This is a genomic window from Pseudomonas sp. P65(2024) (assembly GCF_057480955.1).
Window position 1 is genome coordinate 55,482 of record NZ_JBLIYX010000019.1, and the last position, 57,671, is coordinate 113,152.

The following is a 57,671-nucleotide window of genomic DNA, read 5'->3' on the forward strand; positions in this document are numbered from 1 at the left end:
AAGAAAAAGCCCGCCGAAGCGGGCTTTGTCTGCGTCAGATCAAGCGGACAGCTCGACCAGCAGCTTGTTGAGGCGACGCACATAGGCCGCCGGGTCCTTCAGGCTGTCGCCGGCCGCCAGGGCCGCCTGGTCGAACAGGATGTGCGAAAGCTCGGCAAAGCGGTCTTCGCTCTGCTCGCCATCGAGCTTCTCGATCAGCGGGTGGGTCGGGTTGAACTCGAAGATCGGCTTGGACTCGGGCACCTTCTGCCCGCTGGCTTCGAGGATCTGGCGCATTTGCAGGCCCAGGTCCTGCTCACCGATGGCCAGGATCGCCGGCGAATCGGTCAGGCGGTGCGAGACACGCACTTCGGCCACGCTGTCACCCAGCGCGCCCTTGAGGCGCTCGACCAGGCCTTCCTTGTCCTTGGCGACTTCTTCCTGGGCCTTCTTGTCCTCTTCGGAATCCAGCTTGCCCAGGTCCAGGTCGCCACGGGCGACGTCGACGAAGGCCTTGCCATCGAACTCGCTGAGGTAGCTCATCAGCCACTCGTCGATGCGGTCGGTCAGCAGCAGCACTTCGATGCCTTTCTTGCGGAAGACCTCCAGGTGCGGGCTGTTCTTGACCTGGGCGTAGGATTCACCGGTCAGGAAGTAGATCTTGTCCTGGCCTTCCTTGGCGCGGGCCAGGTAGTCGGCCAGGGCAACGCTCTGCTCGCCGCTGTCGTCGTGGGTGGAGGCGAAGCGCAGCAGGCCTGCGATCTTCTCCTTGTTGGCGAAGTCCTCGGCCGGGCCTTCCTTCAGCACCTGGCCGAAGTTCTTCCAGAAGCCCTTGTACTGCTCCGGCTCGTTCTTCGCCAGCTTCTCCAGCATGTCCAGCACGCGCTTGGTCAGCGCGGTCTTCATCGAATCGATGATCGGATCCTTCTGCAGGATCTCGCGGGAAACGTTCAGCGACAGGTCGTTGGAGTCGACCACACCCTTGATGAAGCGCAGGTACAGCGGCAGGAACGACTCGGCCTGGTCCATGATGAACACGCGCTGCACGTACAGCTTCAGACCGCGTGGCGCTTCGCGCTGGTACAGGTCGAACGGTGCGCGGGCCGGCACGTACAGCAGCGAGTTGTACTCGAGCTTGCCTTCGACCTTGTTGTGGCTCCAGGCCAGCGGGTTCTCGAAGTCATGGCCGATGTGCTTGTAGAACTCCTGGTACTCCTCGTCCTTGACCTCGGTGCGCGAACGGGTCCACAGGGCGCTGGCGCGGTTGACGGTTTCCCACTCCTGGGCCGGCTGCTCTTCGCCTTCGGCAGCCGCTGGTTGCTCCTTCGGCAGCTCGATCGGCAGGGCGATGTGATCGGAGTACTTCTTGACGATGTTGCGCAGGCGCCAGCCATCGGCGAACTCATCCTCGCCCTTCTTCAGGTGCAGGACGATACGGGTGCCGCGCTGCGGCTTGTCGACGGTGGCGACCTCGAACTCACCCTCGCCCCTGGACGACCAGTGCACGCCTTCGGCGGCCGGCAGACCGGCGCGGCGGCTGAACACGTCGACCTTGTCGGCGACGATGAACGCGGAATAGAAGCCCACGCCGAACTGACCGATCAGGTGCGAGTCCTTCTTCTGGTCACCGGTGAGGTTCTTCATGAAGTCGGCGGTGCCGGACTTGGCGATGGTGCCCAGGTGGGCGATGACGTCTTCGCGGCTCATGCCGATGCCGTTGTCCTCGAGGGTCACGGTATTGGCGTCTTTGTCGAAGCTCAGGCGGATTTTCAGCTCGGCATCGCCTTCGAGCAGCTCAGGCTTGGCCAGGGCCTCGAAACGCAGCTTGTCGGCGGCGTCGGAAGCGTTGGAGATCAGCTCGCGCAGGAAGATCTCCTTGTTCGAATACAGGGAATGGATCATGAGGTGCAGCAGCTGCTTTACCTCGGTCTGGAAGCCCAGGGTTTCTTTTTGAGTCTCCACACTCATGGTCTTCAAACTCCAATCTGTTGGTTGTTGACGCCTGGCGGCCGTCGGGCCTGCTTTTGATGGCGGATGTCCAGCAGATGGGGGCACCCCTGACTATTTCAAGGGCTTTTCCGGTTCGATCTTGAAATGCGCGCGCGCCGTGGCGATCGGCGTGTCGCGATCGCCCTGCCAGGCGGTGATGGCGACGTTGGTCACCCGCCGCCCCTGGCGCCATAGCTGGCACTGGGCGTAGGTGTCGCGAAAATGCCCGGCGCGCAGGTAATCGATGGAGAAATCGATGATCTTCGGGATGCTCGCGCTCTCGCTGAAGATCAACAGGTAGAGTGCCGCGGACAGCTCCATGAAGCCGGCAATCACGCCACCATGGATCGCCGGTAACAACGGGTTGCCGATGTTGTCAGGATTGGCCGGCAGGCGGAACAGCAGGTCGTCGCCGTGGCGCTCGCATTCGATGCCGATCAACCCGGCATACGGGATCAATGCCAGCAATGGCTGGTAATCGCCGCGAGCATGGGCCCGGTTCAACTGTTGACGGATATCGGCGGGGATCACGCGCGGCCCTCCTTGAGGCTGTTGCCGAAGCGAATGCCGCCCTTGACGTCCTGCCCCAGGCGCATGAAGGTGCCGACCACCTGGCAGATCGGCTGCGCGGGGTCGTCCTGGTAGGCAGTGCCGCGGGTGAAAATGACATCGCGGGTCACCCGGTAGCACTGGGCATGGCCGAAGATGTCCTTGCCGGCCTCGGCCGGGTGCATGTAGTCGATGCGCAGGTCCAGGGTCGGGCACACCTCGAAACGCGGCAACGCGCAGAGCGTGGCCATGCCGCAGGTGGTGTCCATCAGCGTGGTCAGCACCCCGCCGTGCACCGCGCCGTTCTGCGGGTTGCCGACAATGGCCGGTGACCAGGGCAGCACCAGCGTCATGCCGTCGGCGTCGGCGTGGTGCACGCGCATCTGCAATACCTGGCAATGTTTCAACGCCGAGAGAAAACGCTCGGCCATCGCCATCAATGGCATCTCGTTCATTGTCCCTCGCTTCATAAAATAGATAAAAAGTCCATATAGGTCGGGCAGTTATATATCTGTAACCTTTGTGGAACTTCTTCGCAGACGATGAACTCGAAGGTACACGTAAAGTTATTCCACCCAGGAGAAACACCCCATGCGTAAACCTTTTGCTTTTGCTCTGATGCTGGCCGCTGCCATGGGCCTGGCTGCTTGCGATAAAGCGAGCGAAGACAAAGCCCAGGACGCACAGCAACACGCCGAGCAAGCCCAGGAAAAGATGGGCGAAGCTCAGGATAAGATGAACGAAGCCGCCAAGGAAAACGCCGAAGCCGCCAAAGATCAGGCCGAAGCGCAGCAGAAGGCCGCCGAGGAGGCCGCGCCCTCCACCCCAGCGCCGACCACTGCGCCTGCCGAGCCTGCCAAGCAGTAATCGCGCCATACAAAAAAACCCGACAATGTCGGGTTTTTTTGTATCTACCGCTTACGCTAAAAGGTTTCAGCCAGCAATACCGGAAGCGTCCTTGCCCGGCTCTACGGACACACTTTCCGTCGGTGTGAACACCATCACTTCCAGTACATGGGAATGGAACTCGCGGCGATACAGGATGAATACAACGCCGACACTCATGACCATGAACAACCAAGGGCTGATGAACCAACTCAGCATGGCCATGCCGAAGTAGTACGAACGCAATCCCAGGTTGAACTGGTTGGCGGCCAACGACAGTACGCGTGCGGCCCGAGAGGCGAAGGCCTTGCGCTCGAGTTCGTTGACCAGGCGCTCGCCGATCATCGGCGCCGAACCCACCAACACAGCGGCGAAGTTGTATTGGCGCATGCACCAGCTGAAGGTGAAGAAGGCGTAGACGAACACCATCGCCAGGCACAGCAACTTGATTTCCGACATCCCTTGCGAGGCCTGCTGCACCAATGGCAGGTCGGCCAGCAGCGACAGCGCGCGATCCGACGCTCCGAGCACGGTGAGGATACCGGCGAGGATGATCAAGGTACTGGAGGCGAAGAACGACGCGTTGCGCTCCAGGTTGCCGATCACGCTGGCATCGGCGATTCGGTTGTCGCGCAGCAGCATGCGGCGCATCCAGTCTTCGCGGTACAGGTGCAGCACGCTGGCCAGGCACGCCGTGTCGCGGCCTTTCCAGATGGCGTAGCGGGTGTAGCCGCCCCAGCAGATGGCGAACCAGCAGGCGGCAAGGAGGTTGCCCAGGTTGTTTTGGATGAAGCTCATGCAGCAGTCCCGTCAAAGAGAAACAGACCGGTTTTCGACGCCCGGATTCGGCAAAAGACACGCCCTCGCCACGATAGCGTCGGTACAGCCGACAAAAAACCCCGCGCCTTTCGGCAGCGGGGTTTCGATATCCACCATCGGCAAGCGCCCTTCAGCTTGTGGCCAGCGCCCTGCCCTTGAGGTTTCAATCCATCAGGCCAGCGCCTCGCGCGGCTTGCCCAGCATGCGATCGCAGACCACGGCGGCGGCCAGGGTGACCACCGAAGGCACCAGCCAGGCCATGCCTTCGTTGCTGAACGGCAGGTGAGCCAGGGCGTCAGGCAGTACGTGGGCAAAGCTGCTGCCCTTGATCGCGTCGACAACGCCGAACACCAGCGACACCAGCATGACCGGGGCCAGGATACGGGTCGGCGAATTCCACAGGTCTTTCACAAAGCTCAGGCCCACGACCACGATGCACGGCGGGTAGATCGCCGTCAGCACGGGAATCGAGAACATGATCAGCTTGGTCAGACCCAGGTTGGAGATCAGCAGCGAGAAGCCGGCCAGGATTACCACAAGGGCACGGTACGACAGCGGCAGGATCTGGCTGAAGTACTCGGCGCAGGCGCAGGTCAGGCCAACGGCGGTCACCAGACAGGCCAGTGCGATCAACACGGCGAGGAAGCCGCTGCCCAACGAACCAAAGGTGTGCTGCACGTAGGCATGCAGGACCATCGCGCCGTTGGTGGCGTCGGCGGCGATGTCATGGCTGCCCGCGCCAAGGCGGAACAGGCTGACGTACACCAGCACCAGGCCGACACCGGCAATCAGGCCGGCGATGATGGCATAACGGGTGATCAGCTTCGGCGACTCGACGCCACGCGAGCGGATGGCGTTGACGATGACGATACCGAAAACCAGGGCGCCCAGGGTGTCCATGGTCAGGTAGCCATCGGAGAACCCTTTGGAGAACGCGGCGGCGGCATAGGCAGGCTGGGCCTCGCCAATGGTGCCGGCCGGCAGGGCGAAGGCCGCGATGCCCAGCACTGCCAGGGCGATGATCTTCAATGGCGCGAGGAAACGGCCCACGGTGTCGAGCAGCTTGCCCGGATACATGGACACGGCCAGTACCACGGCGAAGTACACGATGCTGTAGATAAGCAGCGCCGTCGGGCTCTCGCCGGTCAACGGCGCAACGCCCACTTCGAACGACACGGTCGCGGTACGCGGGGTGGCGAACAGCGGACCGACCGAGAGGTAGCACACGGCCGCCAGCAGGCCGCCGAAGAACTTGCCGATCGGGCTGCTCAGGGCATCCATGCCGCCACCGACCTTGGCCAGCGCGACCACGGTGATGACCGGCAGGCCCACGGCGGTGACCAGGAAGCCGAGTGCGGCCATCCACACGTTCGGACCGGACTGCAGGCCGACGATGGGCGGGAAGATGATGTTGCCGGCGCCGACGAACAGCGCGAACGTCATAAAGCCAAGCGCCAGGATATCCTGGCCTTTTAACACTTTCATTTAAGGAAATACCACACTGCTGAAATCGGGAGTCGGAGGGGATTTCCCACAGGATGAAGGGAAATGCTGCCCGGCTTGGTGAGCCAGACCCGTTTAGCGTGTCGTTCCCTTTTGGGGTACGGGCACAGAGTGAACGCGTAGCCTACCTGTTTTGCCTGACAAACGCACTGGCACAGTGCTGCTTGTCCGATGTGCGTATGTGTTTGTCGTCTGGTTGAACGTGTTCGGCGACAATTTATTGCGGATTTGAGTGGATGTCTGGTTGAAAATCCTGATTGAGGTGATCGAGTTTTCCTAGCCTTTACTGAGCACGTGCGGGAGCGGCCTTGCCGACCGGTCCGACGCCTCGGCAAGGCCGCTCCCACAAAAACGCGATCGCGGATGACTCGAATAAAAACGACAAAGGCCACCCGAAGGTGGCCTTTGTGCGCGTGGGGGGTACTGCGTGTTACTTACTTCTTGACTTCCCAGCCAGTCAGCTCGGCCAGGGCCTTGCCGATGTCAGCCAGGGAACGCACGGTTTTCACACCGGCGTCCTGCAGGGCGGCGAACTTCTCGTCCGCAGTGCCCTTGCCACCGGAGATGATGGCGCCAGCGTGGCCCATGCGCTTGCCCGCAGGTGCGGTAACACCGGCGATGTAAGAGACAACAGGCTTGGTCACGTTGGCCTTGATGTAGGCCGCGGCTTCTTCTTCAGCGGAACCGCCGATCTCACCGATCATGACGATCGCTTCGGTCTTCGGGTCTTCCTGGAACAGCTTCAGGATGTCGATGAAGTTGGAGCCCGGGATCGGGTCACCGCCGATGCCGACGCAGGTCGACTGGCCGAAGCCGGCGTCGGTGGTCTGCTTCACAGCTTCGTAGGTCAGGGTACCGGAACGCGAAACGATACCGACCTTGCCTGGCAAGTGGATGTGGCCTGGCATGATGCCGATCTTGCACTCGCCCGGGGTGATGACACCTGGGCAGTTAGGGCCGATCAGGGTCACGCCCAGCTCGTCGCACTTGACCTTGGCGTCCAGCATGTCGAGGGTAGGAATACCCTCGGTGATGCAGACGATCAGCTTGATGCCACCGAAGGCGGCTTCCAGGATCGAGTCCTTGCAGAAAGGAGCCGGTACGTAGATGACCGACGCGTCAGCGCCGGTGGCTTCCACGGCTTCTTTCACGGTGTTGAACACCGGCAGGCCCAGGTGGGTGGTGCCACCCTTGCCCGGAGTGACGCCGCCGACCATCTTGGTGCCGTAGGCGATGGCTTGTTCGGAGTGGAAAGTACCCTGCGAGCCGGTGAAGCCCTGGCAGATGACTTTGGTGTCTTTATTGATCAGGACGCTCATTACTTGCCCTCCGCAGCTTTGACAACTTGTTGAGCAGCGTCGGTCAGGCTGGTTGCCGCAATGATGTTCAAACCGCTTTCTGCCAGTACTTTAGCGCCCAGTTCGGCGTTGTTGCCTTCGAGGCGAACGACAACCGGAACCTTGACGCCGACTTCTTTCACAGCGCCGATGATGCCTTCGGCAATCATGTCGCAGCGAACGATGCCGCCGAAGATGTTGACCAGAACGGCCGCGACATTGCTGTCGGACAGAATGATCTTGAACGCTTCGGTAACGCGCTCCTTGGTAGCGCCGCCGCCCACGTCGAGGAAGTTGGCTGGCTTGCCACCGTGCAGGTTGACGATGTCCATGGTACCCATGGCCAGGCCGGCACCGTTGACCATGCAGCCGATGTTGCCTTCGAGGGCAACGTAGTTCAGTTCGAACTTGGCGGCGTGGGCTTCACGGGCGTCGTCCTGCGACGGGTCGTGGAAGGTCTTCAGCTTCGGCTGACGGTACATGGCGTTGGCGTCGATGTTGATCTTGGCATCGAGGCAGTGCAGGTCGCCGTCGGCCTTGATCACCAGCGGGTTCACTTCCAGCAGGGCCAGATCGTGATCCTTGAACAGCTTGGCCAGGCCTACGAAGATCTTGGCGAACTGTTGGACTTGCTTGCCTTCCAGACCCAGCTGGAACGCCAGTTCACGACCCTGGAACGGCTGAGCGCCGACCAGCGGATCGATGGTGGCCTTGAGGATCTTCTCAGGAGTCTCGTGAGCGACTTTCTCGATGTCCACGCCACCTTCGGTGGAGGCCATGAACACGATGCGACGGCTCGAACGATCGACTACAGCGCCCAGGTACAGCTCTTTGGCGATGTCAGTGCAGGATTCGACCAGGATCTTGGAAACTGGCTGACCGTTGGCGTCGGTCTGGTAGGTGACCAGGTTCTTGCCCAGCCACTGAGCAGCGAAGGCCTTAGCGTCTTCCTTGCTGCGAACCAGCTTGACGCCGCCCGCCTTGCCGCGACCACCGGCGTGGACCTGGGCTTTGACGACCCACTCGTTCCCGCCGATCTTGTCGCAGGCTTCTGCAGCTTGCTCAGGGGTATCGACAGCGAAACCCTTGGAAACTGGCAGGCCGTACTCAGCGAACAGCTGCTTACCCTGATACTCGTGAAGATTCATGCTTTTTACCGTCTTCGTTAGGTACTGCGCTTCGGCGCTGCGCCATTAATGGCGCCGCACCACCTGTGACCGTTGACCCCGGGTTTTCCCGTGTGATCCGGTCCGGCGGACGTTCCGCGGTGAGTCTTGCACGCAAGACCCACGACGGGCAGCCCGCCGTGGTTTCTTATAATTAACGCTTCTTACGGTTGGCGACGTGAATGGCACCGCCATTCACCGCCAGCGCTGCTTCATGCAACGCTTCGGACAGGGTCGGATGGCTGAAGACCATCATGCCCAGGTCCTCGGCACTGGTGCCGAATTCCATTGCGATCGCGCCTTGCTGAACCAGCTCGGCAGCCGAAGGGCCGATCACGTGAACGCCCAGTACGCGGTCGGTCTTGGCATCGGCGATGACCTTGACGAAACCACCGGTGTCGTTGGCCGCCATCGCACGGCCGCTGGCCGCGAACGGGAAGGTGCCCACGTTAACCTCAACGCCTTCGGCTTTCAACGCCTGTTCGGTCTTGCCGACCCATGCGATTTCCGGGTGGGTGTAGATGACCGATGGGATCAGGTCGTAGTTCATCTGGGCTTTGTGGCCCTTGATGCGCTCAACGACCATGATGCCCTCTTCCGAGGCCTTGTGCGCCAGCATCATGCCGCGTACCACGTCACCGATGGCATAGACGCCCGGAACGCTGGTGGCGCAGTGATCGTCGACGAAGATGTAGCCACGCTCGTCGATGGTCACGCCGCTGTCGGCGGCCAGCAGGTCGGTGGTCACCGGACGACGGCCGACGGCGACGATCAGCTTGTCGAAGGTGATCTTCTGCTCGCCTTCGGCGTTGGTGTAGGTGACTTCGACTTCGTTGCCGTTGACTTTCGAGCCGGTGACGCGAGCGCCCAGCTTGATGTCCAGGCCTTGCTTGGTCAGGGTCTTCTGGGCTTCTTTCGACACGGCGGTGTCGGCAGCCATCAGGAAGGTGTCCAGGGCTTCCAGGACGGTGACTTCGGCACCCAGGCGAGCCCATACCGAGCCCAGTTCCAGGCCGATGACGCCGGCACCGATGACGCCCAGGCGCTTCGGTACGCTCTGGAATTCCAGGGCGCCGGTGGAATCGACGATGACGTTCTGGTCGACCGGAGCCGGCGGAATGTCGATCGGACGCGAACCGGAGGCCAGGATCACGTTCTCGGCCTCGATGACTTCGGTGGTGCCGTCAGCCTTGGTGACTTCGACTTTCTTGCCGGCCAGCAGCTTGCCGTGGCCCTGGATCGAAGTGACGCCATTGGCCTTGAACAGGGTGGCGACGCCACCGGTCAGGTTCTTGACGATGCCGGCCTTGCGGCCAACCATCGCGGCAACGTCCATCTTCACTTCGCCAGTGGAGATACCGTGCACGTTGAAGCTCTCTTTGGCTTCCTTGTACTTCCAGGAGCTGTCCAGCAGCGCCTTGGACGGAATGCAACCCACGTTCAGGCAGGTGCCGCCCAGGGCCAGCTTGCCCTCGGCGTCGGTGTATTTCTCGATACAGGCAGTCTTCAGACCGAGTTGGGCAGCCTTGATGGCGGCAACATAGCCGCCAGGACCTGCACCAATCACCACTACGTCGAATTTCTGGGTCATAAAAGATTCCTTTTTAGCTTCAAGCGGCAAGCTGCAAGCTGCAAGACCCGCGCGCTTCGACTTGAAGCTTGCGGCTTGCGGCTTGCAGCTGCGCGATTAGATGTCCAGCAGCAGGCGAGACGGATCTTCCAGCAGGTTCTTGATGGTCACCAGGAAGGTTACCGCTTCCTTGCCGTCGATCAGGCGGTGGTCGTAGGACAGCGCCAGGTACATCATCGGGCGGATCACCACCTGGCCGTTGATGGCCATCGGGCGCTGGATGATGTTGTGCATGCCCAGGATCGCGGCCTGCGGCGGGTTGACGATCGGGGTCGACATCATCGAGCCGAAGGTACCACCGTTGGTGATGGTGAAGGTACCGCCGGTCATCTCTTCGATCGACAGTTTGCCGTCACGGGCTTTCTTGCCAAAGGTGGCGATGCCGTTCTCGATTTCAGCCAGGCTCATCGATTCGGCGTTGCGCAGTACCGGTACCACCAGGCCACGGTCGCTGGAAACAGCGACGCCGACGTCGGCATAACCGTGGTAGACGATGTCGTTGCCGTCGATCGAGGCGTTGACTGCCGGGAAGCGCTTCAGCGCCTCGGTGGCGGCCTTGACGAAGAACGACATGAAGCCCAGGCGCACGCCGTTGTGGGTCTTCTCGAACAGGTCCTTGTACTTCGAACGCAAGGCCATGACTTCGGTCATGTCGACTTCGTTGAAGGTGGTCAGCATGGCCATGCTCGACTGGGCTTCGACCAGACGCTCGGCAATCTTGGCGCGCAGACGGGTCATCGGCACACGCTTCTCGGTGCGGTCGCCAGCGGCGGCGACGACCGGGGCAGCGGCAGCAGCGGCCGGCTTGGCAGCCGGTGCGGCGGCAGGGGCCGACTTCTTGTTGGCGACGGCGGCGACGACGTCTTCCTTGGTGATGCGACCGCCCTTGCCGGTGCCGGCAACGGTAGCCAGGTCGATGCCGTTCTCTTCAGCCAGCTTGCGCGCGGCTGGCGCGGCGACCGGGTCGTCTTCGCCAGCGTCGGCGGCAGCGGCGGCCGGTGCGGCGGCAGGGGCAGCAGCAGCGGCCGGAGCAGCGGCGCCAGCGCCACCTTCAACGATCGAGCCCAGCACTTCGTCGGACAGGACGGTGTCGCCCTCGCCCTTGACGATGGCGCCCAGCACGCCGTCGGCGGTGGCCAGGACTTCCAGGACGACCTTGTCGGTCTCGATGTCGACGATCAGCTCGTCACGCTTGACGGCGTCGCCCGGCTGCTTGTGCCAGGTGGCAACGGTGCCATCGGCAACCGATTCCGGGAAGGTTGGGGCTTTGATCTCGATAGCCATTATCTGTGTTTCCTTAAATTCGGTTTCAGGTGCGCGAAGGCGTTAGACAGTGAAGGCGTCTTGCAGCAGTTTTTCCTGCTGTTCGGCGTGCTTCGATGCGTAACCACAGGCTGGCGCGGCGGAAGCGTCGCGACCGGCGTATTCCAGGACCAGCGCCTTGTTGTGGCGGCCCAGGATACGGCGCATGTGGTGCTGGCTGCTGTACCAGGCGCCCTGGTTCATCGGCTCTTCCTGACACCACACTGCATGCTTGAGGTTGGTGTAAGGCGCGAGAATTTCGACCAGGTCGTCCTCAGGGAACGGATACAGCTGCTCGATACGCACGATGGCAATATCTTCGCGGCCTTCGGCACGGCGTTTTTCCAGCAGGTCGTAGTAGACCTTGCCACCGCACAGGACCAGGCGCTCGACCTTGGCAGGATCCAGGGTGTCGATTTCCGGGATCACGGTCTGGAACGAGCCATCGGCCAGGTCTTCCAGGGTCGAGATGGCCAGCTTGTGGCGCAGCAGCGACTTGGGCGTCAGCACGATCAGCGGCTTGCGCAGCGGACGGATGACCTGGCGACGCAGCAGGTGGTAGATCTGTGCCGGGGTGGTCGGTACGCAGACCTGGATGTTGTGCTCGGCGCACAGCTGCAGGTAACGCTCCAGGCGCGCGGAGGAGTGCTCCGGACCCTGGCCTTCATAGCCGTGCGGCAGCAGCATGGTCAGACCGCACAGGCGGCCCCACTTGTGCTCGCCGCTGGTGATGAACTGGTCGATCACCACTTGCGCACCGTTGGCGAAGTCGCCGAACTGGGCTTCCCAGATCACCAGCGCGTTCGGCGTGGTGGTCGAGTAGCCGTATTCGAAGGCCAGCACGGCTTCTTCCGAGAGGAAGGAGTCGTACAGCTCGAAGCGCGGCTGGCCCGGGAACAGGTTCTTCAGCGGCACGTAGGTGCTGGCGTCCTTCTGGTTGTGCAGCACCGCGTGACGGTGCGAGAAGGTGCCACGGCCGATGTCCTGGCCGGTCATGCGGATCGGGTGACCTTCGAACTGCAGGGTGGCGTAGGCCATGGTCTCTGCATAACCCCAGTTGATCGGCAAGCCACCGGCCTGCATCTTCTGGCGATCTTCGTAGATCTTCGCGACCTGGCGCTGAACGACGAAACCTTCAGGCAGCTCGAGCAGCTTGGCCGACAGCTCCTGCAGGGTCTTGAGGTCGAAGCGGGTGTCGTGACGCGCGGTCCAGGCATGACCCAGGTACGGACGCCAGTCGACGAACAGCTCGCGGTTCGGCTCCTTGACCAGGCTCTTGACCACGTGCAGGCCGTTGTCCAGGGCGTTGCGGTACTCGTCGATCTTTGCCTGGGCGCGTTCGGCATCGATGCGACCGGCGCTGATCAGTTGCTCGGCGTACAGCTCACGGGTGGTGCGCTGTTTGCTGATCTGCTGGTACATCAAAGGCTGGGTGCCGTTCGGCTCGTCGGCCTCGTTGTGGCCGCGACGACGGTAGCAGACCAGGTCGATGACCACGTCACGCTTGAACTGCATGCGGTAGTCGATGGCCAGCTGGGTGACGAACATCACCGCTTCCGGATCGTCGCCGTTCACGTGCAGGATCGGCGCCTGGATCATCTTGGCAACGTCGGTGGCGTACTCGGTGGAGCGCGCGTCCAGCGGGTTGCTGATGGTGAAACCGACCTGGTTGTTGATCACGATGTGCACGGTGCCGCCGGTCTTGAAACCGCGGGTCTGCGACATCTGGAAGGTTTCCATGACCACACCCTGGCCGGCGAACGCTGCGTCACCGTGGATGGAGATCGGCAGAACCTTGTCGCCAACGGTGTCGTTGCGGCGATCCTGGCGGGCGCGAACCGAACCTTCCACCACTGGCGAGACGATTTCCAGGTGGGAGGGGTTGAACGCCATGGCCAGGTGGACTTCGCCACCGGGGGTCATCACGTTGGAGGAGAAGCCCTGGTGATACTTCACGTCACCGGAGCCCAGCTCGTTCATCTTCTTGCCTTCGAACTCGTCGAACAGCTCGCGCGGGTTCTTGCCGAAGGTGTTGACGAGCACGTTCAGACGGCCACGGTGGGCCATGCCGATCACGACTTCCTTGGTGCCGTAGGAACCGGAGCGCTGGATCATTTCGTCCAGCATCGGGATCAGGCTTTCGCCACCTTCGAGGCCGAAGCGCTTGGTGCCCGGGTACTTGGTGCCCAGGTACTTCTCCAGGCCCTCACCGGCCGTGACGCGCTCGAGCAGGTGAGCCTGCACGTCGGCGGAGAATTCCGGACGGCCACGCACGCTTTCCAGGCGCTGCTGGAACCAGCTGCGCTGCTCGGAATCGACGATGTGGGTGAACTCGGCGCCAATGGTGCGACAATATGTCTTCTGCAGCGCTTCGAAAATTTCGCGTAGGCTCGCTTCCTCTTTGCCGATGAACAGGTCGCCGGCACGGAAGGTCGTATCAAGATCGGCATTGGTCAAGCCGTAGTGATTGATCGACAGGTCTACGGGCGCAGGACGCTGCCACAACCCCAACGGGTCGAGCTTGGCAGCCTGATGGCCGCGCATACGATAGGCCTGGATCAGTCGCAGCACTTCAACCTGCTTCTTCTCGTGTTCACTGCTCACGCTCCCGGCGGATACCGGTTGGGCGCGGCGCTGGTTCTTTGCCAGCAGTACGAAATGGTCGCGGATCGTCGAGTGCGATACATCGGTAGCGGTGCTGCCGTCGGCGGGCAACTTCTGGAAGTAAGTGCGCCACTCTTCTGGCACAGCGTTAGGGTCGTGCAGGTAGAGCTCATAAAGCTCTTCCACATATGCAGCGTTACCACCTGAAAGGTGGGCGCTATCCCACATGCGCTGCATCACGCTTTCTTGCATGCTTGGTCACCCTCGGTTAGGGGACTGATCGGCGAGAGCCACAGCAAACCTGGAAAAGTCCGAACACAGCGACTGAACCACGCCACCTGGATCCTGCTGATTTTCCGGGTACCAGCCCGGAAGCCCCTGCTGGTCTCATATCTTCATAGGTAATGAGCGCGGGCTTTGTGGGCCCTTGCTCGGGTTTTACCTCGGTGCGGGCTCACCACCCGCACCTCGGCTTACTGCAGGTACAACGCTTTGAATCAGGTACCGCTTTGCAGCAGCATGTTACGTACGTGACCAATTGCCTTGGTCGGGTTCAGACCTTTCGGGCAAACGTTCACGCAGTTCATGATCCCGCGGCAGCGGAACACGCTGAACGGGTCATCCAGGGACGCCAGGCGTTCCTGAGTCTTGGTGTCGCGGCTGTCGGCCAGGAAACGGTAGGCCTGCAGCAGTGCGGCGGGGCCCAGGAACTTGTCCGGGTTCCACCAGAACGACGGGCAGGAAGTCGAGCAGCAGGCGCACAGGATGCACTCGTACAGACCGTCCAGCTTGTCGCGATCTTCCGGCGACTGCAGGCGCTCGATGGCCGGGGCCGGGGTGTCGTTCTGCAGGAACGGCTTCACCTTCTCGTACTGCTTGTAGAAGATGCTCATATCGACGACCAGGTCACGGATAACCGGCAGGCCTGGCAGCGGACGCAGGACCAACTTGTTACCTTTAACGACAGCAGACAGCGGCGTGATGCACGCCAGGCCGTTCTTGCCGTTGATGTTCATGCCGTCGGAACCGCACACGCCTTCACGGCAGGAGCGACGGTACGAGAAGCCCTCGTCCTGCTCCTTGATCAGCGCCAGCACGTCCAGGACCATCAGATCCTTGCCACCGGTGTCGACCTGGAAGGTCTGCATCTTCGGCGCCGAATCGGTGTCCGGGTTGTAACGATAAACTTCGACTTGCAACATAGCGGCCACCCTTAGTAAGTCCGGACTTTCGGTTCGAAGGCAGGAACTGTCTTCGGCGCAAAGTTGACGCCACGCTTGGCGACGCGCTTCTCACCCGGGTAGTACAGGGTGTGGCACAGCCAGTTCTCGTCGTCACGGTCTTCGAAGTCTTCACGGGCGTGCGCGCCGCGGGACTCTTTACGGGCTTCAGCGGCAATGGCGGTCGCTTCGGCGACTTCCAGCAGGTTCTGCAGCTCCAGCGCTTCGATACGCGCGGTGTTGAAGGCCTGGGACTTGTCGTTGATCTTGACGTTGGCGATGCGGTCACGCAGGCCAGCCAGCTGCTCGATACCCTTCTGCATGTACTCGCCGGTACGGAACACACCGAAGTAGTTCTGCATGCAGCTTTGCAGCTCGCGCTTGAGGCTGGCGACGTCTTCGCCGGTGGTGCGCTCGTTGAGCTTGCTCAGGCGGTTCAGGGCAACGTCGATGTCGGTGTCGCTGGCATCGCGGTACTCGACGCCGTCGCTGAGCGCCTTTTCCAGGTGCAGGCCGGCGGCGCGACCGAAGACCACCAGGTCGAGCAGCGAGTTGCCGCCCAGGCGGTTGGCGCCGTGGACCGATACGCACGCCACTTCACCTACGGCGAACAGGCCCGGAATGATGTGGTCGTTGCCTTCGGCGTCCATGGTGATGGCCTGGCCATGAATGTTGGTGGCAACGCCGCCCATCATGTAGTGGCAGGTCGGGATGACCGGCACCGGCGCGACCACCGGGTCGACGTGGGCGAAGGTCTTGGACAGTTCGCAGATGCCTGGCAGGCGGCTGTGCAGCACTTCCTCGCCCAGGTGGTCCAGCTTCAGCAGTACGTGGTCCTTGTTCGGGCCCACGCCGTTGCCGGCGATGATCTCTTTGACCATGGAACGGGCGACCACGTCGCGGCCAGCCAGGTCCTTCGCGTTCGGCGCGTAACGCTCCATGAAGCGCTCGCCGTGGGCGTTGATCAGGTAGCCACCCTCACCGCGGCAACCTTCAGTGACCAGTACACCGGCGCCGGCGATGCCGGTCGGGTGGAACTGCCACATCTCGATGTCCTGCACCGGCACGCCGGCACGCAGGGCCATGCCGACACCGTCACCGGTGTTGATCAGGGCGTTGGTGGTGGAGGCGTAGATACGACCTGCACCGCCAGTGGCCAATACGGTGGCCTTGGACTTGATGTACATGGTTTCGCCGGTTTCGATGCAGATCGCGATCACACCGACGAAAGCGCCGTCCTGGTTCTTCACCAGGTCGACGGCGTAGTACTCGTTGAGGAAGGTGGTGCCTGCTTTCAGGTTGCCCTGGTACAGGGTGTGCAGCAGCGCGTGACCGGTACGGTCGGAAGCGGCGCAGGTACGGGCGGCCTGGCCACCTTTACCGAAGTCCTTGGACTGGCCACCGAACGGACGCTGGTAGATGCGGCCGGTCTCGGTACGCGAGAACGGCAGGCCCATGTGGTCCAGCTCGAAGACCGCGGCCGGGCCTTCCTGACACATGTATTCGATCGCGTCCTGGTCACCGATGTAGTCGGAGCCCTTGACGGTGTCGTACATGTGCCAACGCCAGTCGTCGTTCGGATCGGCCGAAGCGATGGCGCAGGTGATGCCGCCCTGGGCGGAAACGGTGTGCGAACGGGTCGGGAACACCTTGGTGACTACGGCAGTCTTGTGGCCGCCTTGAGCCAGCTGCAGCGCTGCGCGCATGCCAGCGCCGCCGCCACCAATGATGATGGCGTCGAAGGAAATCGTAGGAATGTTAGCCATGAATCAGATACCCCAGAGAATCTGCACACCCCAGACGAAGTAAGCGAACATCGCTACGCCGCATACCGCCTGGAACAGGAAACGAATCGCAGTCGCCGACTTGCCGAAGGACATCGGCGTCAGGTAGTCGGTGGCAATGGTCCACATGCCGACCCAGGCGTGAGCGCCCAGGGCAACGAGGGCCAGCAGACTGAAGATGCGCATCGCGTTGTTGGAGAACAGAGCGTGCCACTGGGCGTAGTCGATGCCCGGGTGGGCAGCGAGGTAGCCGATCAGGAAGATGAAGTAAGCCGCGAGAACGACCGCCGAGACGCGCTGCGCCATCCAGTCGTAGAGGCCCGAACGCGACAGGTTCGTGACGTTAGTTACCATACCCAAACTCCTGCCAGAACGATCAGCACCACGGAGATGACGATCACGATTTTCGAGCCCAGCTTGCCGCCTTCCAGCGTCTCGCCGATGCCCATGTCCATGATCAGGTGGCGCACACCTGCCACGAGGTGATACAGCAGGCCGGACAGCAGGCCCCAGGTCACCAGTTTGGCCAGCGGACTGGTCAGACACGCCTTCACCTCGGCAAAGCCTTCCTCGCCACCCAGCGACTTGCTCAATGCGTACAGCATGATGGCAAGGCCGAGGAACAGGATGACGCCGGAGATACGGTGAAGAATGGACGTGTACGCGGTGATCGGGAGTTTGATGGTCCTTAGGTCTAGGTTTACAGGTCGTTGGCTTTTCACGGCTTTTTTCACACTGAAGAGCCCCTAGCTAACAGGGCAAAGTTGTTGGTAAGTGTACTGGTCAGGTACCCACCACCCAGGAGAGCGACGACACCCAGCAGGGCGGGCTTGAAAGCCCCTGGGAGTCGGCTGCCGAGTATAGACAGTTAGGCTGCTTATGACAACGTGAGGGGCTCGCCCAAATAGCGCATTGCCTTTAGTGAACAAAAGGCGTAAACGGGCGAGAATTTCGTGAAAAACCAGGCCTCAGAGGGCGTTTCAACCAGCCTTTAGGCAAATTGACATTCGAATTTATCCCTCTATAGTGGTGCGGGCCCTGCGTGGGGGGTCTGTCTGATGATTTCAAGCATTAATAGGAGGCCACATGGCTGACAAAAAAGCGCAGTTGATCATCGAGGGCGCTGCCCCCGTCGAGCTGCCCATTTTAACCGGCACCGTTGGTCCCGATGTTATCGACGTCCGCGGGTTGGGGGCATCCGGCCACTTCACCTTCGACCCCGGCTTCATGGCGACCGCCTCGTGCGAGTCGAAGATCACCTATATCGACGGCGACAAGGGTGTCCTGCTGCACCGCGGCTACCCGATCGAACAGCTCGCCGAACAATCGGACTACCTCGAGACCTGCTACCTGCTGCTCAACGGCGAACTGCCGAATGCCGAGCAGAAGGCCCAGTTCGTCAGCACCGTGAAGAACCACACCATGGTTCACGAGCAACTGAAGTCGTTCTTCAACGGCTTCCGTCGCGATGCCCACCCGATGGCGGTGATGTGCGGCGTGGTCGGTGCCCTGTCGGCGTTCTATCACGACTCGCTGGACATCAATAACCCGCAGCACCGCGAAATCTCCGCGGTTCGCCTGGTCGCCAAGATGCCGACCCTGGCCGCGATGGTCTACAAGTACTCCATGGGCCAGCCCATGATGTACCCGCGCAACGACTTGTCGTACGCGGAGAACTTCCTGCACATGATGTTCAACACCCCGTGCGAGATCAAACCGATCAGCCCGGTGCTGGCCAAGGCGATGGACCGGATCTTCATCCTCCACGCCGACCACGAGCAGAACGCCTCCACCTCCACCGTGCGCCTGGCGGGCTCCTCGGGCGCCAACCCGTTCGCCTGTATCGCCGCCGGCATTGCCGCGCTGTGGGGCCCGGCCCACGGTGGCGCGAACGAAGCCGTACTGACCATGCTCGATGAAATCGGCGATGTTTCGAACATCGACAAATTCATCGCCAAGGCCAAGGACAAGAACGATCCGTTCAAGCTCATGGGCTTCGGTCACCGCGTGTACAAGAACCGCGACCCGCGCGCCACCGTGATGAAGAAGACCTGCGACGAAGTCCTGGGCGAGCTGGGCATCAAGAACGACCCGCAGCTTGAACTGGCCATGCGCCTGGAAGAGATCGCCCTCACCGATCCTTACTTCATCGAGCGCTCGCTGTACCCGAACGTCGACTTCTACTCGGGCATCATCCTCAAGGCCATCGGCATCCCAACCAGCATGTTCACCGTGATCTTCGCCCTGGCACGTACCGTGGGCTGGATCTCGCACTGGAAGGAAATGCTCTCCGGCCCGTACAAGATTGGCCGCCCGCGCCAGCTGTACACCGGCTACGAGCAGCGTGACATCGTTGAGCTGAAGGACCGCAAGTAAGCCTGTCGGCTGAACGCAAAAAGGCTGCCCTCGGGCAGCCTTTTTTGTTGCTTACGCGATTTTCCTCACGGCGGGAGCGGCCTTTAGTTCTTCTCGGCGCGCTCCTTCAACCCCTTGAGGGTATTGAACGGCGCATCGACCACGAACTTGTTGGCCAGCCACGACGGCACGCTGCCGCCCGGCTCGGTGTGCACCTGGTAGGTCACCTCGGTGCTGTCACCCTTGGGCACCAGCTTCCAGAAGCCTTCCACCTGGGCGACACGCACGAAGCCCTTTTCCTCCGGCAGATACTTCGGTTCCTCCTGGAGCTTGCGGGTCAGACTGCCATCGGCGTCCTGGACCGTGGTCACATGCAGGATCGAATCCCGTGGCGTCACCGGCCAGGGCGTGTTGAACTGGGTGTAGGTCCAGCTCTGGTCACCCTCGCTCTTGAGCAGCTTTTGCGACTTGCACTCGTGAATCCAGGCGCAGGCCCCCACCACATCCTCCTGCAGCGCCTTGACCTTGGCCAGCGGCGCCTTGATCACGGTCACGCCGCGATAGGCCTTGTATTTCGAGCCGGCCACCTCGCTGAGGGACACCTTGATCCCCTCCTCGTCCTTGGCCACCTGCCAGTTCTCAGCCCAGGCCGTCGGTGCCAGCAGGACGCCCATGCCACACAGCAGTGCAATACCTTTGATCGATCTCATCATCTTGTTCCTTGTTGTCGAGGATCCAACCTGTCACGCCGCCGTCATCTGCTCCAGCCACCCAATGATGCGAATGGCTTCGTCACGGTCGTTGCCACAGATGTCCGCTTCCGCCTTGAAGCCGCCACACACCTGCGGCCGTTCGGGCTTGCCGAACAGCGCACAGAGGTTTTCGACATTCAGATGCAGGCAGCGTTCTCCGGCCGGCTTGCCCTGCGGCATGCCAGGGATCGGCGAACTGATGGACGGGGCGATGCAGCAGGCACCACAACCCTCGCGGCATTTCATGACAACAGGACTCCCAGGAGCAAAACGGGACGAACGTCCCTGGATACTAACCGCTCAAACATATGTTTGAAATTGCCGGGCGGATGAAATCACCCGTGACCCGGCAGTCAGTTGCGGAATTCGAATTCGATGGCCGCGCCTTCCACATCCCGCCGACTGTCGTTGCGCAGCTGCAACTGCATTTCGTTGCTGATCAGCCGGCCGTTGAGCTGGAACGGACTGCTGTCGGATTCGGGCTTGGTGGGGAACATCGAGGGCAGCAGCGGCTTGCGCACCACCGGCCCGCCACCGAGATCCGGCTCGAGATGCTTGACCATGTCCTTTGGCAGGCTCAGGTCGACCTTCGGCTGAGGCAGCGGCTTGGTGACAGCCTTGCTGACAGGCCTGGCCTTCGGTTTGGGTTTGGGCTTGACCTTGGCTACCGGCTTGGCGGGGACCTTGGTGGACGCTTTGTTCGCCGGCTTGTGCACACCCTGCGCCCTGGCTGCTGGTTCGACAGCCTGCACCGCACCGGCCGACAGCCAGGGCAAGGCGAAACACAGGGCGATGACGAGAGGGCGAAGCAGGTTCATGGGCATCAGGAGCGCAAGCTGTAAAACGCGTATGCTCCCTGTTCCCGACACGTCTGACAAGCCTACAACAGCACGCCGTTCGGATCTCGGCACAATTGCTGGGCCAGCAGGCCCAGCGTCATCACTGCACGCTCTGCCTCGCGATTCCAGGGAATGCCGCAATTGAGGCGGATACAGTGGTTGAACTGCTCGGTATTGCTGAAGATCAGCCCAGGGGCGATGCTAATGCCTTGCTCCAGCGCCCGCACATGCAATTCCTGGGTATTGACCCGCCCCGGCAGACTAACCCAGAGAATGAAGCCACCGGTGGGCCGGGTCATCTGCGTGCCTTCCGGGAAGTGCTGCTGCACCGCCAGCTGGTAAGCGCTGAGGTTCTTGCGGTACTCCTGTCGGATGAAGCGCAAATGCCGATCGTAGCCACCATTCTCCAGGTAGGCGGCCACCGCCATCTGCGTGACGCTGCACGCCGAGTGGGTGGTGAAGGTCTGCAGGCGCTGGATCTCGTCTTGATAGCGCCCAGCGATCATCCAGCCGACCCTTACCCCCGGCGACAGGGTCTTGGAGAAGCTCGAGCAGTAGATCACCCGATCCAACCGATCGAACGCCTTGAGCGCCTTGGTGCGCCCCTGCTCGAACATCAGCTCGCCGTAGATATCGTCCTCCACGATCTGGATGTCGAAATCCGAGGCCAGGCGCAGCAATTGCTTCTGCCGCTCTTCGGGAATGGTGCCACCCAGCGGATTGCTCAGCCGCGCCGTCAGCACCAGGGCCTTGATCGACCACTGATTGGCGGCCAACTGCAGCGCCTCCAGGCTAATGCCGGTAGACGGATCGCTGGGGATCTCGATGACCTTGAGCCCGAGCAGGTCGGCCAGCTGCAACAGCCCATAGTAAGTGGGCGACTCGGCCGCGATCAGGTCGCCCGGCCGGGTCAGGACCCGCAGCGCCATCTGCAGGGCATCGACACAACCATGGGTCACCACCACTTCACGGGGATCGACCAGCACACCGGCATCGCGCATGCGGATGGCGATCTGCCGACGCAACGGCTCGAAGCCGGGGCTGAACATGTAGCTGAAGGCACGCGGGCTATGGAAGCGCGTCACCTTGGCCAGCTGCTGGTGCAGGGCGCGTACGGGCAGATAGTCGACATGGGGTACCGCCGCGCCGAAGGGAAAGACGCCATCGCGCCGCGCCTCGACCAGCACCTGCTGGATGATGCTGGCCCGGGTGACCAGGCCGGGGCGTTCGACCCGGGCAATATCCGGGGTCTGCGCCGTCAGCGCCGGGGTCTGGTGGACATAGTAGCCCGACTGCGGCCGGGCGCGGATCAGGCCCTGGTCCTCGAGATTGGCATAGGCCTGCAGCACGGTGGCGTGGCTGACATTGAGCTGGGCGCTCATCTTGCGTACCGACGGCACCCGCTCACCCGGCTGGTAGACACCCCGACGGATATCATCGGCCAGTTGCTGGGCAATACGCTGGTACAGCAGCAGGTTGGTCATGGCGTGTTCTCGAAGCGCGGACGGGATCGTTGTTCTTGTGCGACTCACTGCCGAGGCAGAATACCGTAACAGTTGCGAAGTGTACTGGGACAGATCGCAGAATAGTCAACAATACAGTCGCGTGACAGAGAAACGCTCGATGTTTGAGTCGGCGCGCCGACGAACGCACAGAATGGCGATGTCGTTCTTAGTCGCCTGTTGCCGTTGCCGTTGCCGTTGCCGTTGCCGTTGCCGTTGCCGTTGCCGTTGCCGTTGCCGGATACATGGAGTAAGTGGAGACTACTGGCAATGCTTCTTCAGTTACAGTCACTCACTGACAAGCCAACCTCCACAGGAAAGGTATATCACCACCTCAACTGTGAAAGTTGGCTAATCACCAATTCAAGCAATCACAGTTCCGCCGCCAACCTCGACCCTTGATTAATCGCCCGCTTGGCATCAAGCTCCGCCGCCACGTCAGCGCCACCGATCAGATGCACCGACTGCCCGGCCGCAACAAGGCCATCATGCAACTCGCGCAGCGGATCCTGGCCAGCGCAGATGACGATGTTGTCCACCGCCAGCAACTGCGGCTCGCCCTCGCCAACCCGCACATGCAGGCCAGCATCGTCCACGCTCAGGTACTCGACGCTGTTGAGCATCTGCACCTGCTTGTTCTTCAGCCCCGTGCGATGAATCCAGCCGGTGGTCTTGCCCAGGCCGTCGCCAACCTTGGTCTTCTTGCGCTGCAGCAGGTACACCTGGCGCGCCGGCGCATGAGGCTCGGCCTTGATCCCGGCCACACCACCACGAGCCTCCAAACGCGTATCGATGCCCCACTCCTTCCAGAACGCCTCGCGGTCCTGGCTGGTGGCCACGCCCTTGTGCACCAGGTACTCGGACACATCGAAACCAATGCCACCGGCACCGATCACCGCCACCCGCTCGCCCACCGGCTTGCGCTCCAGCAGCACATCCAGGTAGCTCAGCACCTTGGCGTTGTCGATACCGGGAATGGCCGGCGTGCGCGGAGCGATGCCCGTGGCCAGGATAATCTCGTCGAACTCGCCGGACACCAGCGCAGCCACATCGACACGGGTATTCAGGCGCAGGTCGACACCCGTGGACTTCACCTTGTTGCGGAAATAACGCAGGGTCTCGTAGAACTCCTCCTTGCCCGGCACGCGCTTGGCCACGTTGAACTGCCCACCGATCTCAGCGGCAGCATCGAACAACGTCACTTCATGACCGCGCTCGGCGGCCACGGTGGCGGCTGCCAGGCCCGCAGGACCAGCGCCGACCACCGCGATACGCTTGACTGCCCGTACCGGCAGGTAGTTGAGCTCGGTCTCATGGCAAGCCCGCGGGTTGACCAGGCAGCTGGTCAGCTTGCCGCCGAAGGTGTGGTCCAGGCAGGCCTGGTTGCAGCCGATGCAAGTGTTGATCTCGTCGCCACAACCAGCAGCGGCCTTGTTGACGAAGTCAGGATCGGCCAGGAACGGCCGGGCCATGGAGACCATGTCGGCATCGCCCTCCGCCAGCACCGCCTCGGCCACCTCCGGGGTATTGATGCGGTTGGTGGTGATCAGCGGGATTTTCACCGCACCGCGCAGCTTGGCGGTGACCTTGCTGAACGCCGCGCGCGGCACCTTGGTGGCGATGGTCGGGATGCGCGCCTCATGCCAGCCGATACCCGTGTTGATCAACGTGGCGCCGGCCTGCTCGATGGCCTTGGCCAGCAGCTCGATCTCGTCCCAGGTGCTGCCGCCCTCGACCAGGTCGAGCATAGACAGGCGGAAGATGATGATGAAGTTCGGCCCCACCGCTTCGCGTACCCGGCTCACGATCTCAACCGCCAGTCGCATGCGGTTCTCGTAGCTGCCCCCCCAACGGTCGGTGCGGTGGTTGGTGTGGGCGGCGAGGAACTGGTTGATGAAGTAGCCTTCTGACCCCATGATCTCGACGCCATCATAGCCGGCGCGCAGGGCCAGGCTTGCGCAGGTGACGAAATCGCGGATCTGCTTCTCGATGCCCTCCTCGTCCAGCTCCTTGGGCTTGAACGGGTTGATCGGCGCCTGGATGGCGCTGGGCGCCACCTGTTTCGGGCTGTAGGCATAGCGCCCGGCGTGGAGGATCTGCAGACAGATCTTGCCACCGGCGGCATGCACCGCCTCGGTGACGATCCGATGCTTGTCGGCCTCTTCCTCGGTGCTGAGCTTGGCCGCACCAGAGTACACGCCGCCTTCATCGTTGGGCGCGATGCCGCCGGTGACCATGAGCCCGACGCCACCACGGGCGCGTTCGGCGAAATACGCGGCCATGCGTTCGAAGCCGCCCGGGCGCTCCTCCAGGCCGGTGTGCATCGAGCCCATCAGGGTGCGGTTGCGCAGAGTGGTGAAGCCCAGGTCGAGAGGGGCCAGCAGGTGCGGGTAACGGTCGGTAGCCATGGATGGACTCCACAGGTGGCATGATCACGGAATGCGGGCGCCTCTGCCAGGTCTCTACAACAGCGTGGCGGGGCCCGTCGTTTGTCTGGGGTCGACATTAAACAGGCGTTTGAACACGCTCAATGATCGAAACTGACAACTTATTGATCCTGCTGTACAGCAGGACTACCCTAGGGCACTCCTACTGCCCAGTGCTGGACCGCTCCATGCGAAAACTGCTAGCCGGCGCCCTGGCGCTGGTCATCCTTGCCGCCCTCTGCGGCTACGGCTTCTGGACCCTGCAGCGTCCAGAAGGTCACTACCTGTCCGATCTGCGCATCGAGCTGGCCCTCAACCAGGGCGTGCCGGGCGAGCACGGCAACTTGCTGGGTGTCGAGCCGCTGCTGTATCCGGGGGACTACCAGAACCTCACGCGCCTGCACCGCAAGCTCTCAGCCTACCTGGAACAAGCCCGCGCCCAAGGCCTGGTCAATCCGCGCACCGTGGTGGTGTTGCCGGAGCACATTGGCACATGGTTGTGGGCCCGGGGCGAGAAGCGCGAACTGTACCAGGTCACCCGACGCAACGAGGCCTGGCAATGGCTGGAACTGAGCAACCCGCTGAGCTATGGCCTGGCGATGCTCGCCGCCAGCGGCGACGATCGCCGCTCGGACGCGCACCTGCGCATGAAGGCCGCGCAGATGGCCGCCGACTACCAGCAGGTGTTCGGCAGCCTGGCCCGGGAGTTTGGCATCACCCTGGTCGCCGGCTCCATCGTCCTGCCCGCGCCCTATGTGGAGAACGGCGTACTGCGCATCGGCAACGGTCCGCTGTACAACAGCAGTCTGGTATTCGCCAGCGACGGTTCGGTGCTCGGGCAGCCCCAGCACCAGCAGTACCCCGACAGCGAAAGCCGGCGCTACATCCACGACGGCCAGCAGCATCCGCTGCAGGTACTGCAGACTCCCGCAGGACGCTTGGGCGTGCTGATCGGCAGCGACAGCTGGTACCCCGCCAACTACCGGCAACTGACCGCGCAATCGGTGCAGCTGGTCGCCAATCCGGTGTTCCTCAGCGGCAAGCAGAGCTGGCAGGCGCCCTGGCGTGGCAACCGCCATCAGGCCCAGGCCGCCGATTTGCCCCTGCAGCGCGGAGCCGTCAGCGAACAGCGCGCCTGGCAGCAACTGCCCCTGGCCGCCAACGCCAGCACCCCGAGCATGAGCGTGTTCATGCGCGGCCAGTTCTGGGAGCTGGGCAGCGATGGGCAGGGTTTCGCCAGCCAGGGCGGCATGTTGTGGGTCGGCAACGACAGCCACGGCGCGCGCCTGCTCAACCTGTGGCTGTGACGACATGCCCCGCCCCCGCGTACGCCTGGGTGAACTGTCGGTAGGTTTCGTCCAGCCCCTGGCCGAGGCGCTGACGGCACTCGGTCACGATCCACACCCCCTGCTGCTGCGCTATGGCCTCGACGCCAGGCGCCTGGCCGAGCCGGGTGCGCGGTTGTCGATCCCGCGCTACATGCACCTGGGGCACGCGGCGATTGCCCTTTCTGCCGAGCCAGCGCTAGGCCTGCACATGGGCCGCCTGAGCCGCCTGGCCCAGGCCGGGCTCGCCGGCGTCGCCGCCGCCCAGGCCCCGACCCTAGGCGACGCTGCCCGCACCCTGCTGCGCTTTGAGCCACTGTATGCCGCCAACTACCGGGGCCAGTCGAGCTTTCACGAAGACGCCCAGGGCGCCTGGCTGCGGTTCTACTCCATCAGCCCCTACAACGACTACAACCGCTTCGTGGTCGACTCCCTGCTCGCTGGCTGGCTGGCCCAGCTCGGCGCCCTGGCGGCCAGGCCGGTGCAGGCCGAGCGCCTGGAAATCGAGTTCGACGCCCCCGCCTACGTCGCGCAGTACCAAAGCCTGTGCGCAGGCCCGGTGCATTTCGGCGCCACGGCCAACCAGTTGCGCCTGAGCCAGGCCACCCTGGCCCTGCCCAACCCGCAGCACTGCCCCAGCACCTGGCAACACCTGCTGCAGTTGTGCGAGGCGGAACTGGCCCAGCGCACCCGCGTGCGCAGCCTGGGCGAACGCATCACTCACCTGCTGGGGCCACTGCTGAACGGTGGGCGCGAGCCGGATCTGGAAGAAGTGGCGCGACACCTGCAACTGCCGACCTGGACCTTGCGCCGCAAACTGGCCGAGGAAGGCACGCGCTTTCGCAACCTGCTCAACGACACACGTCGCGATCTGGCCGAGACCTATATCCGCGACACGGAGCTGGCCTTCGGCGAGATCGCCTATCTGTTGGGGTTCGCCTCGGCAGAGGCCTTCCAGCGCGCATTCAAGCGCTGGACGGGGCTGACACCGGGGGAATTTCGCCGCCATCAGCGGCAGGTGGGTTAAAGCTCGGTGGCGTCGTCGGCCGGTTCTGGCAGGTCCAGTTCATAGGCCTGGAATTCGAGCAGTTCTTCCTGATAATCGTCCATCTTTACGCCCCTTCATTCATCGTTCTTCAGTCATTGCGCCAACCTAAGCCAGCGAAATGACAGAATGATTACAACCCTATGAACGATAAACGTAGCAGGCGCCCGGGAAGTTATCGACACGTCAGAGTGGCGCCGGCGCCTGCTCTGCGGCCGGCGCGTCCTGCTGTACCTGGATCGGAGTTGGCTCGACGGGCGGCGCGATGGGCTGCGAGCCCTTGCTATCGTCCACAATCGGGGCCGCCGAGGCTTCGCTGGCCGGTACGGGAGCCGCTGGAGCCGCGACAGCCGCGGCGGCAACCGGAGTCGGGGCCGGAGCCTCTTCCACGCTCTCGGCGACCGGCGCGGCAGGCTGCGGCGCGGGCGCCAGGGCAGCGGGCGCAGGCTCCGGCAAGCCCAGGTCGGCGGCCGGTTTTTCCACCTTTGGCTCGGCGGCAGGCTCGGTCTTCTCTGGCTTCTTCGGCTTCGGCAGGTAGCTTTCCACCAGGGCGAAGTATCGGTCGTAGAACTGTGCGGCGGTGACCGTTTCGCTGGCGACCTTGACCATGGAGTCGTCGGTGGAGCCGATCGGCATCGACACCGAACCCAGCACACCGACGCCAAGACTGGCGGAGGTGTTGGATTTCTTCAGGGTGTAGCGGTCCTGCAGGGCGTTGGCGAACATGGTCGAGCGCTGTTTGTCGCTCATGTCCGGCACGCAGGTGATGTTGAAGCTGATCTGCAAGTGGTTCTCGGCGTTTTGCTGGAAGCTCTTGTTGCCGGCGACCTGGTTGGCGTCGCTGCTGGTGATGATGTAGCCCTGACTGAGCAGCGCGCGCCGCGCCGCCTCGCAGGAGCCCGCCTCGCTGGTGGCGAAACTGCGGGAGAAGGTGCCCGAGTCATCGAAGTTCTCGTGCTCGTAGACGGCGGCCTTTTTCGAGGAACAGCCGGACACACCCGCCAGCACGAGGGCCAGCCCGAGCGCGCCATAGACGGTTGATCTAGACATTGCCAATTCCGGGAAGAAACGAATGGGGCGTATTGTGCAACACATCGATCAGTGGCTGAAACCATTGATCGGTGAAGACTCTGTCAGCTTGGTGTAAATCCTTGCCCGTGACCGTGCAAGGCGCTGAAATGAAAAAAGCGACCCTAAGGTCGCTTTTCGTAGCTTCAAGGTGTTCAAAGGGCCTTGAGGCAAAGATGGCGCAGCGGACGGGACTCGAACCCGCGACCCCCGGCGTGACAGGCCGGTATTCTAACCGACTGAACTACCGCTGCGTATCGTTCGGGCTTGCACCCGATTGAAACTGGGATCTGAGCTTTCAAGCGCTATTGCGCGAAAGCCAGGCACAAAAAAAGCGACTTTGATATCGCCTTTTCTGTTTTGCCTTGAGCGTTCATGGGGCTCTTGGCAGAAGATGGCGCAGCGGACGGGACTCGAACCCGCGACCCCCGGCGTGACAGGCCGGTATTCTAACCGACTGAACTACCGCTGCGTATCGTTCAGGCTTGCGCCTGATTGAAACTGGGATCTGGCCTTGTGGCCTCAGACCGGTGCAAGCACCCATCTGGAGAAAAATGGCGCGGCGGACGGGACTCGAACCCGCGACCCCCGGCGTGACAGGCCGGTATTCTAACCGACTGAACTACCGCCGCGCATAGCTGGACTTGCGTCCTGTTCCTCTCTGCCAACGTGTTTCTTTCGAAACCACTGGACTAGGAACGTCTCAGGAAGTGGTGGGTGATGACGGGATCGAACCGCCGACCCTCTGCTTGTAAGGCAGATGCTCTCCCGGCTGAGCTAATCACCCCCGCGATGTTGCTTGTTGCGTTTGCTTCGCTGAGGCCGCGAAATTTACGCAGGTACCGATGCTAAGTCAATACCCCCATTGAAGTTTTTTTCAAAAAGGGCGAAAAAGCCGGTTGCTCTTGCCGACCTCATCGCGGGGCAGGCCCGCTCCTGCAACCAGATGCTCACAGCGTGAGAGCGGGCTTGCGCCGCCACAAGGCCGGCACAACCGACAAAAAAGGGGCTATCGCCCCTTTCTCTTACATCTCAACAGGTTACAGCTCAGTTGTAGATCATCTTGCGGGTCATCCCACCATCGACCACGAACTCCTGGCCAGTGACAAACCCCGCCTGACGCGACAGCAACCACGCCACCAGCGCAGCCACATCCTCGACCGTCCCTACCCTGCCCGTCGGATGCTGGGCATGGTCGGCCTCGGTCAAAGGCTCGGCGCGTCGCTGCGAAGGGTCACGGGCATCGATCCAGCCCGGGCTCACCGCATTGACGCGGATCTCCGGCCCCAGGCTCATGGCCAGGGCGTGGGTCAAGGCGACCAGGCCACCCTTGCTGGCGGCATAGGCCTCGGTGTCCGGCTCGGACTGCCGGGCGCGGGTGGAGGTCAGGTTGACGATCGCGCCGCCATGGGCGCGCAGGTAAGGTGCGCAATGCTTGGCCAGCAGCATCGGGCCATTGAGGTTGACTGCCAGTACCCGGTTCCATTGAGCCAGGGACAGGCTTTCCAGGGTCTGGTTGTGCGGATTGGCGATCGCCGCGTTGCACACCAGCGCATCCAGCCGGCCGAACTGCCCGAGCACCTCGGACACCCCGGCACTGACCTGGGCCTCGTCGGCCACGTCCATGGTGATGAACCAGGCGTTATCGCCCAGGGCCTTGGCGACCTTGGTGCCGCGCGGGCGATCCAGATCGCTGAGCACCACCTGCCACCCCTCGCAGATCAACCAGGCGGCGATGCCCAGGCCGATGCCGCGGGCGGCACCGGTTACCAGGGCTACCCGGCCGTTATGGCCGGGTTCGCCACTCTTCCAGTCGATCACAGCGCCGCCAGGCCGCGGGCCAGATCGGCTTGCAGGTCGGCCACGTCTTCCAGGCCAACCGCCACGCGCACCAGGCTGTCACGGATACCCGCCGCCTCGCGCTCCTGTGGCGTCAGACGTCCGTGGGAGGTGGTGGCCGGGTGGGCGATGGTGGTCTTGCTGTCGCCGAGGTTGGTGGTGATGGAGATCACCCGGGTGGCGTCGATGAAACGCCAGGCGCCTTCCTTGCCACCCTTGACCTCGAAGCTGACCACCGCGCCGAAGCCGCTCATCTGGCGCTTGGCCAGTTCATGCTGCGGATGGCTCGGCAGGCCGGCATAGTGGACCTTCTCGATGCCGTCCTGCTGCTCGAGCCACTCGGCCAGCGCCTGGGCGCTCTCGCAGTGGGCGCGCATGCGCAGCTTGAGGGTCTCCAGGCCCTTGGTGAAGACCCAGGCGTTGAACGGGCTGAGGGTCGGGCCGGCGGTGCGCAGAAAGCCCACCACTTCCTTCATCTGCTCGCTGCGCCCGGCCACCACGCCGCCCATGCAACGGCCCTGGCCGTCGATGAACTTGGTCGCCGAGTGGAACACGATGTCGGCGCCGAGCTTGAGCGGTTGCTGCAAGGCCGGAGTGCTGAAGCAGTTGTCCACCACCAGCATGGCGCCACGGGCATGGGCGATCTCGGCCAGTGCGGTGATGTCCACCAGTTCGGCCAACGGGTTGGACGGCGACTCGACGACCAGCAGCTTGGTGTTGGCCTTGATGGCCTTTTCCCAGCCGTTCAGGTCGACCAGCGGCACGTAGTCCACCTGCACGCCGAAACGCTTGAAGTACTTCTCGAACAGGCTGATGGTCGAGCCGAACACGCTCTGCGACACCAGCACATGGTCGCCAGCACTGCACAGCGACATGACCACGGCGAGGATCGCCGCCATGCCGGTGGAGGTGGCCACGGCCTGCTCGGCGCCTTCCATGGCCGCCAGGCGCTCCTCGAAGGCACGCACGGTCGGGTTGGTGTAGCGCGAATAGACGTTGCCCGGCGTTTCGCCGGCAAAGCGCGCGGCGGCATCGGCGGCCGTGCGGAAGACATAGCTGGAGGTCAGGAACAGCGCTTCGCTGTGCTCGGCCTCCGGTGTACGGTTCTGACCGGCGCGCACCGCCAGGGTGTCGAAACCGACACCCTCGAGGTCACTGTCCAGTCGACCGGCATCCCATTGATCGGTCATGCCGTCGCTCCCAAATCAGTTGTTGTACAGGTCGATGATCGCGCTGACCGCCTGGTTCTTCACCTTGGCCAGGTCGTTACGGGCCTGCTCGATGCGATCGAGGTAGGCTTCGTCGATATCGCCGGTGACATACTCACCGTTGAACACCGCGCAATCGAAATGCTCGATCTTGATCTTGCCGCCACCAACCGATTCGATCAGGTCCGGGAGGTCCTGGTAGATCAGCCAGTCGGCGCCGATCAACTCGGCCACCTGCTCGGTGGTACGGTTGTGGGCGATCAGCTCATGAGCGCTCGGCATGTCGATGCCGTAGACGTTGGGGTAGCGCACCGCGGGGGCCGCGGAGCAGAAGTAGACGTTCTTGGCGCCGGCCTCGCGGGCCATCTGGATGATCTGCTTGCAGGTGGTGCCGCGCACGATCGAGTCGTCCACCAGCATCACGTTCTTGCCGCGGAACTCCAGCTCGATGGCGTTGAGCTTCTGGCGTACCGATTTCTTGCGCGCGGCCTGGCCGGGCATGATGAAGGTCCGCCCAATGTAGCGGTTCTTGACGAAGCCTTCGCGGAACTTGACGCCCAGATGGTTGGCCAGTTCCAGCGCCGCGGTGCGGCTGGTGTCGGGGATCGGGATGACCACGTCGATGTCGTGGTCCGGGCGCTCGCGCTGGATCTTCTCGGCCAGCTTCTCGCCCATGCGCAGGCGCGCCTTGTACACCGAGACGCCGTCCATGATCGAATCAGGGCGGGCCAGGTAGACGTGCTCGAAGATGCACGGCTGCAGTTTCGGGCTCTCGGCGCACTGCTTGGTGAACAGCTGGCCACCTTCGGTGATGTACACCGCCTCGCCCGGCGCCAGGTCGCGAATCAGGGTGAAGCCGAGCACGTCCAAGGCCACGCTTTCCGAAGCGATCATGTACTCGACGCCTTCGTCGGTGTGACGCTGGCCGAACACCACCGGACGGATGCCGTTGGGGTCGCGGAAGCCGACGATGCCGTAGCCGGTGATCATCGCCACCACCGCGTAGCCGCCGACGCAGCGGCTGTGCACGTGGGAAACCGCGGCGAACACGTCTTCCTCGGTCGGTTGCAGCTTGCCGCGCACGGCCAGTTCATGGGCGAACACGTTCAGCAGCACTTCGGAGTCGGAGTTGGTGTTGACGTGACGCAGGTCGGACTCGTAGATCTCCTTGGCCAACTGCTCGACGTTGGTCAGGTTGCCGTTGTGCGCCAGGGTGATGCCGTACGGCGAGTTGACGTAGAACGGCTGCGCCTCGGCCGAGGTGGAGCTGCCGGCGGTCGGGTAACGCACGTGACCGATGCCGATACTGCCGACCAGGCGCTGCATGTGGCGCTGCTGGAAGACGTCGCGCACCAGGCCGTTATCCTTGCGCAGGAACAACCGGCCGTCATGGCTGGTCACGATACCGGCAGCGTCCTGGCCGCGGTGCTGGAGGACCGTAAGCGCGTCATACAGCGCCTGATTGACGTTCGACTTACCGACGATACCGACGATGCCACACATGCGACGCAACCCCTACTTTGATGAAACTTGAGTGAAGAGCGCTCACGGCTTGGTCGGCCCGAGCAGCTGCTCCTTGAACGGAAGGTCAACGGGTGCGCTGACCCCACTGGACATCCACTGGCCGGTGAACCCGAGTATGAGGTTCTTCGACCAGTCGGCTACCAATAGAAATTGTGGTATCAGGCGCGATTCCTGCCACCACGGATCCTGTTGCACCGGCCCCAGGCTCAACAGCCCGACCGCCACCACCACCAGCAAGCCCCCGCGCGCGGCGCCGAAGGCCATGCCGAGGAAGCGATCGGTACCGGACAGCCCGGTCACGCGTATCAGCTCGCCGATGAGGAAATTGAGCATCGCCCCGACCAGTAGCGTGGCGACGAAAAGAATCGCGCAGCCGGCGATGACTCGCGCGGACGGCGTCTGGATATAGCTTTCAAGGTACTGCGAAAGCGACCCGCCGAACATCCAGGCCACCGCACCGGCGACAATCCAGATGAGCAGGGACAAGGCTTCCTTGACGAAGCCGCGCTTGAGACTGATCAGTGATGAAATGACGACGATCGCAATGATCGCCCAATCAACCCAGGTAAATGCCACGGTGTTGCCTGCCGACGTTTGAGGCGGCGCATTTTACCAGAGCCAGGGGTTTGGAGTAAGCGGAATGTCAGGCGTTTGAAGGGCTGCGGGCTGACTCTGGGGACAGCTTTGCGGGCTAGAAAAGCCGTCGCGGGGCAATCCTACGCTGCAAAATCCTACGCGCTCCTACAGGGACCGCGCACGACTTCAGCGTTCGGACTCAGCCACGCTCCGGCTGGAAGCGCACCACGATGCCTTTGAGGTTCTGCTGGCGATTGATCACATCACGCAGACGCTCGGCCTCGGCACGCTCGATCAGCGGCCCGACGAATACCCGGTTCATGCCGTCCGCCGAACGGATATAGGCGTTGTAGCCCTGGCTGCGCAGGGTCTTCTGCAGGTTCTCGGCACCAGCCCGATTGGACAGGCTGGCCAGTTGGATCGACCAGCTCACCGGCAGGCCGTTGGCGTCGATCTTCGACGGCGCGGCTGGTTTGGCGGCAGGAGCGGCGGGCGCAGGCACAGGACGCGCCTCCACCTTGGCCACCGGCGGCGTCGGCACTGGCGTCTGTGGCTTGGGCTGCGCGGGCGGCGCCACGGTCACTACCGGCGCGATGGGCTGGCTCGGCGCCGTCACCGGCGCCGTGGACTCGTCGACCACCACCGGCGGCTGCTCGTTCTGCTCCGGCAACGCCTGAGGTTCTGGCACCTGGACAGGCTCCACCTGAACCTGGGGCAGGCTGGGCATGGCCGGCGCCTCCGGCGCCTCGACACGCACCTGGCGCAGCTCGTCCTCGCGAGTGAACAACATCGGCAGGAAGATCACCGCCAGCGCCACCAGCACAAGCGCACCGACCATGCGCTGCTTCATCCCTTTATCCAGCACTGCCATCTACTCCATCCTCGGGGACCTGCCGCTCGAGCCAGGCCAGGGCCTCGCCGACGCAGAAAAACGAACCGAACAGCAGGATCTGGTCATCCGCCGTCGCCTGGGCGCACTGCCCTTCGAGGGCAGCCGCAACACTGGCGTAAGACTTCACCGTCGCACCGAGGTTCGTCAAGGCATCCGCCAGCTCCGCGGCAGGGCGACTGCGCGGCGTGTCCAGCGGCGCCACCGCCCAATCGGCGACCTGGTCGCGCAGCGGCGCGAGCACACCGGCCAGGTCCTTGTCGGCCAACAGGCCGAACACCGCCAGGCGCCGCCCCTTCACCGGGCGCGCCGCCAGGCGGCGGGCCAGGTACTCGGCAGCGTGCGGGTTGTGACCGACATCCAGCAGCAGCTCCACGCGCTTGCCACGCAGCAGCAGCTCGCGCCGGTCGAGACGACCGGTGATACGCGTATCCAGCAAGGCCTGGCGAACCGTGCCGGCATCCCACGGCAGGCCCATCAGCAGGAAAGCCTGCAAGGCCAGGGCGGCATTCTCCATGGGCAGGTCGAGCAACGGCAGGTCGCGCAACTCCACAGGCGAACCGTCGAGCTGGCGACCACGCCAATGCCAGTGTTCGGCACTGCTATCCAGGTCAAAATCACGCCCGCGCAGGAAGAACGGGCAACCCAACTCGCGTACCTTGTCCAGCAAAGGCTGTGGTGGATCCAGGTCACCGCACAGCGCAGGCTTGCCCTGACGGAAGATCCCCGCTTTCTCGTAGGCCACCGACTCGCGGCTGTCACCCAGGTAGTCGATGTGGTCGACGCCGATACTGGTGACCAGCGACACATCCGCATCCATCAGGTTGACCGCGTCCAACCGGCCACCCAGGCCGACCTCGAGCACCACCGCGTCCAGCGCGGACTGCTTGAACAACCAGAACGCCGCCAAGGTGCCCATTTCGAAATAGGTCAGCGAGATTTCGCCGCGTGCCGCTTCCACCGCGGCGAACGCCTCACACAGGCGCTCATCGCTGGCCTCGCGGCCTTCGATCAGCACCCGTTCGTTGTAACGCAGCAGGTGCGGCGAACTGTACACCCCGACCTTGAGCCCCTGGGCGCGCAGCAACGCGGCCACGAAGGCGCAGGTCGAGCCCTTGCCATTGGTGCCGGTCACCGTTACCACCCGTGGCGCCAGCTTGCCCAGCCCCAGGCGCGCCAGCACCTGTTGCGAGCGCTCCAGGCCCATGTCGATGGCCGAGGGGTGCAACTGTTCGAGGTAGGCGAGCCAGTCGCCCAGGCTGCGCTGGTTCATCACGCGACCGCGGCGACCTCTTTGGCCGCTTCCGGAGTCGGCTGGCCGGTCATCTGCGCCAGCAGGCGAGCCAGGCGCGGACGCAGCTCGTCACGGGAGATGATCAGGTCGATGGCGCCGTGCTCCAGCAGGAACTCGCTGCGCTGGAAGCCTTCGGGCAGTTTCTCGCGCACGGTCTGCTCGATCACGCGCGGGCCGGCGAAGCCGATCAGCGCCTTCGGTTCGCCGACGATCACGTCGCCGAGCATCGCCAGGCTGGCCGAAACGCCGCCGTAGACCGGGTCGGTCAGTACCGAGATGAACGGAATGCCTTCTTCGCGCAGGCGCGCCAGCACGGCGGAGGTCTTGGCCATCTGCATCAGCGAAATCAGCGCTTCCTGCATGCGCGCGCCGCCGGAAGCGGAGAAGCAGACCATCGGGCAGCGGTTTTCCAAGGCGTAGTTGGCGGCGCGCACGAAACGCTCACCGACGATGGCACCCATGGAGCCGCCCATGAAGGAGAACTCGAAGGCACTGACCACGATCGGCATGCCCATCAGAGTGCCACTCATGGAGATCAGCGCGTCCTTCTCGCCGGTCTGCTTCTGCGCGGCGGTCAGGCGGTCCTTGTACTTCTTGCCATCACGGAACTTCAGACGGTCGACCGGCTCCAGATCGGCGCCCAGCTCGGCACGGCCTTCTGGATCGAGGAAGATATCGATGCGCGCGCGGGCGCCGATACGCATGTGGTGGTTGCACTTAGGGCAGACGTCGAGGGTCTTTTCCAGCTCCGGGCGATACAGCACGGCTTCGCAGGACGGGCACTTGTGCCACAGCCCTTCCGGCACCGAGCTCTTCTTCACCTCGGAACGCATGATCGATGGGATCAGTTTGTCTACCAACCAGTTGCTCATGCTTGCTTTCTCCAGTATTGGCCGGGGAGACCTGCGCGGCCCCGCCCTGCCCTTGAGCTCAAATTCTTCTGTAAAGCGACGATGGGCCGGCTACAACCGCCCCACCTCCAATTCTTCCCCGGCATGCCCCGCGCTCTGGCGCGACCTGGCAGCACCGGGCTGCGAAAGCTATGGACGATGGCGCGCGGCCAGCCGTCACATCCGCGTTCACGCCTGCTTCACCGCCTGCATGAAGGCTTCGATCTTTGCTGCTTCCTTGATGCCCTTGGCCTGCTCCACGCCGCCACTGACATCCACCGCGTACGGGCGCACCTGGCGAATGGCCTCGGCGACATTGTCGGCCGACAGGCCACCAGCAAGGATGATCGGCTTGCTCAGGCGCTGCGGAATCAATGACCAGTCGAAGGCCTCACCGGTTCCTCCCGGCACGCCCGGCACATAGGCATCCAGCAGGATGCCGCGGGCGCCGGCGTAGTGCTGGCAGGCGGCCTCCAGGTCATCCCCGGGGCGCACCCGCAGGGCCTTGATCCAGGGGCGGTGGTAGCCCTCGCAATCGGCCGGGGCTTCATCGCCGTGGAACTGTAGCAGGTCCAGGGAAACCACTTCGAGGATCTCGTTGAGCTCGCAGCGCGAGGCATTGACGAACAACCCCACGGTGGTCACGAACGGCGGTAGCGCGTCGATGATCGCCCGCGCCTGGCGCACGTCCACCGCCCGCGGGCTTTTCGCATAGAAGACGAAACCGAGGGCGTCGGCGCCGGCCTCGACCGCGGCCAGGGCGTCCTCGATACGGGTAATCCCGCAGATCTTGCTGCGAACGTTGCTCATGGACGGCGAACCTTGGGTGATCGGGAAAGCGTCGATGGTAGCAAATGACCCGTGCCCCGTCAGTCCGCCAGCGCCTCGTAGCCGGTAAGAAAGTGTGGGCCGATGTAACGCTGCGGCAGCGCGTATTCTTCCGGATACTCCACCTGCACCAGGTAGAGGCCGTAAGGGTGCGCGGTCACCCCACCGTCACGGCGGTTGCGCCCTTCCAGCACCTCGCGGGCCCACGCCACCGGACGCTCGCCGGCGCCGATGGTCATCAGCACGCCGGCGATGTTGCGCACCATGTGGTGCAGGAACGCGGTGGCGCGCACGTCCAGCACGATCATCCGCCCGTGGCGGGTCACGCGCAGGTGGTGGATGTGCTTGATCGGCGACTTGGCCTGGCACTGGCTGGCGCGGAAGGCGCTGAAATCATGGGTCCCCAGCAGATACTGCGCGGCCTCGGCCATGCGCTCGACGTCCAGCGGGCGGTGATTCCAGGTCACTTCCTCGGCCAGGTGCGCCGGGCGGATCGGATCGTTGTAGATGACGTAGCGATAGCGCCGCGCGGTGGCCTTGAAGCGGGCATGGAAGTGCGCCGGCATGGGCGCCGACCAGACCACGCTGATGTCGTGGGGCAGGTTGAAGTTGGTGCCCAGGGTCCAGGCACGCTCGTCGCGCACGGCGCGGGTGTCGAAATGCACGATCTGCCCGCAGCCATGGACGCCGGCATCGGTACGCCCGGCGCAGATCACCGAGATCGGCTCGTTGGCCACCGTCGACAGCGCCTGCTCCAGGGCCTGCTGGACACTGGGCACGCCACTGGCCTGGCGTTGCCAGCCGCGGTAGCGCGAGCCTTTGTATTCCACGCCCAGGGCGATGCGGGTGTAGCCTTCGGCGGCCGACTCGGCGGCGGCGGTGTCGATGATGTCCAAGAGCGGCAAACCTGATGCTGAAACGAAAGACGGGAGTATACCGGCAAACCGCGCGGAGGCCGAAATGATCGCGGGGCAAGCCCGCTCCCACGTGTTCTGTGGGAGTGGGCTTGCCCCGCGCTGTGCTACGTCGCCTCAGACCAGGCGCGAGAGCATCTCGTTGGCTTCCTGGCGCTGACTGTCGTCGCCGTCCTTGACCACTTCATCGAGGATGTCACGGGCGCCCTGATGGTCCCCCATGTCGATGTAGGCGCGAGCCAGGTCGAGCTTGGTGGCCACTTCGTCCGCGCCGGAGAAGAAATCGAAGTCCAGGTCGTCCAGCGGCTCGGGCTCCAGCGCCGCGTCCTCGGCGGTGAACTGCGGCTCTGGCGTCGCTGCCGGGATATCGAGGTTCTGCGACAGCTTGTCGAGCTCGGCGTTGACGTCGTCCAGTTCCGAGGCGAAGTTCTTGGCCGCCGGCGAGTCATCGTCCAGCGACAGCGACAGGTCGAAGTCCTCGGGCAGTTCCAGCTCGGAGATCGGGTCGAACTCCGGAATGGCCTCGAAGGCCGCCAGTTCGGCCGCCACGTCCACCGGGGCTTCCTCGCTGCTGGCCGGGGCCACCGGTTCTTCGGCGACATCCAGGTCGAACTCGGCCAGGTCGTCGACATTCTGCGGCGTCGCCTGGGCCTGAGCGAGCAAGGCCTCGAAGTCGTCGTCGGCATCGGTTTCGGCGATGGCAGGCACAGGCTCGGCCTCGGCCTGAACCTCAGGCGCCTCGACAGCCAGGTCCTCGAGACCGGCCAGGTCCAGGTGATCATCTACCGGCAGGTCATCACCCAGGCTCAGGTCGAAGGCACTGTCCAGGTCGGTCTCGTCGACCACAGGCTCAGGCTGGGCCGCCACGACCGGCTCCACGACGAGTTCCGGCGCGCTTTCGCCCAGCTCCAGCGCCTTGTCCTGCAGCAGGTCCTGGACATACTGCTCGTCCAGCTCGGCGGCCAGGGCGGCTGCACCGGCAGCGCCTGCCGCCACCGCCGCGACACCCAGCATGGCTGGGAAGCGCTCCTTGAGCGCGGCGACCTCGGCCTGGTTCGCATCATTGACCGCCAACTTGCGTTCCTGACCGGCGAAAGCATCCTGGTCGCCCTGGCGGGCATAGACTTCCATCAGCTTCAGGCGCAGGTCGCTGCGCTGCGGTTCGGAGGCCACCGCCGCTTCCAGCAGGTCGGCGGCATGGTTGAGCCGGCCACGGGCCAGGCTGTCGTCCACTTCGGCCAGCAGCGCGGCGCGCGGATCGACCGCTGGCGCGGCGGCTTCGACGGGGGCCGCAGGTTTTTCCGCAGCCACGGCCGCAGCAGCCGAGGCCGCCACCACCGCTGGCGACAGGGTCACGGTCGGCGCCGACACGTCGAGACCTTCGAAGCTGCTGGGCGGCAGCTCCAGGTCAGGGCCACGCTCGCTGTCCTCGGCCAGGGCACGCGCCATGCGCAGGTGCTTTTCGGCTTCCTGCTGGGCCTTGCGCTTGCGCGCCAGGAGCAGCAGCAACAACAGCAGGACCAGGAACGCGGAACCGGCGATCAGGCCCAGCAGCAGCGGATTGCCCAACAACTGGTCGAGCATGCCGGGCTCTTCGCTGGCCGGTGCTTCGGCGGCCACATCCTGCGGCGCGGTGTCGGCGGCGGCGGGCGCCGGAGCGACCACCGGCTCGGCCGGGGTCAGCTGGGCGTTCACCGCCGGTTGCGCCGGCGCCGGCTCGCCCGGCAGCGCGCCGGCCGGCGGCTGCGGTGCCGCGGCGCCCTGGGCCTCCAGGCGCGCCAGTTGGTCGTTCTTCAGCTCGATCAGACGCTGCAGCTTGTCCAGCTGGCTCTGCAAGTCGACCATGCGGCTCTTGAGTTCTTCGTTGTCGCGACGGCTGGTGTCGAGGCTTTCCTGGGCCACGGCCAGCTTGTCGCCGAGCGCCTTGGCCTCACCGGCCGCGCCCTTGCCGCCTGGTGCCACCAGGCGCAGGTTGTCGCCCTGGGCGATGCGTGCCGGCGCGGCGCCGGCCTCGCCACGGCGGGTGGCGTCCAGTTGCCGTGCACGCGGGCCAAGGCGACGGCCTTCGCGCCAGGCGGCGTACTGCTCGGCCACTTCACGGTTGGCCTGGGCCTGGGGAATGCTCTGCACCTGCTGCTGATCGGGCAGGCGCAGGACCTGGCCGATCTTGAGCTGGTTGATGTTGTTGCCGATGAAGGCATCCGGGTTCAGTGCCTGGATCGCCAGCATGGTCTGCTGGATCGAGCCGCCGTTGCTGTTGCGCGCGGCGATCTGCCAGAGGGTGTCGCGGCGCTTGGTGGTGTAGCTGCCCGCGCTGACCGCCGGGTTGATATTGGCCTGGGTCGGCTGGCTACCCTGGGCCTGGGCCTGGTCGAGCAGCACGCTGTAGTCGCGCAGCAGACGGCCCTGGGGCCACATGACCTGGACCAGGAACTTGACCACCGGCTCCGGCAACGCCTTGCTGGAGGTGACCCGCAGCACGCTCTTGCCGTTGGGGTTGATCACCGGCGTGAACGTGAGGTCTTCGAGGTACGGTGGGAAGGCCACCCCTGCCTTGGCGAACTCTTCCGGCGACGCCAGGCTGGGCGCCATCTGCGCCGCGGTGAGGTCACGCACATCGAGCAGTTCGATCTCGGCATCCAGCGGCTGGTTCTGCGCCGACTTGAGGGTCAGCTCGCCCAACCCCAGAGCGTTCGCCACGCCGGACGACAGCGCCGAGGCTGCAGCGATGGCCAGAACCAGTTTGCGAATTCGAAGCATGAACTCTTCCCTTGTATGAAGCGTCCCGAAAACCTTTGCGCGGTTCAGGACAAAATTGCTCGCAGTATCTTTTACGCCATGTGTTTTATCAACAATTGTGCCGCCTGCACGGCATTCAGCGCCGCGCCCTTGCGCACATTGTCGGTGGTCAGCCACAGATTCAGCTGCTGGTCTTCATCGACACCATGGCGTACACGACCAACATAGACCACGTCCTGGCCCACTGCGTCCCCCACTGGTGTCGGATAATCGCCCGCTTCGACCAACTCGATGCCGTCGGCGGCTTCCAGCGCGGCGTTGACGGCCGCCAGATCGACCGGATTACGGCTTTGCACGGCGACACTGAAGCTATCGCCGAAAAACACCGGGACTTGAATGCAGGTCACGGAAATCTTCAGCTGTGGCAGGTCGAGCACCTGGCGCAGCTCGCCGACCAGGCGGCGCTCCACGGCCGTGTGGCCCTGTTCATCGGGGGTGCCGACCTGGGGCAGCAGGTTGAAGGCGACCTGGCGGTCGAAGAAGCGCGGCTCCAGCGGGCGTGCGTTGAGCAACTCGGCGGTCTGCCGGGCGAGCTCGCTGACGGCCTCCCTGCCCTGCTCCGAAACCGCGAGGCAGGCATTGACCTGCACGCGCTCGATATCGAGCAGCCCCTTGAGCGGCGCCAGCGCCACGGCCAGGGCCACCGCGCCGGCGCTCGGGCTGGTGATCAGTGCGGGCCGAGCGAGTTCGGCGATGCGCTCGCCATTGGCTTCCGGAACCAGCACGGTGGCGCCGTCCAGGGCGCCGGACAGGTCGATCACCGCGCAACCGGCGGCGATGGCCTTGGGCGCGAAGCTGCGGCTCACGGCGGGGCTGGCGGCAAAGAACACCAGTTGCGCCTGGGTGAAGTCGAAGCCGTCAACTTCGCGGACTTTCAGCTTCTTGCCGGCGAACATGACGCTGCTGCCGGCGGACTCCATGCTGGCCAGCAGGTGCAGGGTGGAGACCGGGAAGGCCACTTCCTCGAGGATCTGGACGAGGGATTCACCGACGGTGCCGGTGGCGCCGACTACGGCGATGTCTAGGGCGGGGGTGGACATGGGATCGGTTCCTTTCTGCGGGGTACGGCGGGGGAGCGGCACTTTACTTGGATTGTGGGGTGGGAGGTAGGTTCGGGTTCGGGTTCGGGTTCGGGTTCGGGTTCAAGAGTGTGGGTTTTGATTTATTTATGCGCATTCATTGGCGATGTCGACGCATTATCACCCTTCCGCCCTTACGGCGGCCTACTTTTCTCGTGGGAAAAGTAGGCAAAACCGTTCGGCTCCATTCATACGGCCCCTGCGCTTCGCTCCGGGGTTCCCTCGCTCCGTTCTTGCTCCCGGGAGGACCGCGCTGAACGCCCCATCCTGGGGCGCAGCGCTTGACGGCCATCCATGGCCGTCACCTCCCTACGCAAGAACTCCGCTCGGCCTCCTGAAGTCGCAATTGGCGGCGCCTGGACTATCGCGCGCTTAGAAGCAAGAGCGAGAGCGAGAGCGAGAAGTTCGAAGTTAGTTGTTTGACTTTTAGATATGTATTGAACACCCCGCGATATGATCGAGAGATTAATTAAAATTTCAACTAGCGACAGCTGCGCCAGCCCAGGCGCCGCCCGTATCTTGCGCGACTTCAGGAGGCCGAGCGCAGGCCTTGCGGAGGGAGGCGACGGCCATGGATGGCCGTCGAGCACTGCGGGCCATGGATGGCCCGTCAGTGCGGTCCTCCCGGGAGCAAGGCCGGAGCGAGGGAACCCCGGAGCGAAGCGCAGGGGCCGGATGAACGAGCGCGCGGTTTTGCTTACTTTTGCCAAGACAAAAGTAAGTCGCCGCAAGGCGAAACAGCGATATCAGCGTCGCCGCTGAAAAAGAATCCGAACAAACCCCTCAAAACAACCAACAACCAACAACCAACAACCAACAACCAACAACCAACAACCAATCTAACACCAATAAAAAAACCCGCATCACTCACGCAACACGGGCTCTTCAAAAACCAAACTCAAACCACCCAGATCACCGCTCCAGCAGAATCCGCAACATCCGCCGCAGCGGCTCCGCAGCCCCCCACAGCAGCTGGTCGCCAACGGTGAAGGCCCCAAGGTACTGCGACCCCATGTTCAGCTTGCGCAAACGCCCGACCGGCACGTTCAGGGTCCCGGTCACCTGGGTAGGGCTCAGCTCCTGCATGCTGATCTCCCGCTGGTTAGGCACCAATTTCACCCAGGGATTGTGCTGGCTGATCATGCCTTCGATGTCCGCCAAAGGCACATCCTTGTTCAGCTTGATGGTCAGCGCCTGGCTGTGGCAACGCATCGCGCCGATCCGCACGCAGATACCGTCGACCGGAATCGGGCTCTTGAAGCGCCCCAGGATCTTGTTGGTCTCGGCCTGGGCCTTCCACTCTTCACGGCTCTGCCCGTTCGGCAGCTCCTTGTCGATCCAGGGGATCAGGCTGCCAGCCAGCGGCACGCCAAAGTTGTCGGTCGGGAAGCCCTCGCCACGCATGGCTTCGGCCACCTTGCGATCGATGTCGAGGATCGCGCTGGCCGGGTTGGCCAAGTCGTCGGCGACCGCCGCATGGATACCGCCCATCTGCTTGATCAGCTCACGCATATTCTGCGCGCCGGCGCCCGAGGCCGCCTGGTAGGTCATGGCGCTCATCCACTCGACCAGGCCAGCCTCGAACAGGCCGCCCAGGCCCATCAGCATCAGGCTGACGGTGCAGTTGCCGCCGATGTAGTTCTTGGTGCCCGCGTCCAACTGCTGGTCGATGACCTTGCGGTTGACCGGGTCGAGGATGATCACCGCGTCGTCCTGCATGCGCAGGGACGAGGCCGCGTCGATCCAGTAGCCCTGCCAGCCGGCTTCGCGCAGCTTGGGGAAGACTTCGTTGGTGTAGTCGCCGCCCTGGCAGGTCAGGATCACGTCGAGGGTCTTGAGCTCGTCGATGCTGTAGGCGTCCTTGAGCGGGCCAGTGTCCTTGCCCACGTTCGGGCCCTGGCCACCGACGTTGGAGGTGGTGAAGAACACAGGCTCGATCAGGTCGAAGTCCTGCTCTTCGAGCATCCGCTGCATGAGCACGGAACCGACCATTCCACGCCAACCGATCAGACCTACACGTTTCATCGCAACTACACCTTTGCTAAAAGTGGGCCGCCACCGGGAGTTTTTGGTGGCGGGCCAGAGAGATTACAGATTCCGCAGCGCTGCGACTACTGCGTCGCCCATTTCCTGCGTACCCACCTTGCGGCAGCCCTCGGAGAAGATGTCGCCGGTGCGCAGGCCCTGGTCCAGCACCCGGCTCACCGCCTGCTCGATCGCCTCGGCGGCGGCCGTCTGGTTGAAGCTGTAGCGCAGCATCATCGACACCGAGAGAATGGTCGCCAACGGGTTGGCGATGCCCTGCCCGGCGATGTCCGGCGCCGAACCGTGGCACGGCTCGTACATGCCCTTGTTGTCGGCATCCAGCGACGCCGACGGCAGCATGCCGATGGAGCCGGTGAGCATGGAAGCCTCATCCGACAGGATGTCGCCGAACATGTTGTCGGTCACCACCACGTCGAACTGCTTGGGCGCGCGCACCAGTTGCATGGCGGCGTTGTCCACGTACATGTGGCTCAACTCGACGTCCGGGTAGTCCTTGGCCACCTCTTCGACCACTTCGCGCCACAACTGGCTGGACGCCAGGACGTTGGCCTTGTCCACCGAGCACAGCTTCTTGCCGCGCACGCGGGCCATGTCGAAGCCGACACGGGCAATGCGGCGCACTTCGCTCTCGCTGTAGGGCAGGGTGTCGTAGGCCTGGCGCTCGCCGCCTTCCAGCTCGCGCTGGCCGCGTGGCGCGCCAAAATAGATGCCGCCGGTCAGCTCGCGGACGATGAGGATGTCCAGCCCTGAAACGATCTCGGGCTTGAGCGACGAGGCATCGGCCAACTGCGGATAGAGGATGGCCGGGCGCAGGTTGGCGAACAGGCCCAGTTGCGAACGGATCTTCAGCAGGCCGCGCTCCGGACGGATGTCACGCTCGATCTTGTCCCACTTCGGACCGCCCACGGCGCCCAGCAGCACGGCGTCGGCCTGGCGCGCGCGCGCCAGGGTCTCGTCGGCCAGCGGCACGCCGTGCTTGTCGATGGCCGCGCCACCGATCACGTCGTGGGTGAGGCTCAAGCCGAGCTGGAACTTGTCGTTGGCCAGTTCCAGCACCTTGACCGCCTCGGCCATGATTTCCGGGCCGATGCCGTCACCTGGGAGAATCAGAATCTGCTTGCTCATGCGTTCCTCTATCCAATCAAGCGGCGCGCCTCGCAGGCGCGCCGAAGTACTTCAGTGTCCAATGCCCCTTTGCGCGGGGCAAGCAGTCAATCACGCGTCGCGGAACAACCACGGCTGGCTGGCGCGGTGCTTGCCCTCGAACGCCTTGATCGCGTCGCTGTCCTGCAGGGTCAGGCCGATATCGTCCAGGCCGTTGAGCAGGCAGTGCTTGCGGAACGCGTCGATCTCGAACTTCAGTACCTTGCCGTCCGGGCGGGTCACGGCCTGGGCCTCGAGGTCGATGGTCAGCTGGTAACCCGGGTTGGCCTCGACCTGCTGGAACAGCTCGTCGACCTCGGCAGCGTCGAGAATGATCGGCAACAGGCCGTTCTTGAAGCTGTTGTTGAAGAAGATGTCGGCGAAGCTCGGCGCGATCACACTGCGAAAACCGTACTCGTCGAGCGCCCACGGGGCGTGCTCACGGCTCGAGCCGCAGCCGAAGTTCTCCCGCGCCAGCAACACGCTGGCGCCCTGGTAACGCGCATGGTTGAGCACGAAATCCTGGTTCAACGGGCGCTTGCTGTTGTCCTGGTAAGGCTGGCCGACATCGAGGTAGCGCCACTCGTCGAACAGGTTGGGGCCGAAGCCGGTGCGCTTGATCGACTTGAGGAACTGCTTGGGAATGATCTGGTCGGTGTCGACGTTGGCACGATCCAATGGCGCGACAAGACCGGTGTGCTGGGTAAAGGCTTTCATGCTGCGCTCCCTTGGATCAACTCGCGGACATCGATGAAGTGGCCGGTCACCGCGGCGGCGGCGGCCATGGCCGGGCTGACCAGGTGGGTACGGCCACCGGCGCCCTGGCGGCCTTCGAAGTTGCGGTTGGAGGTGGACGCGCAGTGCTCGCCGCTCTCCAGGCGGTCCGGGTTCATCGCCAGGCACATCGAGCAGCCCGGTTCACGCCACTCGAAACCGGCCTCGAGGAAGATCTTGTCCAGCCCTTCGCGCTCGGCCTGGGCCTTGACCAGGCCCGAGCCCGGCACTACCAGTGCCTGCTTGACGTTAGCGGCAACCTTGCGGCCCTTGGCGATCTCGGCGGCGGCGCGCAGGTCTTCGATGCGCGAGTTGGTGCACGAGCCGATGAACACGCGGTCAAGCTTGATCTCGGTGATCGCCTGATTGGCGGCCAGGCCCATGTACTTGAGGGCGCGCTCGATCGAGCCGCGCTTGATCAGGTCGGGCTCGGCGGCCGGGTCCGGCACGCGCTGGTCGACGGCCAGAACCATCTCCGGCGATGTACCCCAGCTGACCTGCGGCTTGATCTGCGCGGCGTCGAGCTCGACCACCGTGTCGAACACGGCGTCGGCGTCGGACACCAGGCCTTTCCAGGCCTCGACGGCCTGCGTCCACTGCTCGCCCTTCGGCGCGTACGGACGGCCTTCGACATAGGCGATCGTGGTGCCGTCGACAGCCACCAGGCCTACCCGGGCACCGGCTTCGATGGACATGTTGCAGATGGTCATGCGGCCTTCCATCGACAGCTCGCGGATGGCGCTGCCGGCGAACTCCATGGCGTGGCCGTTGCCGCCGGCGGTGCCGATCTTGCCGATCACGGCGAGGACGATGTCCTTGGCGGTGACGCCGGCGGGCAATTCACCCTCGACGCGCACCAACATGTTCTTCATTTTCTTGGCCACCAGGCACTGGGTGGCGAGCACATGCTCGACCTCGGAGGTGCCGATGCCATGGGCCAGGGCGCCGAACGCGCCGTGGGTGGAGGTGTGCGAGTCGCCGCAGACCACGGTCATGCCCGGCAAGGTCGCGCCCTGCTCCGGGCTGATGACATGGACGATACCCTGACGCTCGTCATTCATCTTGAATTCGACGATGCCATATTCGTCACAGTTCTCATCGAGGGTCTGCACCTGAAGGCGCGACACCTGGTCGACGATGGCCTCGATACCGCCCTTGCGCTCCGGCGTGGTCGGCACGTTGTGGTCGGGTGTGGCGATATTGGCGTCGATGCGCCAGGGTTTGCGGCTGGCCAGGCGCAGGCCTTCGAAAGCCTGGGGCGAAGTCACTTCATGGATGATGTGGCGGTCGATGTAGATCAAGGAGGAGCCGTCATCGCGGCGCTTGACCTCATGAGCTTCCCAGAGTTTGTCGTAGAGCGTTTTGCCAGCCATCAGACTGTTCCTCATCAGCGTCTTTCTATGCCAAAGACCCCTTGGCTTGTACGGACGATGCTATGGCGATAGATTGAATAACTCAAATTCATAATTTTTATACTTTGCATAACTATCAGGAATTCAAATAGATGGACCTGGCCAACCTCAGCGCTTTCATCGCCATCGCCGAAACCGGTAGTTTTTCCGGGGCGGGCGAACGCCTGCACCTGACCCAGCCGGCCATCAGCAAGCGCATAGCCGGCCTCGAGCAGCAACTGGACGTGCGCCTGTTCGACCGCCTGGGCCGCGAGGTCACCCTCACCGAGGCCGGTCGCGCCCTGCTGCCCCGCGCCTACCAGATCCTCAACGTACTCGATGATACCCGCCGCGCCCTGACCAACCTCACTGGGGCGGTGAGCGGTCGCCTGACGCTGGCCACCAGCCATCACATCGGCCTGCACCGCCTGCCGCCACTGCTGCGCGCCTTTACCCGCCAGTACCCGGCGGTGGCCCTGGATATCCAGTTCCTCGACTCGGAGGCGGCCTACGACGAGGTGCTGCACGGTCGCGCCGAGATTGCGGTGATCACCCTGGCGCCCGAGCCACATCATTTAGTGCGGGCTGTGCCGGTGTGGGACGACGCCCTGGACTTCGTCGCCTCGCCCGAGCACCCGCTGGCCAGCAACGGCGCGGTCAGCCTGGCCGACGTGGCACGCCACCCGGCGGTGTTCCCCGGCGGCAACACCTTCACCCACCATATCGTCCAGCGCCTGTTCGAAAGCCAGGGCCTGGTCCCGAACATCGCCATGAGTACCAACTACCTGGAAACCATCAAGATGATGGTGTCGATCGGCCTGGCGTGGAGCGTGCTGCCACGTACTATGCTCGATGAACAGGTGGCGCCCATCGCCCTGCCCGGCATACAGCTGTCACGCCAGCTAGGCTACATACTGCATACCGAACGCACGCTGTCGAACGCGGCCAGGGCTTTCATGGCCCTGCTCGACAGCCATGCAGGGTCCGCCTGACCGCTCGTCAGTACGGCATGACATCCACAAGGACGCGTTTTCCGCCAAAGGTCTGGTACCGATGCCCAAATCAGCAAACCGCTTTCCGCGCCTGCCACGCATCCCTGCGGCCGATCCCCAGGAATCGGAGCTGGCCTGGCAGAACGCTCCCCAGCTGCTGGCCGCGCTCAACGGCGCACGCCTGGGCGCCTGGCTGTGGGACATCGAAAGTGGCCGGGTGAGCTGGTCACGGGGCACCCAGGCACTGTTCGGCTTCGATCCGCAGCGCCCGCTACCCAACGACGTCGACTACCTGGACTTGCTTCCCGAGGAAGACCGCGCCCGCACCCGCCAGGCATTCCAGGCCGTGGTCAACGGCGAGCCAGTGGAACAGGCCATGCGCCACCGCATCCGCTGGCCCGATGGCAGCGTGCACTGGCTGGAGATCAACGGCAGCCTGACCCACGATCCCCACGGCCGGCCACAGATGATCGGGGTCATTCGCGAGATCACCCGCCAGCGCGAGCGGGAATCCGCGCTGATCAACTCGGAAAAGCGCTTCGCCACCCTGTTCCACCTCAGCCCCAACGCCATCCTCCTGACCCGCCGCCACGACGGCATGATCATCGAGGTCAACCAGCATTTCGAGCACATGTTCGGCTGGCCGGGCGCCCAGGTGGTCGGCAAGACCAGCCTGGAGCTGGGTTTGTGGGTCAATCCCGAGCAGCGCCACCTGGTGATGGACGCCACCCGCGCCGGCAGCGGCCCATTGACCTTGGAGGTGCAGTTCCGCGCCACCAGCGGCAAGATCCACGACGGCATCCTCTGCACCCAGGGCATCGAACTCGAAGGCGTCACCTACCTGATCAGCACCTTCGTCGATACCACCGAGCGCAAACGCGCCGAGCAGGCGCTCAAGGACAGCCAGGAGCGCCTCGACCTGGCCCTGGACTCGGCCCAGCTCGGCACCTGGGATTGGCACATCCCCAGCGGCATGCTCTATGGCTCGGCCCGCGCCGCCCAGCTGCACGGGCTGGACCCGGTACCTTTCCACGAATCGTTCGAGGCCTTCTTCGAAGGCGTGCCCGAGCACGAGCGCAGCGCCATGCGCCAGGCCTATCGCAGCCTGCGTGAGGGGCCGGCAGGCAACTACCAGATCACCTACCGCGTGCAGCTGGACAACGGCGCCTCGCGCTATATCGAAAGCCGCGCCCGACTGTACCGCGACGACCACGGCAATCCCCTGCGCATGGCCGGTACCCTGCTCGACATCACCGATCAGGTCGAACGCGAACAGCGCCTGAGCGCCTCGGAAGAAAAATTCGCCAGCCTGTTCCAGGTCAGCCCCGACCCGATCTGCGTGACCCGCCAGGACACCGGCCAGTTCATCGAGATCAACCCAGCCTTCAGCCAGACCTTCGGCTGGAACCCGGAGCAGATCCTCGGCCAGACCGCCGAGGAGATCGGCCTGTGGGCCGAATCGGCCGAACGCGCCCAGCGCATCGAGCGGGTGATCCGCGACCAGGCCCTGAGCAATGTGGCGGTGGTGGTCAACCACCGCAACGGCACGCCGCTGACCTGCGTGATCTCGAGCCGCCTGATCAGTGTCGACAGCCAGCCCTGCAGCGTCACCACGCTGCGCGACATCACCCAGCAGCAACGCGCCGAGGCGGCGCTCAAGTCCAGCGAAGAAAAATTCGCCAAGGCATTCCACTCCAGCCCCGACGCCATCACCATCACCGAACGCCAGAGCGGGCGCTACGTGGAGGTCAACGACGGCTTCAGCCGGCTGACCGGCTACAGCCCCGAGGAAGTGGTGGGTCGCACGGTCTACGAAATCGGCATCTGGGCCGATGAAAAACAGCGTGCCGCCCTGCTCAACGAGCTGCGCGAGCGCGGCCGGGTGCATCACCGCGAGATGCTCGGGCGCAACAAACGTGGCGACATCCTCACGGTGGAGGTCTCGGTGGAGCCGATCAGCCTCAACGAAACCGACTGCCTGCTGCTCACCGCCCGCGATGTCAGCCTGCTGAAGAATGCCCAGGCGCAAATCCGCCACCTGGCCTACCACGACCCGCTGACCAACCTGCCCAACCGCGCCCTGCTGATGGACCGCCTGAGCCAGCAGATCGCGCTGCTCAAGCGCCACAACCTGCGCGGCGCGCTGCTGTTCCTCGACCTCGATCACTTCAAGCACATCAACGACTCCCTCGGCCATCCGGTAGGCGACACGGTACTGAAGATAATCACCGCCCGCCTCGAGGCCAGCGTGCGCCTGGAGGACACCGTGGCGCGCCTGGGCGGCGACGAGTTCGTGGTACTGCTCAGCGGCCTGGAGGGCAGCCGCGAGGTGGTGGAAAGCCGGGTTCGCGAACTGGCCGACACCTTGCGTGAGCTGCTGGCCGAGCCAATGTCGCTGGACGGGCAGCGCCTGCAGGTGACGCCGAGCATCGGCGTGGCCCTGATCCCCGACCATGGCACCACCCCCGCCGATCTGCTCAAACGCGCCGACATTGCCCTGTATCGGGCCAAGGACTCAGGACGCAACGCCACCCAGCTGTTCCACACCACCATGCAGAAGGCCGCCAGCGAGCGCCTGCGCATGGAAAGCGACCTACGCCTGGCGCTGGCCCGGGGTGAACTGGCCCTGCACTTCCAGCCCCAGGTCGATGCCCGCGACAACCGCATCGTCGGCGCCGAGGTGCTGCTGCGCTGGCACCATCCGCAGTTGGGCCAGCAACCGCCGGCGCAGTTCATCCAGGTGCTGGAGGAAAGCGGCCTGATCCTCGAAGTCGGCAGCTGGATCCTCGACGAGGCCTGCGATGCCTGCTCGCACATGCTCGCGGACGGCCTGATCGACGCCGACGACTTCAGCCTGTGTGTCAACATCAGCCCGCGGCAGTTCCGCCAGAACGACTTCGTCGAGCGGGTCCTGCGCAGCCTCGACGACTACCGCCTGCCGCGGCGCATGCTGACGCTGGAGATCACCGAAGGCATCGTCATCCAAAACCTGGAGGACACCATCAGCAAGATGCGCGAACTCAAGGGCTACGGCGTGAGCTTCGCCATGGACGACTTCGGCACGGGGTATTCCTCGCTCACCTACCTCAAGCGCCTGCCGGTGGACGCGCTGAAGATCGACCAGACCTTCGTGCGCGACGCGCCGGTCGACCCCAACGACGCCGAGATCGTCCGCGCCATCGTCGCCATGGCACGCAGCCTGGAACTGGCGGTGATTGCCGAAGGCGTGGAGCTGACCGAGCAGCTGGAGTTCCTTGAGCGGCTGGGTTGCCACCTTTACCAGGGCTATCTGCACAGCCGACCGCTGCCGTTGCCGGAGTTCCGTCAGATGCTGCTGGAGGCGCCGGCGGATTACTGAACTGGCCTGGTAACAGTTCACGCATGGCGTGGGAGCGGGCTTGCCCCGCGATTGCGGTATGAGACCCAGCATTGCAATCGCGGGACAAGCCCGCTCCCACGCCAGTCAAAGGGCATTCATCCCCGGCACAAAGCAGAAAGGGCACCCGAAGGTGCCCTTTCTTTCATCCCGCCGAACTCAGTTCAGCGCCGGCTTTTCGCCGTTGATCGGGATGCGCTTGGCCTTGGCTTCTTCCGGCACAATGCGCAGCAGTTCGATGCTGAGCAGGCCGTTGGCCAGGCCCGCGCCCTTGACCTCGATATGGTCGGCCAGGCGGAACGACAGCTTGAAGGCGCGCTGGGCAATGCCCTGGTGCAGGAAGGTGACGCCTTCGCTGGCGTTGTCGCGCTTGCCGCCGGTCACGGTCAGGACGCCTTTTTCGACTTGCAGGTCGAGGTCCTGTTCCTGGAAGCCGGCCGCGGCGACCACGATGCGATAGTGGTCATCGCCATGCTTTTCCACGTTGTAGGGCGGGTAGCTGCTACCGGCCTCGTTACGGGCGGCGGCTTCGAACAGGTCGTTGAAACGGTCGAAACCGACGGAGTTGCGGAAAAGCGGTGCAAGAGAGAAAGCGGTAGTCATGGTCATTAACTCCTGAGATTCAGCAAGTAAAGTCACTACGCGACCCGACTTCGGCATCGCGTACTCAAGAGATAGGTCCTGGCAAAAGGCTTTCAAGGGCTGGCATGAAAAAATTTTCGACTGGGTATGGTTTCGTGGGAGCGGGCTTGCCCCGCGAAAGCGCCGACTCAGGCGACACAAGCCTCAACGGCGCGCATCTTCACGCCCAGCAACTCACTGATCCGCTGGCAGTCATCCTCTCGACGCAACTCAGCGAACAGCGCCACCGCCTCGGGATAGCCACGGGTCAACATCGCCAGCCACTGCTTCATTCGCCCCGGCGCGTAGCGCGGCGACAGCTTGTCCTGGGCCTGGCGCCAGAACTCGCGCAGCAGTGGCAGCAACTCATCCCAGCTCATCGGCTGGTACTCGACGCCATCGCGGGCCGCGGCGATCTGCAGCGCCAGGTCCGGGCGCGACACCAGCCCGCGCCCCAGCATGATGTCCTTGGCACCGCTGACTTCGCGGCAGCGCCGCCAGTCGTCGACCGTCCAGATCTCGCCATTGGCGAACACCGGCACCGCGACCACATCCTGCACCCGCGCCACCCACTCCCAATGGGCCGGCGGCTTGTAGCCCTCGACCTTGGTCCGCGCATGCACCACCAGGTGCGCCGAGCCGCCTTCGGCCAGCGCCCTGGCGCAGTCCAGCGCGCCGTCGGGGCTGTCGTAGCCCAGGCGCATCTTCGAGGTCACCGGGATATGCGCCGGCACCGCGCGCCGCACCTCGCGGACAATGGCATGCAGCAGCTCGGGCTCCTTGAGCAGCACCGCCCCGCCCCGAGACTTGTTGACGGTCTTGGCCGGGCAGCCGAAGTTCAGGTCGATGACCGGCGCGCCCAGCTCGCAGGCCAGGGCCGCATTTTCAGCCAGGCACACCGGATCCGAGCCGAGCAATTGCACGCGCATCGGCACGCCGGCGGCGGTGCGCGCGCCCTGGCGCAGCTCCGGCGCCAGCTTGTCGAACGACGACGCCGGCAGCAGGCGGTCGCAGACGCGGATGAACTCGGTGACGCACCAATCGATGCCGCCCACCCGGGTCAGGACGTCGCGCAGGATGTTGTCGACCAGCCCCTCCATCGGGGCCAGGGCAATTTGCATTTCAGGGTCTCGCCACGCAAAAGGCGGCAGTCTAGCAAAAAAACGCCGCGCTTCAGCGGCCGGTCAGCGCCGGACCGTAACCATCGAGGAATTGCGCCGGCATGCGCTTGGGCTTGCCGCTGGACAGCTCGATGCAGGCGAAGGTGGTCTGCGCCCGCAGCAAGGTGACGCCGTCACTCGGGCGCTTGAGCTGGAAGCGCCGGGTCATGCGCAGGCGCTGGTCCCAGTCGACGATCCAGGTGGCCAGCTGCAGCTCGTCGTCCTCATAGGCGGCGGCGAGGTAGTCGATTTCATGGCGGACCACCGCCATCGCCCGGTCCAGCCGGCGATACTCGGCCAGGTCCAGCCCCAGGCGCTGGGAATGGCGCCAGGCACAGCGCTCAAGCCAGGTGACATAGACGGCGTTGTTGGCGTGACCGAGGCCGTCGATGTCCTCGCTGCCGACGCGTAGGTCGATGATGAATGGTGCTGCCAGATCCCAGCTCATGCCCGCTCCCGGTGTTCAGTGACCGGGCAGAGTGTAACGGATGCTCAGGCGCTTTGCCGCGCGCGTTGGCTGGAGCGCGCCAGCAGCTCCATCACCGCCTCGCCCAGGCGCGGGTCGGCCAACACCCGCTGATGGCCGCCCTCTTCCAGCAGCAGCAAGCGGCTGTCGAACCAGGCTTGGTGAATTACCGGCGCCTCGCCGGCCGGCACCACCGGATCGTCCTCGGCATGCACCACCAGGCCCGGCACATCCAGCTGATAGCCACTGACATCCAGGCGCGCCACCTGCACGCCGACATCCCGCTCCACCTGACGGATGAATGCGGCCCTGGCCCGGGCCGGCAGGCCAAGACGCCGGGCGAAGCCACGCAGCACGCCAAGCAGGCGTGCCGGCGCGGCGATGCTGACTGCCGCATCGGTGCGCAGCCCCCATTGCAGGGCCAGCAACAGGCTGGCGCCGCCCATGGAGTGGCCAATCACCGCCCGCAACGGCGGCAGCTCGGCGGCGGCCTCCAGCAAAGCGCGAGCGAACGCCACCACATGCGCCTGCTCGCCGGGCGAGCGCCCATGGGCCGGCCCTTCCAGCGACACCACGGTGTGGCCGCTGTCGACCAGCCGCTCGATCAACGCCGCGAACTGGGTAGGGCGCCCTTCCCAGCCATGCATCAGCAACACCGTCGGCCCCTGCCCCCAGCGCAGCGCCGACAGCCCGAAACGCAGGGTGATGCGCTCGGCGCGGGCCAGCAGCGGCAGCTCCCAGGGTTTGGGCGGCAAGGCGCGCGGCGTCATGAAGGCACGGCGCATCTTGCCGGCGACATGCTCGGGGACCAGGTGGCCGAGAGTGCCATTGACGCCACGAATCCAGCTCAGGGTAGTCATCGCCTTGCTCCAGGGTCAGGTTGCTCAGATCACCGCCGACTTGGCGGCGCGCAGGATACGGTCGGACAGTTCGCCATCGCCCAGGGCACGGGCCACGGCCAGGCCACCCACCATCAGGGCGAAATCGGCGAGCGCCTTGTCGATGTCTTCGGGTCGATCGACCATCTGTGCGGTCATCAACTCGATGTGTTCGGCCAACACGTTGCGAAACGCCTCCGGCAGGCGTTGCATCTCGCTCAGTGCATTGGGAATCGGGCACGCCTGCACCTCGGAATCACGGTGCTTGCGCGACAGGTAGAAAGCCGCCACAAGGGCCCGGCGCTCGGCGCCGTCAAGGGCGGGATCGAGCTGGGCGAGCAAGGCGCGGCGCTCGCCGAGCAACTGGCTGAACGCCTCGAGCATGAGCTCGTCCTTGCTGTCGAAGTGGGCATAGAAGCCGCCGACCGTCAGCCCCGCGGCGCCCATGACCTGGCTGACGCTCGGCTCGGCCGGCCCCTGTTGCACCAGCGCGCTGCGGGCGGCATCGAGGATGCGTTCGCGGGTCTTGCTCTTCTTGTCGCTCATGGCTCACCTCAAAACATTATGGTCATCATATTATATTCATAATATTTTCTGGCAAGCGGAATCTACGGCCATTGATCGGCGCAGCGACATTTTTCGGGAGGCAGAAAAAACAAAAGGCCCATTCAATAATCGAATGAGCCTTATAAGTCCTGCAAAACGCAGGTAAAAAATTGGCGTCCCCTAGGGGACTCGAACCCCTGTTACCGCCGTGAAAGGGCGGTGTCCTAGGCCACTAGACGAAGGGGACTTTAACCTTCGTGCCGACTCGCTGCTGCGAATCGTGGCAAATTGGTGGAGCTAAGCGGGATCGAACCGCTGACCTCCTGCATGCCATGCAGGCGCTCTCCCAGCTGAGCTATAGCCCCGAGTAAAACAAATAACTCACCGATCTGGATGATGAGCTATTCAACGCCCGCAAACGCGGGTAAAAGTGGCGTCCCCTAGGGGACTCGAACCCCTGTTACCGCCGTGAAAGGGCGGTGTCCTAGGCCACTAGACGAAGGGGACGTAACCTTCGTGCCGACCCGCTTTCGCGAATCGCGGCAAAATTGGTGGAGCTAAGCGGGATCGAACCGCTGACCTCCTGCATGCCATGCAGGCGCTCTCCCAGCTGAGCTATAGCCCCGGATTTCTAGCCTCGCGGCCCAGCGACATTTTAAACATCGCTTGTGTGAAACTGGCGTCCCCTAGGGGACTCGAACCCCTGTTACCGCCGTGAAAGGGCGGTGTCCTAGGCCACTAGACGAAGGGGACGAACCTTCTTACCTTCAAGACCCGCTTGCTGGAACCGGTCTTGCCTGACGGCCTTTGCCATCAGTCGGAATTTGGTGGAGCTAAGCGGGATCGAACCGCTGACCTCCTGCATGCCATGCAGGCGCTCTCCCAGCTGAGCTATAGCCCCACAATGTCGCTTTGAACCGAAGCGCTGGCTGGGTGCCTGGCGTTTCGTTTTCGTTCATCGCTGTGGACGGGGCGCATATTAAGATCGGATTGCAGGGCTGTCAAACGAATTTTTGAAAATATTCAAAATTTTTTTCACAGATAACAATCACTTACCGTCCTGCCCTGCTGCTACCGATTACTTGGCCGCGAGGGAAATGCCTGTGGGAGCGGCCTTGCGTCGCGAAAGGGCCGCACAGCGGCCCCGGCGATTATTGCGTGGAAGCTAATTTCGCGGGACCGCGTTGCGGTCCTTTCGCGACGCAAGGCCGCTCCCACAAGGTTCAGCGACCGCCTTCAGTACGCCATCAGGCGATATTCGCCAGCAGCTTCTCCCACTCCTTGTTTTCCTTCTTCGACACGCCACCGAGCAGGTCGATGGCCTGGCGCAGGCGGTAGCGAGTCAGGTCGGGACCGAGGATTTCCATGGCGTCGAGCACCGACACCGAGCTGGCCTGGCCGGTGATGGCGGCGAACATCAGCGGCATGGCATCGCGCAACTTGAACTCCAGCGACTCGACCACGGCCTGGATACAGCCGGTGATGCGGTCCTTTTCCCACTGACGCAGGCTTTCCAGCTTCCACAGGATCAGCTGCATCACCTGGCGTACCTGATCGGCCGACAGCTTCTTGCTCTCGAACAGCTTGGCGTCGAGCTTGAGCGCGCCCTCGAAGAAAAAGCCTCCCAACGGGGCAACCTGGCTGAAGGTCTCGACCCGGCCTTGCACGTGCGGGGCGATCTTCATCATGTAGTCGCTATTGAACGCCCACTTCTGCACGCGCGCGGCGAACTCTTCCACCGGCAGCTCACGCAGCCACTGGCCGTTCAGCCAAGACAGCTTCTCGATGTCGAAGATCGGACCGCCCAGGGAGATGCGCGACAGGTCGAAGTGCTCGACCATCTCGGCCAGCGAGAACTTCTCGCGCTCGTCCGGCATCGACCAGCCCATGCGGCCCAGATAGTTGAGCATGGCTTCAGGCATGAAGCCCATGCGCTCGTAGAAGGTCACCGAGGTCGGGTTCTTGCGCTTGGACAGCTTGCTCTTGTCGGGGTTGCGCAAAAGCGGCATGTAGCACAGCTTGGGCTGTTCCCAGCCGAAGTACTCGTACAGCTTGATCAGCTTGGGCGCCGACGGCAGCCACTCTTCGCCGCGCAGCACGTGGGTGATGCCCATCAGGTGGTCGTCGACCACGTTGGCCAGGAAGTAGGTCGGCAGGCCGTCGTTCTTCATCAGCACCTGCATGTCCATGCGGTCCCACGGAATCTCGACATCGCCACGGAGCATGTCCGGCACGACGCAGACGCCTTCGCTCGGCACCTTCATGCGGATCACATGCGGCTCGCCAGCGGCCAGGCGGCGCTGCACTTCCTCGTCGCTCAGCAGCAGGGCGCGGCCATCGTAGCGCGGGGTTTCGCCGC

At 63.8% G+C, this 57,671-nt stretch carries 47 protein-coding genes and 10 tRNA genes (1 of these 57 only partly in view); 6 read left to right on the forward strand and 51 right to left on the reverse strand.

Annotation, left to right across the window (positions count from 1 at the left end):
- Positions 1–39: 39 nt before the first annotated feature.
- From htpG to AC25MA_RS21880, 3 genes are all read right to left on the reverse strand, one after another.
- On the reverse strand, positions 40–1,947 hold the full coding sequence (gene htpG, locus AC25MA_RS21870) for a molecular chaperone HtpG (protein WP_028690467.1): 1,908 nt from the start codon (positions 1,945–1,947) through the stop codon (positions 40–42).
- A 93-nt stretch (positions 1,948–2,040) separates the two neighbouring features.
- Entirely contained in the window at positions 2,041–2,499 is a 459-nt protein-coding gene (locus AC25MA_RS21875) for a PaaI family thioesterase (RefSeq protein WP_028690466.1), read from the reverse strand.
- The gene (locus tag AC25MA_RS21880) at positions 2,496–2,972 is read right to left on the reverse strand and encodes a PaaI family thioesterase (RefSeq protein WP_088852916.1); all 477 of its coding nucleotides are present in this window, start codon (positions 2,970–2,972) and stop codon (positions 2,496–2,498) included. The genes AC25MA_RS21875 and AC25MA_RS21880 overlap by 4 nt, the downstream gene beginning before the upstream one ends.
- 136 nt (positions 2,973–3,108) lie before the next feature.
- Between AC25MA_RS21880 and AC25MA_RS21885 the strand changes: the two genes are divergently transcribed.
- Positions 3,109–3,384, forward strand: a complete 276-nt coding sequence (locus AC25MA_RS21885; RefSeq protein ID WP_028690464.1) for a hypothetical protein — start codon at positions 3,109–3,111, stop codon at positions 3,382–3,384.
- Positions 3,385–3,450: 66 nt separating this feature from the next.
- Here the strand turns inward: AC25MA_RS21885 and AC25MA_RS21890 are convergent, their stop codons facing one another.
- The 11 genes from AC25MA_RS21890 to sdhC all read right to left on the reverse strand — a co-directional run bounded on the left by AC25MA_RS21890 (position 3,451) and on the right by sdhC (position 17,501).
- The gene (locus tag AC25MA_RS21890; protein ID WP_028690463.1) at positions 3,451–4,200 is read right to left on the reverse strand and encodes a DUF599 domain-containing protein; all 750 of its coding nucleotides are present in this window, start codon (positions 4,198–4,200) and stop codon (positions 3,451–3,453) included.
- A gap of 192 nt (positions 4,201–4,392) precedes the next feature.
- Positions 4,393–5,706, reverse strand: coding sequence for a branched-chain amino acid transport system II carrier protein (brnQ, locus tag AC25MA_RS21895; protein ID WP_028690462.1), 1,314 nt, complete (start codon positions 5,704–5,706; stop codon positions 4,393–4,395).
- Positions 5,707–6,158: 452 nt separating this feature from the next.
- The gene (gene sucD / locus AC25MA_RS21900) at positions 6,159–7,043 is read right to left on the reverse strand and encodes a succinate--CoA ligase subunit alpha (RefSeq protein ID WP_004376004.1); all 885 of its coding nucleotides are present in this window, start codon (positions 7,041–7,043) and stop codon (positions 6,159–6,161) included.
- Entirely contained in the window at positions 7,043–8,209 is a 1,167-nt protein-coding gene (sucC, locus tag AC25MA_RS21905; protein WP_003254205.1) for an ADP-forming succinate--CoA ligase subunit beta, read from the reverse strand. Before sucC ends, sucD begins: the two co-directional genes overlap by 1 nt.
- 172 nt (positions 8,210–8,381) lie before the next feature.
- Positions 8,382–9,818, reverse strand: a complete 1,437-nt coding sequence (lpdA, locus tag AC25MA_RS21910; RefSeq protein ID WP_028690460.1) for a dihydrolipoyl dehydrogenase — start codon at positions 9,816–9,818, stop codon at positions 8,382–8,384.
- A gap of 96 nt (positions 9,819–9,914) precedes the next feature.
- Positions 9,915–11,141: a 2-oxoglutarate dehydrogenase complex dihydrolipoyllysine-residue succinyltransferase gene (odhB, locus tag AC25MA_RS21915; protein ID WP_062363719.1), complete on the reverse strand. Its 1,227-nt coding sequence runs from the start codon at positions 11,139–11,141 to the stop codon at positions 9,915–9,917.
- A 42-nt stretch (positions 11,142–11,183) separates the two neighbouring features.
- A complete protein-coding gene (locus tag AC25MA_RS21920) occupies positions 11,184–14,015 on the reverse strand; it encodes a 2-oxoglutarate dehydrogenase E1 component (RefSeq protein WP_028690458.1) in 2,832 nt (943 codons plus the stop codon).
- A 245-nt stretch (positions 14,016–14,260) separates the two neighbouring features.
- A complete protein-coding gene (locus AC25MA_RS21925) occupies positions 14,261–14,965 on the reverse strand; it encodes a succinate dehydrogenase iron-sulfur subunit (protein ID WP_028690457.1) in 705 nt (234 codons plus the stop codon).
- Between the two features lie 11 nt (positions 14,966–14,976).
- Positions 14,977–16,749 (reverse strand): succinate dehydrogenase flavoprotein subunit, encoded by a 1,773-nt coding sequence (gene sdhA, locus AC25MA_RS21930; RefSeq protein ID WP_028690456.1) that lies wholly within the window; start codon positions 16,747–16,749, stop codon positions 14,977–14,979.
- Positions 16,750–16,752: 3 nt separating this feature from the next.
- On the reverse strand, positions 16,753–17,121 hold the full coding sequence (gene sdhD, locus AC25MA_RS21935; RefSeq protein WP_028690455.1) for a succinate dehydrogenase, hydrophobic membrane anchor protein: 369 nt from the start codon (positions 17,119–17,121) through the stop codon (positions 16,753–16,755).
- Positions 17,115–17,501 carry a succinate dehydrogenase, cytochrome b556 subunit gene (gene sdhC, locus AC25MA_RS21940; protein ID WP_088852917.1) on the reverse strand — a complete coding sequence of 129 codons (387 nt, stop codon included), beginning with the start codon at positions 17,499–17,501 and terminating at the stop codon, positions 17,115–17,117. The genes sdhD and sdhC overlap by 7 nt, the downstream gene beginning before the upstream one ends.
- Before the next feature lie 352 nt (positions 17,502–17,853).
- Here sdhC and gltA point away from each other — a divergent pair, with 352 nt between their 5' ends.
- Complete coding sequence (gene gltA, locus AC25MA_RS21945) at positions 17,854–19,143, forward strand: citrate synthase (protein WP_028690453.1); 1,290 nt, start codon at positions 17,854–17,856, stop codon at positions 19,141–19,143.
- 83 nt (positions 19,144–19,226) lie between these two features.
- Here the strand turns inward: gltA and AC25MA_RS21950 are convergent, their stop codons facing one another.
- The 5 genes from AC25MA_RS21950 to AC25MA_RS21970 form a co-directional block, all read right to left on the reverse strand.
- A complete protein-coding gene (locus tag AC25MA_RS21950; RefSeq protein WP_062363722.1) occupies positions 19,227–19,832 on the reverse strand; it encodes an START domain-containing protein in 606 nt (201 codons plus the stop codon).
- A gap of 33 nt (positions 19,833–19,865) precedes the next feature.
- Entirely contained in the window at positions 19,866–20,120 is a 255-nt protein-coding gene (locus AC25MA_RS21955; protein WP_023628900.1) for a YkgJ family cysteine cluster protein, read from the reverse strand.
- Positions 20,121–20,227: 107 nt separating this feature from the next.
- Entirely contained in the window at positions 20,228–20,692 is a 465-nt protein-coding gene (locus AC25MA_RS21960; protein ID WP_307944771.1) for a hypothetical protein, read from the reverse strand.
- 62 nt (positions 20,693–20,754) lie between these two features.
- The gene (locus tag AC25MA_RS21965; protein ID WP_028690450.1) at positions 20,755–22,197 is read right to left on the reverse strand and encodes an aminotransferase-like domain-containing protein; all 1,443 of its coding nucleotides are present in this window, start codon (positions 22,195–22,197) and stop codon (positions 20,755–20,757) included.
- A 389-nt stretch (positions 22,198–22,586) separates the two neighbouring features.
- The gene (locus AC25MA_RS21970; RefSeq protein WP_486972381.1) at positions 22,587–24,623 is read right to left on the reverse strand and encodes an oxidoreductase; all 2,037 of its coding nucleotides are present in this window, start codon (positions 24,621–24,623) and stop codon (positions 22,587–22,589) included.
- Between the two features lie 206 nt (positions 24,624–24,829).
- Here AC25MA_RS21970 and AC25MA_RS21975 point away from each other — a divergent pair, with 206 nt between their 5' ends.
- Both AC25MA_RS21975 and AC25MA_RS21980 read left to right on the forward strand, forming a co-directional pair.
- The gene (locus AC25MA_RS21975) at positions 24,830–25,948 is read left to right on the forward strand and encodes a nitrilase-related carbon-nitrogen hydrolase (RefSeq protein WP_028690448.1); all 1,119 of its coding nucleotides are present in this window, start codon (positions 24,830–24,832) and stop codon (positions 25,946–25,948) included.
- Between the two features lie 4 nt (positions 25,949–25,952).
- Complete coding sequence (locus AC25MA_RS21980; protein WP_028690447.1) at positions 25,953–26,993, forward strand: AraC family transcriptional regulator; 1,041 nt, start codon at positions 25,953–25,955, stop codon at positions 26,991–26,993.
- Positions 26,994–27,197: 204 nt separating this feature from the next.
- Here the strand turns inward: AC25MA_RS21980 and AC25MA_RS21985 are convergent, their stop codons facing one another.
- The 20 genes from AC25MA_RS21985 to leuC form a co-directional block, all read right to left on the reverse strand.
- Positions 27,198–28,061, reverse strand: a complete 864-nt coding sequence (locus AC25MA_RS21985; RefSeq protein WP_486972382.1) for a DUF2242 domain-containing protein — start codon at positions 28,059–28,061, stop codon at positions 27,198–27,200.
- A gap of 195 nt (positions 28,062–28,256) precedes the next feature.
- A tRNA-Asp gene (locus tag AC25MA_RS21990) sits at positions 28,257–28,333 on the reverse strand.
- Positions 28,334–28,474: 141 nt separating this feature from the next.
- A tRNA-Asp gene (locus tag AC25MA_RS21995) sits at positions 28,475–28,551 on the reverse strand.
- 83 nt (positions 28,552–28,634) lie between these two features.
- Positions 28,635–28,711: transfer RNA gene (locus AC25MA_RS22000), tRNA-Asp, on the reverse strand.
- A 79-nt stretch (positions 28,712–28,790) separates the two neighbouring features.
- Positions 28,791–28,866: transfer RNA gene (locus tag AC25MA_RS22005), tRNA-Val, on the reverse strand.
- A gap of 260 nt (positions 28,867–29,126) precedes the next feature.
- Positions 29,127–29,900 carry an SDR family oxidoreductase gene (locus AC25MA_RS22010; protein WP_062363728.1) on the reverse strand — a complete coding sequence of 258 codons (774 nt, stop codon included), beginning with the start codon at positions 29,898–29,900 and terminating at the stop codon, positions 29,127–29,129.
- Entirely contained in the window at positions 29,897–31,108 is a 1,212-nt protein-coding gene (locus tag AC25MA_RS22015; RefSeq protein ID WP_028690444.1) for an O-succinylhomoserine sulfhydrylase, read from the reverse strand. The genes AC25MA_RS22010 and AC25MA_RS22015 overlap by 4 nt, the downstream gene beginning before the upstream one ends.
- A 15-nt stretch (positions 31,109–31,123) precedes the next feature.
- A complete protein-coding gene (purF, locus tag AC25MA_RS22020; protein WP_028690443.1) occupies positions 31,124–32,629 on the reverse strand; it encodes an amidophosphoribosyltransferase in 1,506 nt (501 codons plus the stop codon).
- Between the two features lie 42 nt (positions 32,630–32,671).
- On the reverse strand, positions 32,672–33,226 hold the full coding sequence (locus tag AC25MA_RS22025; protein ID WP_213883481.1) for a CvpA family protein: 555 nt from the start codon (positions 33,224–33,226) through the stop codon (positions 32,672–32,674).
- A gap of 199 nt (positions 33,227–33,425) precedes the next feature.
- A complete protein-coding gene (locus tag AC25MA_RS22030) occupies positions 33,426–34,097 on the reverse strand; it encodes an SPOR domain-containing protein (protein WP_207852711.1) in 672 nt (223 codons plus the stop codon).
- Positions 34,081–35,388, reverse strand: a complete 1,308-nt coding sequence (gene folC, locus AC25MA_RS22035) for a bifunctional tetrahydrofolate synthase/dihydrofolate synthase (RefSeq protein ID WP_028690440.1) — start codon at positions 35,386–35,388, stop codon at positions 34,081–34,083. The genes AC25MA_RS22030 and folC overlap by 17 nt, the downstream gene beginning before the upstream one ends.
- Positions 35,388–36,281, reverse strand: a complete 894-nt coding sequence (accD, locus tag AC25MA_RS22040; protein ID WP_028690439.1) for an acetyl-CoA carboxylase, carboxyltransferase subunit beta — start codon at positions 36,279–36,281, stop codon at positions 35,388–35,390. Before accD ends, folC begins: the two co-directional genes overlap by 1 nt.
- Before the next feature lie 207 nt (positions 36,282–36,488).
- Positions 36,489–37,109, reverse strand: a complete 621-nt coding sequence (locus tag AC25MA_RS22045; protein WP_028690438.1) for a phosphoribosylanthranilate isomerase — start codon at positions 37,107–37,109, stop codon at positions 36,489–36,491.
- 59 nt (positions 37,110–37,168) lie between these two features.
- A complete protein-coding gene (truA, locus tag AC25MA_RS22050) occupies positions 37,169–38,023 on the reverse strand; it encodes a tRNA pseudouridine(38-40) synthase TruA (protein ID WP_062363739.1) in 855 nt (284 codons plus the stop codon).
- A 135-nt stretch (positions 38,024–38,158) separates the two neighbouring features.
- Positions 38,159–40,801, reverse strand: coding sequence for a FimV/HubP family polar landmark protein (locus tag AC25MA_RS22055; protein WP_213883485.1), 2,643 nt, complete (start codon positions 40,799–40,801; stop codon positions 38,159–38,161).
- Positions 40,802–40,872: 71 nt separating this feature from the next.
- Positions 40,873–41,880, reverse strand: a complete 1,008-nt coding sequence (locus AC25MA_RS22060) for an aspartate-semialdehyde dehydrogenase (protein WP_088852924.1) — start codon at positions 41,878–41,880, stop codon at positions 40,873–40,875.
- A gap of 951 nt (positions 41,881–42,831) precedes the next feature.
- A complete protein-coding gene (gene asd / locus AC25MA_RS22065; RefSeq protein WP_028690434.1) occupies positions 42,832–43,944 on the reverse strand; it encodes an aspartate-semialdehyde dehydrogenase in 1,113 nt (370 codons plus the stop codon).
- 63 nt (positions 43,945–44,007) lie between these two features.
- On the reverse strand, positions 44,008–45,090 hold the full coding sequence (gene leuB, locus AC25MA_RS22070) for a 3-isopropylmalate dehydrogenase (RefSeq protein WP_028690433.1): 1,083 nt from the start codon (positions 45,088–45,090) through the stop codon (positions 44,008–44,010).
- Positions 45,091–45,180: 90 nt separating this feature from the next.
- On the reverse strand, positions 45,181–45,825 hold the full coding sequence (gene leuD / locus AC25MA_RS22075) for a 3-isopropylmalate dehydratase small subunit (RefSeq protein WP_028690432.1): 645 nt from the start codon (positions 45,823–45,825) through the stop codon (positions 45,181–45,183).
- Positions 45,822–47,255, reverse strand: coding sequence for a 3-isopropylmalate dehydratase large subunit (gene leuC / locus AC25MA_RS22080; RefSeq protein ID WP_028690431.1), 1,434 nt, complete (start codon positions 47,253–47,255; stop codon positions 45,822–45,824). The genes leuD and leuC overlap by 4 nt, the downstream gene beginning before the upstream one ends.
- Before the next feature lie 131 nt (positions 47,256–47,386).
- On the opposite strand from leuC, the gene AC25MA_RS22085 reads away from it, so the two are divergent.
- Both AC25MA_RS22085 and AC25MA_RS22090 read left to right on the forward strand, forming a co-directional pair.
- On the forward strand, positions 47,387–48,265 hold the full coding sequence (locus AC25MA_RS22085) for a LysR family transcriptional regulator (protein ID WP_028690430.1): 879 nt from the start codon (positions 47,387–47,389) through the stop codon (positions 48,263–48,265).
- A gap of 61 nt (positions 48,266–48,326) precedes the next feature.
- Positions 48,327–51,623 (forward strand): PAS domain S-box protein, encoded by a 3,297-nt coding sequence (locus AC25MA_RS22090; RefSeq protein ID WP_028690429.1) that lies wholly within the window; start codon positions 48,327–48,329, stop codon positions 51,621–51,623.
- 177 nt (positions 51,624–51,800) lie between these two features.
- On the opposite strand, the gene AC25MA_RS22095 is transcribed toward AC25MA_RS22090, so the two are convergent.
- The 12 genes from AC25MA_RS22095 to gltX all read right to left on the reverse strand — a co-directional run.
- Positions 51,801–52,244, reverse strand: coding sequence for an Hsp20 family protein (locus AC25MA_RS22095; protein ID WP_028690428.1), 444 nt, complete (start codon positions 52,242–52,244; stop codon positions 51,801–51,803).
- Between the two features lie 167 nt (positions 52,245–52,411).
- Positions 52,412–53,383 carry a tRNA dihydrouridine synthase gene (locus tag AC25MA_RS22100; protein ID WP_028690427.1) on the reverse strand — a complete coding sequence of 324 codons (972 nt, stop codon included), beginning with the start codon at positions 53,381–53,383 and terminating at the stop codon, positions 52,412–52,414.
- Positions 53,384–53,435: 52 nt separating this feature from the next.
- A complete protein-coding gene (locus AC25MA_RS22105) occupies positions 53,436–53,870 on the reverse strand; it encodes an acyl-CoA thioesterase (RefSeq protein ID WP_028690426.1) in 435 nt (144 codons plus the stop codon).
- Between the two features lie 44 nt (positions 53,871–53,914).
- Positions 53,915–54,748, reverse strand: a complete 834-nt coding sequence (locus AC25MA_RS22110) for an alpha/beta fold hydrolase (RefSeq protein ID WP_028690425.1) — start codon at positions 54,746–54,748, stop codon at positions 53,915–53,917.
- Between the two features lie 24 nt (positions 54,749–54,772).
- Positions 54,773–55,312, reverse strand: coding sequence for a TetR/AcrR family transcriptional regulator (locus AC25MA_RS22115; RefSeq protein ID WP_028690424.1), 540 nt, complete (start codon positions 55,310–55,312; stop codon positions 54,773–54,775).
- A 171-nt stretch (positions 55,313–55,483) separates the two neighbouring features.
- Positions 55,484–55,559: transfer RNA gene (locus tag AC25MA_RS22120), tRNA-Glu, on the reverse strand.
- A 42-nt stretch (positions 55,560–55,601) separates the two neighbouring features.
- Positions 55,602–55,677: transfer RNA gene (locus AC25MA_RS22125), tRNA-Ala, on the reverse strand.
- Positions 55,678–55,743: 66 nt separating this feature from the next.
- Positions 55,744–55,819 (reverse strand) — tRNA-Glu (locus AC25MA_RS22130).
- 42 nt (positions 55,820–55,861) lie between these two features.
- Positions 55,862–55,937: transfer RNA gene (locus AC25MA_RS22135), tRNA-Ala, on the reverse strand.
- 52 nt (positions 55,938–55,989) lie between these two features.
- Positions 55,990–56,065 (reverse strand) — tRNA-Glu (locus AC25MA_RS22140).
- Between the two features lie 72 nt (positions 56,066–56,137).
- Positions 56,138–56,213, reverse strand: a tRNA-Ala gene (locus tag AC25MA_RS22145).
- A 346-nt stretch (positions 56,214–56,559) separates the two neighbouring features.
- Positions 56,560–57,671, reverse strand: partial view of a glutamate--tRNA ligase gene (gene gltX, locus AC25MA_RS22150; protein ID WP_028690423.1) — the 3' portion only. It continues 370 nt past the right edge of the window; only the last 1,112 of its 1,482 coding nucleotides appear in the window; its start codon lies off the right edge, out of view; it ends in the stop codon at positions 56,560–56,562.

Bases quoted from the DNA above. Each gene is read 5' to 3' on its own strand.
- AC25MA_RS21925 (WP_028690457.1), bottom strand. From the start codon at position 14,965: ATGTTGCAAGTCGAAGTTTATCGTTACAACCCGGACACCGATTCGGCG.
- AC25MA_RS21985 (WP_486972382.1), bottom strand. From the start codon at position 28,061: ATGTCTAGATCAACCGTCTATGGCGCGCTCGGGCTGGCCCTCGTGCTG.
- htpG (WP_028690467.1), bottom strand. From the start codon at position 1,947: ATGAGTGTGGAGACTCAAAAAGAAACCCTGGGCTTCCAGACCGAGGTA.
- AC25MA_RS21960 (WP_307944771.1), bottom strand. From the start codon at position 20,692: ATGAACCTGCTTCGCCCTCTCGTCATCGCCCTGTGTTTCGCCTTGCCC.
- AC25MA_RS22030 (WP_207852711.1), bottom strand. From the start codon at position 34,097: ATGGCAGTGCTGGATAAAGGGATGAAGCAGCGCATGGTCGGTGCGCTT.
- AC25MA_RS21880 (WP_088852916.1), bottom strand. From the start codon at position 2,972: ATGAACGAGATGCCATTGATGGCGATGGCCGAGCGTTTTCTCTCGGCG.
- sucC (WP_003254205.1), bottom strand. From the start codon at position 8,209: ATGAATCTTCACGAGTATCAGGGTAAGCAGCTGTTCGCTGAGTACGGC.
- leuD (WP_028690432.1), bottom strand. From the start codon at position 45,825: ATGAAAGCCTTTACCCAGCACACCGGTCTTGTCGCGCCATTGGATCGT.
- odhB (WP_062363719.1), bottom strand. From the start codon at position 11,141: ATGGCTATCGAGATCAAAGCCCCAACCTTCCCGGAATCGGTTGCCGAT.
- AC25MA_RS21890 (WP_028690463.1), bottom strand. From the start codon at position 4,200: ATGAGCTTCATCCAAAACAACCTGGGCAACCTCCTTGCCGCCTGCTGG.
- AC25MA_RS21920 (WP_028690458.1), bottom strand. From the start codon at position 14,015: ATGCAAGAAAGCGTGATGCAGCGCATGTGGGATAGCGCCCACCTTTCA.
- lpdA (WP_028690460.1), bottom strand. From the start codon at position 9,818: ATGACCCAGAAATTCGACGTAGTGGTGATTGGTGCAGGTCCTGGCGGC.
- AC25MA_RS21950 (WP_062363722.1), bottom strand. From the start codon at position 19,832: ATGAGATCGATCAAAGGTATTGCACTGCTGTGTGGCATGGGCGTCCTG.
- gltA (WP_028690453.1), top strand. From the start codon at position 17,854: ATGGCTGACAAAAAAGCGCAGTTGATCATCGAGGGCGCTGCCCCCGTC.
- AC25MA_RS22055 (WP_213883485.1), bottom strand. From the start codon at position 40,801: ATGCTTCGAATTCGCAAACTGGTTCTGGCCATCGCTGCAGCCTCGGCG.
- AC25MA_RS22100 (WP_028690427.1), bottom strand. From the start codon at position 53,383: ATGCAAATTGCCCTGGCCCCGATGGAGGGGCTGGTCGACAACATCCTG.
- purF (WP_028690443.1), bottom strand. From the start codon at position 32,629: ATGTGTGGCATCGTCGGTATCGTCGGTAAGTCGAACGTCAATCAGGCG.
- AC25MA_RS21885 (WP_028690464.1), top strand. From the start codon at position 3,109: ATGCGTAAACCTTTTGCTTTTGCTCTGATGCTGGCCGCTGCCATGGGC.
- AC25MA_RS21980 (WP_028690447.1), top strand. From the start codon at position 25,953: ATGCCCCGCCCCCGCGTACGCCTGGGTGAACTGTCGGTAGGTTTCGTC.
- AC25MA_RS22095 (WP_028690428.1), bottom strand. From the start codon at position 52,244: ATGACTACCGCTTTCTCTCTTGCACCGCTTTTCCGCAACTCCGTCGGT.
- AC25MA_RS21975 (WP_028690448.1), top strand. From the start codon at position 24,830: ATGCGAAAACTGCTAGCCGGCGCCCTGGCGCTGGTCATCCTTGCCGCC.
- AC25MA_RS21955 (WP_023628900.1), bottom strand. From the start codon at position 20,120: ATGAAATGCCGCGAGGGTTGTGGTGCCTGCTGCATCGCCCCGTCCATC.
- leuB (WP_028690433.1), bottom strand. From the start codon at position 45,090: ATGAGCAAGCAGATTCTGATTCTCCCAGGTGACGGCATCGGCCCGGAA.
- AC25MA_RS22060 (WP_088852924.1), bottom strand. From the start codon at position 41,880: ATGTCCACCCCCGCCCTAGACATCGCCGTAGTCGGCGCCACCGGCACC.
- asd (WP_028690434.1), bottom strand. From the start codon at position 43,944: ATGAAACGTGTAGGTCTGATCGGTTGGCGTGGAATGGTCGGTTCCGTG.
- AC25MA_RS22090 (WP_028690429.1), top strand. From the start codon at position 48,327: ATGCCCAAATCAGCAAACCGCTTTCCGCGCCTGCCACGCATCCCTGCG.
- AC25MA_RS22085 (WP_028690430.1), top strand. From the start codon at position 47,387: ATGGACCTGGCCAACCTCAGCGCTTTCATCGCCATCGCCGAAACCGGT.
- AC25MA_RS22115 (WP_028690424.1), bottom strand. From the start codon at position 55,312: ATGAGCGACAAGAAGAGCAAGACCCGCGAACGCATCCTCGATGCCGCC.
- AC25MA_RS22105 (WP_028690426.1), bottom strand. From the start codon at position 53,870: ATGAGCTGGGATCTGGCAGCACCATTCATCATCGACCTACGCGTCGGC.
- brnQ (WP_028690462.1), bottom strand. From the start codon at position 5,706: ATGAAAGTGTTAAAAGGCCAGGATATCCTGGCGCTTGGCTTTATGACG.
- AC25MA_RS21970 (WP_486972381.1), bottom strand. From the start codon at position 24,623: ATGGCTACCGACCGTTACCCGCACCTGCTGGCCCCTCTCGACCTGGGC.
- AC25MA_RS22015 (WP_028690444.1), bottom strand. From the start codon at position 31,108: ATGACCGATCAATGGGATGCCGGTCGACTGGACAGTGACCTCGAGGGT.
- leuC (WP_028690431.1), bottom strand. From the start codon at position 47,255: ATGGCTGGCAAAACGCTCTACGACAAACTCTGGGAAGCTCATGAGGTC.
- AC25MA_RS22110 (WP_028690425.1), bottom strand. From the start codon at position 54,748: ATGACTACCCTGAGCTGGATTCGTGGCGTCAATGGCACTCTCGGCCAC.
- AC25MA_RS22045 (WP_028690438.1), bottom strand. From the start codon at position 37,109: ATGAGCAACGTTCGCAGCAAGATCTGCGGGATTACCCGTATCGAGGAC.
- folC (WP_028690440.1), bottom strand. From the start codon at position 35,388: ATGAACCAGCGCAGCCTGGGCGACTGGCTCGCCTACCTCGAACAGTTG.
- sdhD (WP_028690455.1), bottom strand. From the start codon at position 17,121: ATGGTAACTAACGTCACGAACCTGTCGCGTTCGGGCCTCTACGACTGG.
- accD (WP_028690439.1), bottom strand. From the start codon at position 36,281: ATGAGCAACTGGTTGGTAGACAAACTGATCCCATCGATCATGCGTTCC.
- AC25MA_RS21965 (WP_028690450.1), bottom strand. From the start codon at position 22,197: ATGACCAACCTGCTGCTGTACCAGCGTATTGCCCAGCAACTGGCCGAT.
- sucD (WP_004376004.1), bottom strand. From the start codon at position 7,043: ATGAGCGTCCTGATCAATAAAGACACCAAAGTCATCTGCCAGGGCTTC.
- sdhA (WP_028690456.1), bottom strand. From the start codon at position 16,749: ATGGCTAACATTCCTACGATTTCCTTCGACGCCATCATCATTGGTGGC.